This window comes from Stenotrophomonas sp. YJH_SMC_8 (assembly GCF_059371315.1).
In genome coordinates, this window is record NZ_JCAFUL010000014.1 from 1 (window position 1) to 57,289 (window position 57,289).

The following is a 57,289-nucleotide window of genomic DNA, read 5'->3' on the forward strand; positions in this document are numbered from 1 at the left end:
CGTGGGCGCCAAGCTACATGGCGATCGTCGAGATCCAGGCTTGTACGGCGGCCCACGCCGGCTCTCGGCACCTACGCTGCCAGATTCCGATCAGATAAGGCTTGGCAGCCGCATCCATGCGGCTGACACCCCCGCGAACCCATGCCTCCCCACCCCTGACAGTCTCCTGGCACGTCCGGTAGATCCACGCCATGCGTGGATATCATCCGCACCGTGAATGTGCCGGCTATCGGATGAGAATCACCTACGACCAAACCAGATGGTCTTCTGTATCCAACCTGTGTGTGCCACGGCAGTGGCTCTGGTTCACGTCCAGGTCGTACGTGTTCTTGTCCTGCTCGCTGCACGTCTCCAGCCTCTACGCCTGAACGGTTCGCAGAGCCACGTCATTCTCCGCTGGCCACTGTTGCCTGGACTCCGTTGAGCATCAACCGGTCGAGCAGCTGTCGTCCCCTGCGCCGGCCCCGCCTAGCGGCGATTGAACCAGATGAGCTGCTGCTGCCAGCCGGCACCGGCCATGCAGGCATTGAACTCGCTGCTGCGGTCGGACGCGTTGACGTCCACGATGTAACTCTCATCTTTCGGCATCGGCACCATGTTGTACTTGCCGTCAATGGCGCAGACTTCATCAAGCCTGCAGGGCACCTTGCGGTCTTCGTAGACAGTGCGCGTGGCCACTTCATTCCTGACCGGCCAATGATCGTCGGCCTGCGCCCTGCAACTCGAATGGGCGGGGCCGAATGACCGCGCACCCGCATCCATCTTCACCCATTCCATCGTGCAGCCACTGCTGGCAAGCATGATGCCAATCACCCCCATCATCCCCATCGCGCGCGCGATCATCGAAGTACTCCTTTCCCTGGCGCTCGCCGGAATTTCTGCGGCAATCCGATGATGTTTCGCGGCAAGAGGGCTGTCCACGACCGGAATCGCTTCCAGCGGTAGCGCTGCCCTCCCCATTCAGCCGGCGCTATGCTTGCCTCGATCCAACCGCTTCGCGTTGCCCACACAGCAGGCAGGCGGTCGCCGCGCGGGCCCCGCATCGGGCCGGATCACGTAAAATGCCGTCCATGGACACCACCACCTTCCCCTACGACACCGCCCGCCTGGGCGAACTGGCCCAGCTGCTGATCGACAACGTCCGCGAACTGGCCCAGGCCGGCTGGACCCCGGCCACCAGCAGCAACTTCTCCCACCGCCTGGACGACCGCCACGCCGCGATCACCGTCTCGGGCAAGGACAAGGGCCGCCTGATCGAGGACGACATCATGGTGGTGGACTTCGACGGCAAGGCCGTCGGCCGCCCGCTGCGCCCCTCCGCCGAAACCCTGCTGCACACCCAGCTGTACCGCCGCTTCCCGGAAATCGGCTGCGTACTGCACACCCATTCGCCGGTGCAGACCATTGCCTCGCGCCTGTACGCGCCGCAGGGCCATGTGCATCTGGAAGGCTACGAGCTGCTGAAGGCCTTCGCCGGCAACAGCACCCATGAGATGGCCGTGGACGTGCCCGTGTTCGCCAACACCCAGGACATGGACGTGCTCTCGGCCCAGGTCGACGACCTGCTCGACCGGCAGAACCTGTGGGGCTACCTGATCGACGGCCATGGCCTGTACGCCTGGGGCCGTGACATGGCCGAAGCGCGCCGCCACCTGGAAGCCTTCGAATTCCTGTTCCACTGCGAGCTGGAGCTGCGCAAGCTGCGCGGCTGAACCCGCGCGCAGGTGCAGATGCCGATCCGGAATCTGCGCCCCGCCCCCGCCCTGCTACCCTGTCTTCCCCCCGAGACGTTCAAGCTGCCGCCATGAGCCGACTGCGCATCTACGACGACACCCGCCCCGAATCGCCGCTGCTGGACACCCAGGACGGCGCGGTCATTGCTGCCGAACTGCAGAAGATCGGCGTCACCTTCGAACGCTGGCAGGCCACTGCACCGGTCGCACCCGGCGCCAGCCAGGAGGAAGTGTTCGCCGCCTACCGCGCCGACATCGACCGCCTGGTGGCCGAGAACGGCTTCAAGAGCGTGGATGTGGCCTCGATCGCCCCGGACAACCCGAACCGCGCCGAGCTGCGCAGGAAGTTCCTCGACGAGCACTTCCACAAGGAAGACGAGGTGCGCTTCTTCGTCGCCGGCTCCGGCCTGTTCACCCTGCACGTGGAAGACAAGGTCTACGAGATCGAGTGCGTGAAGGATGACCTGATCGCCGTACCCGATGGCACCACCCACTGGTTCGACATGGGCGATGAGCCCAGCTTCGTGGCGATCCGCTTCTTCACCGAGCCGGATGGCTGGGTCGGTCATTTCACCGGCACCGACATCGCGCAGAAGTTCCCCCGTTACGTACCCACCCAGGCGTCCTGATCCATGCAGCCCCGCGTCATCCTGACCGATATCGAAGGCACCACCAGCAGCATCTCGTTCGTCAAGAACGTGCTGTTCCCCTATGCCCGCAAGGCCTTGCCCGGCTTCGTCGCCGAACACGGCCAGGACCCGGACGTGCGTCGCTGGCTGGACGCGGTGGCCACCGAGATCGGCGGCGCCTGCCAGGACAGCCTAGTGGTTGAAACGCTGCAGGGCTGGATCGACCAGGACCGCAAGCACACCGCGCTGAAGGCGCTGCAGGGCCAGATCTGGGACGAAGGCTACCGCCGGGGCGATTACACCGCGCATTTCTACCCGGAAGTGGCACCGATACTGAAGGGCTGGCACGCCTCGGGCCTGCCGCTCTACGTGTACTCCTCCGGCTCGGTGCCGGCGCAGAAGCTGTTCTTCGGCTTCAGCGATGCCGGCGACCTCAGCCCGCTGGTATCGGGCTGGTTCGATACCGAAGTCGGCGGCAAGCGCGAGGCCGACAGCTACCGCCGCATCGTGCAGGCGATCGGCGTACCGGCCGGCGAGATCCTGTTCCTGTCGGATGTGGTGGAAGAGCTGGACGCTGCCCGCGAAGCCGGCCTGCAGACCCGCCTGATCGACCGCCTGGATGATTACCCGCTGCCGCGCACCGGCCAGACCGCCAACGGCCACGAGCGGGTTGAGAATTTCCAGCAGATCCAACTGTAAGGGTGTGCGGACCAACGGTCCGCAACCACCTCAACGGTCCGCACCCTCGCCGGGCATGGCCCGGCGCTACCATGGTCCATGAATGGTAGCGCCGGGCCATGCCCGGCGGATGCCCTCAACGGTCGTTGAGGGTCTTCACCTTCAGCGCTTCGCGCAGGGTGGTCAGGTCCACCGGGCCGCGTACCGCGATATCGCGCGTTTCACCCGGCAGCAGGTCCAGCAGGTTGTCTTCAAGCGTCACGTCCAGCGCGCCGAAGTCGATCCACGCCGCACGCACATAGGCCGCGCTCTGCAGCCGCAGGCGATAATGATCGCCGTCGATGGCGAGAGTCGCTTTCAGTTTCTGCCGTGGCAGCACCTGGTCCCTCGCCTCGACGAAACCGACCACCTGCCGCGCGCTCACCTTGCCGTCCTGCAGCAGTTCGAACACCGCCACCGTCCGCTTTGGATCGGCACCGGCCAGCAGCTCCGCGTCGCGGAAGTCACCGAGCGCGGTGACACCTTCCGCGGTCAACGCCACCGCCTCCTCGCGCTGCCGCAGCACCTTGCCGTCCACGTCCACCACCCGCAGCCGCCAACGTGCATCCTGCGCGGCGCCATCATTGATCAGGCGCACCCGCGTATTGCCCTCGTCGCGCAGCGCAGCCACCGTCACCGGCGCGAAGAAACGCCGCGCGGCAAAGTGCAGCGCCTTCCAGCGGCCGAAGTAGTCCACGCTGGACCATGAAGCGCCCGGCCAGACATCGTTGAGCTGCCAGTACAGCGAACCCATCGTGTACGGACGCGAGGCACGGTGATGCAGCGCCGCCAGCGCGATGCCATCGGCCTGCATCACCTGGCTCAGGTAGACGAAGTCCTCGAAGTCCTTCGGCGTGCCGTAGCCCAGTTCGATGTAATGCAGCAGGCGGCTGTTGCCCTCGCCGGCCATGAATTTCTGGTGTGCGCGGATCACCGGGCTGTCGATGCGCTGCTCGGCACCGGTGGCGATCTGGTCGACCGTCGCCACCGACGGCCACGCCTGCAGGCCGTACTCGGACATGAAGCGCGGCGTCTCGCGCAGGTAGGCCTGCACCGGCAGCGCCGGATTGCCCCAGACCTGCCAGTAGTGCTTGTCGCCGCGGCTCGAGTCGTTGGCCTTTTCATCCAGATCGTTGCTGGGCGAACTGGACCAGTACGGCACGCCAAGCCCTTCCTCGCCAACCACCGCACGCAGATCGTGGCCGAACAGGTCGACATAGCCCTGCCAGACCTTCGCCGCGAACGCCGGATCGGCCGCCTTCAGGTCGCGGCCATGGCCCCAGTCCTTCCAGGCGGTTTCCTCTTCGTTGTTGCCACACCACAGCACGATGCTGGGGTGATGCCGCAGGCGCCGCACGTTGTCGCGCGCCTCGGCGACCACGCTGGCGCGGAACGCCGGATCGTAACCGGGCTGCATGCCGCCGCCGAACATGAAGTCCTGCCAGACCAGCAGGCCGAGCTCATCGGCGATGTCGAAGAACGCGTCGTCCTCGTAATAGCCGCCACCCCAGTTGCGCAGCATGTTCATGTTGGCGTCGCGCGCGGCCACCAGCACCTGGCGCAGGCGCGCGGCATCAACGCGTGCGGGGAAGGCATCGAACGGAATCACGTTCGCGCCCTTGGCGAAGATCGGCACGCCATTGATGACGAAAGCGAAGCCCTGCCCGCCCTTGTCGTCCGTTTCGCGGCGCAGTTCGACCGTACGCAGGCCGATGCGCTGCTCGCGGGCCAGCTCCGGCGCGCCACCGTCGTCCAGGCGTGCCTGCACCGTGTAGCGGTCCTGCGCACCGTGGCCTACTGGCCACCAGCGCCGCGGATCAGCCAGTTCAACCGGAACCTCGATGCTGTTCTGGCCGGGCTTCAGCAGCACCGTGCGCTTCACCTGGGCCACGCTGCGACCCTGCGGATCGCGCACATCCACATTGACCACCGCAGAACCTGCTGCACTGCCCTGCTCCACCTGCAGCAGCACCGCCAGCTTCGCCTGCTCCGCGCTCAATGCATCGGTGCGCACGGCCAGATCGGTCAATCGATGCGTATCCCAGGCCTGCAGGTCGACACCGCGCCAGACGCCGGCGGTGACATAGCGCGGGCCCCAGTCCCAACCGAAGTGGTAGGCCGGTTTTCGCGCGAAGTTGCCGACCATCGCGTCCTTCGGCTCATCGCCATAGGGCGAAGGATAGTTGCCGGCGATCTTGTGCGGCATCGCCTGCACGCCCGGCAACAGCGTGCGGATCGGCGACCGGAACACGATCTGCAGCTCATTGTCCTTCGCACGCAGGCGGCCTTCGACCCGGGCACGCCACGTGCGGTGTGCGTTGTCCGCGCGCAGCAGCGGCTTGCCGTTGAGCACGACCTCGGCATAGGTATCCAGCCCGTCGAAGCGCAGTTCGGCATTGGGCTTGGCAACCGTCGCGGCATCCACATCGAAGCGGGCGCGGTATTCCCAGTCCGCCAGGCCGATCCACTGCAGCTCGGCCTCCGGCGCGCCGACATACGGATCGCGGATCAGCGCATGGGCCAGAAGGTCGGTGTGCACGCTGCCGGGTACCTGGGCAGCACGCCACTGCTGCAGGCCCGGATGGGCCGCGCCCTGCGCGTCGCCGGGCAGCATGCGGAACTCCCACTGCGCCTGCAGCGGGGCCGCCGGTGCAGGGAACACAGAGGCTGCGATCAGCAGCAGGAGCAGGCGGACAACGAGGGGAAGGCGATGCACGGGATGCTCCTGTTTTTCCGCCGGGCATGGCCCGGCGCTACCAATTCAACACGCCACGGTAGCGCCGGACCACGTCCGGCGAGGGCGCAGCGCGGCAGACCTCAACGCACGACGTTCAACACTTCGTAGCACGCACCCATGGTGTGGTAATCCACCTTGCCGGCCGGGCTCTTCTCGTCGCTGTACTTGCGGTTGTCGGCATCGAGGATGCGGAACCAGGCGCCGTACTGGTGGTCGACGAAGTGCTCCCACGAGTACGCCCAGATGCGCTCGTACCACTGCCAGTAGCGGTCATCGCCGGTGCGCTTGGCCATCAGCGCGGCCGTAGCCAGCGTTTCCGCCTGCACCCAGAAGTACTTGTCATCGTCGCAGACGAAGCTGTCGCCGCCGATCGGGGCGCCGTCCATGCCCGGCTGCCGGCGCGTTTCCGGCGCGAAGCCGTAATACAGGCCACCGCGGGCGTCATCCCAGCTGCGCGCCACCGCCACATCGAACAGGTGCTGCGCGGTCGGCACCAGCCAATCGGCCTGCACGTGGCGATCGAGGATCAGCAGCAGCTTGGCCCACTCGGTCTGATGGCCGGGCTGGAAGCCCCACGGGCGGAACAGGTGCTTGGGGTCGTCCAGGTTGTAGTCCCAGTCGATCTCCCAGTTGACGTTGTAATGCTCCCAGACCAGGCCACCGGCCTTGGCGGCCTGGCGGCGGGTCATGTTGTCGGCCAGCTGCAGCGCGCGCTCCACATAGCGCTGCTCGCCACTGGCCTCGAACGCGGCCAGCATCGCCTCGCACATGTGCATGTTGGCGTTCTGGCCACGGTAGCCGGTGAAGTTCCACTGGCCATCGGCTTCGTCCTTGTACAGGCCATGCTGCGGTTCCCAGAAGCGCGCTTCCAGCAGCTGCCAGGTCTCGTCCATCCAGTCACGGGCCTGCTCGACACCGGCCTTCAGCGCGCAGCTGTAGGCCAGCAGCACGAAGGCCACGCCGTAGCAGTGGTTCATGTCGTCCTCGACCTTGCCGTCGCGCAGGGTCCAGGCATAGCCACCGGTGGCCGGATTGCGATGCACTTCGCGCAGGTAGCGCACGCCGTGCTCGACCGCCTCGCGATATTCGGCGTTGCCGAACTCGCGGTAGGCCATCGCGTAGTTGAAGACGAAGCGCGTGCTGCTCACCAGGTGGCGGTGGCTGGCATCGTAGATGCTGCCGTCATCCCGGAAGTAGTGGAAGAAGCCACCGTTCGGGTCGATGCAGCGCGGGTGGTAGAACGCCATCGTGTCGGCGATATGCGCACGCAGGAACGCGGGCGAACGGAAATCGGGCGAGGTGTTCATGCGGTAATGTCCTGGGCCTGCAGCAGCTGCTGCACTTCATCGAGCGAGGGCATCGCGGCGAACGCGCCCTTGCGGGTAACAGCCAGCGCGCCGACCGCGGCGCCGAAGCGCAGCGTGGCGGTGATCGCCTCCGGGTCCTGGCAGAACGCGGCAAAGCCTGCGCCCGCGCCCCCCCGCTCCAGCAGTCCGACCAGCACGCCACCGACAAAGGCATCGCCGGCGGCCGTGGTATCGACGGTGGCTACGCGGAAGCTGGTGACCGTGCCGTGGTTGTCGCGCGTGTACCAGTGCAGCGTGGCCGCACCATCGGTAACGATGACCCAGCGTGCCTGTGCGGCCAGCAGGCGCTTCAGCACCACCGCCTCACCATCGGCACCCAGCGGTGCCGCCAGGTAGTCCAGCTCCTCGCGCGACAGCTTGACCAGGTCGGCACGCTGCAGCGCCTGCCACAGGCGCGGCGTCGGATCTTCGTTGGCCGGCCACAGTGCCGGGCGCAGGTTGAGGTCCAGGCTGACCACCGCACCGGCGGCACGGGCGCGCTCCATGCCGGCGAAGGTCGCCTCGGCGATGGACGGCTCGGTCAGGCTGTTGGAGCAGACGTGGAAGCACTGCGCGCTGTCGAAGCACGCGGCCTGGAAGTCGCTGTCACGGAACAGCAGGTCGGCGGCCGGCGGGCGGTAGAAACTGAAGCTGCGCTCGCCGCTGGCATCCAGCGCGACGAAGGCCAGTGCGGTCTTGGCCGCATCGGTACGCACGATGTAATCCGTGCCTACGCCGTGTTCGACCAGGCTCTCGGCCAGGAAGTCACCAAACATGTCGCGGCCCAGCATGCCGACGAACTGGGTCTTCGCACCCAGTCGCGCTGCCGCCACCGCAACGTTGGCCGGCGCCCCGCCGGCGTACTGCAGGAACGCGCGCGGCGTGTCGGCCGAGGCCGGCGGCTGCGCTAGTAGATCGATCAAAATTTCGCCGAAGCAAATGATGGAACCCATTCCGGACTCAGCCTCCCTGCGTTGCGGAAGCCGGCGTACGTGCGCCGACCAGTCCGTAGAAAATGATGTAGCCGTAGCACAGCAGCGGCAGGATGAAGCTGGCCTGCACACCGATGTGGTCGGCCAGCACGCCCTGCAGGTACGGCACCACGGCGCCGCCGACGATGGCCATGATCAGCAGGCTGGAACCCTTGTTGGTCAGCGGGCCCAGGCGCTCGATGCTCAGCGCGAAGATGGTCGGGAACATGATCGAATTGAACAGGCCGATCGCCACCACCGAGTACAGCGCGATGTTGCCGGAGGTCAGCATGGTCGTGACCAGCAGTGCCACGTTGACCAGCGCGAAGATCGCCAGCAGGCGGCTGGGCGAGAAGCGCGCCAGCAGCGCCGAGCCGGCGAAGCGGCCGATCATTGCCATCGTCCAGTAGGCCGACACGTAGTGGGTGGCCTCCTGTTCGCTGAAGCCACCGATGTTCGGCATCGACAGGTAGTTGACCAGGAAGCTGCCGATCGATACTTCGGCACCGACGTAGAAGAAGATGCCCAGCACGCCCAGCAGCAGGTGGCGCTTGCGCAGCGCATCCAGGTAGCTGTGGTGGTGACCCTGGTCGGCCTGTTCGGTGGCGTCGCTCAGTGCCGGCAGGCGGAACAGGAACACGAACAGCGCCAGCAGTACCAGCGCTACCGCCAGGCCTACGTAGGGGCCCTGCACGGCCTGCGCCTCGGCGGCGCGGTAGGCCAGCTGTTCGGCAGCCGGCAGCGCGTTCAGTTCATCGGCGCTCTTGACCGTGTTGGACAGGATCAGCATGCCGCCGAAGATCGGGGCGATGGCCGTGCCCAGCGAGTTCAGTGCCTGCGCCAGGGTCAGGCGGCTGGAGCTGGTCTGCTCCGGGCCCAGCAGCGCGACGTAGGGGTTCGCAGCGACCTGCAGCACGGTGATGCCGGTGGCCAGCACGAACAGTGCGCCGAGGAAGGCGCCATAAACGCGCAGCTCGGCCGCCGGCCAGAAGCCCAGTGCGCCGATACCGGCGATCACCAGGCCGGCCACGATGCCCTTCTTGTAGCCCAGCGCCGCCACCAGGCGGCCGGCCGGCAGCGACATCAGGAAATAGGTGCCGAAGAAGGTGAACTGCACCAGCATCGCCTTGGCGTAGTTCAGCTCGAACACTGCCTTCAGGTGCGGGATCAGGATGTCATTGAGGCAGGTCAGGAAGCCCCACATGAAGAAGATCGTGGTGACCACGGCCAGCGCCTTGCCGTTGGTGACGGCGGGTGCGTTGCCCGAAGAACCCGATGGACGGGGCGTTGCGGAGATCGGCATGCGGTACGCGCCTCGATGCGCGGAAGGTCGTTGTTGCGTGGAAGGGGTACGTGGAAGGAATCAGTTCGGCCGTGCGGCACTGCTTTCGCGGATGCGCAACTGCACCGGCGCCACCGTGCGCCGTGGTGGCGCGTCCGGTTCGTCCAATCGTTGCAGCAGCAGCGCGGCCGCCTGCCGGCCTCGCTCGCGCGGATCGGCGGTGAGCGTGGTCAATGGCGGCACCGCGACCGATGCCTCGGAAATATCGTCGAAGCCGGTCACGGCAAAGTCACCGCCCGGACGAATGCCTCGCGAGTTCAGGCCCAGCATCAGGCCCAGCGCGACGGTGTCGTTGTAGCAGACCGCTGCACTCGGGCGATGGCCATCGGCAAACAGCTCATCGGTGCGCGCAGCGGCTTCCAGCCGGTTCGGCGCCGACTCGATCATCCAGCCCGGCGGCAGCGACAGACCGGCCTCGGCCAGCGCCTGCTGGAAGCCGGCACGGCGCTGGTGGCACGAGCTCGACGCCGCGTGGCCGCCGAAGAAAGCGATCTGGCGATGGCCGCGCTCGATCAGGTGACGCGTCGCCAGGTAGGCACCGTGCTGGTTGTCCAGGGTCAGGAAATCCCAGTCGGCCCCTTCCAGCTCGCGGTTGAACAGCAGCACGTTGGCATTGGCGCCCAATGCCTGGCGCAGCTGCGCGGTGTCGCTGCCTTCGGCCGGCGACAGGATCAGGCCGGCCGGGGTGTGCTCCATCAGCGTGGACAGCACCGCCTGCTGGCGCTCCGGCGATTCGCCGGTGCTGCCCAGCAATGTCACGTAGCCACGCCCGCCCAACGCCTCGTCCACACCGGACGCAAATTCGGCGAAGAACGGGTTGGACAGGTCGTTGATCACCAGCGCGATGCTCGACGAGGTACGACGACGCAGGTTGGCGGCCGCGCGGTTGTAGACATAGCGCTGGCGACGCAGTTCTGCCTCGACCTTGGCCCGGGTATCGACGTTGACCAGCGGGCTGCCGCGCAGCACCAGCGACACGGTTGCCCGTGACACGCCGATGGCACGCGCGATGTCGGTCACCGTCACCGCCTTGCCGGCGCGCTTGCTGGGACTGCTGCCGTTGTCGTTCATCGTCTTCCCGGACTCCGCTGGAGGCTCAAGCCTAATGGATCAGGGCCGTGTCGTGCCGTGCCGTTCGCTGGGTCACCGCGAACGGCACAGTCCGGCTCAGCGCAGCTGGCTGCCCGGTGCCGCGCACCAGGACACCGGCAGGTCCTTCACTGCCGTGCCCCAGCCCTGCTCCGGCGCCTTCCCGTCGAGCGCGAAGTGCAGGCGCGGGCCCTGCTGCAGGCGGTTCCAGTCCAGCCACACCGGTGCATGCGCCTGGCCATCGACCTGCACGCCCTGCACGTACTGCAGGCGGCGGCCATCGGCGCCCGGCGCATCGATGCGCAGCGTGCGGCCATTGCCCATGTCCACTTCCACCTTGGCAAAGCGCGGCGTGTGCAGCAGGAACTGGCCGCTGCCCGGCACCGCCGGGTAAACGCCGATGGCACTGAACAGGTACCAGGCCGACATCGTGCCGAGGTCGTCGTTGCCGGTCACGCCGTTCGGGGCGTTGGTGAACAGCTGCTGCGCGGCACGCACCACGGCAGCGGTCTTCCACGGCTGGCCGATCAGCGTGTACAGCCACGGCGAGTGCAGGTCCGGTTCGTTGTTCGGGTTGTAACGGAACTGGTTGTAGTAGCTGTACGGCCCGACCACCCACTCCTTGCGGGCAGCGTTGAGCGGGTCCGCCTGCAGCGCATCCATCGCGAAGAAGGCATCGAGGCGACGACCGGCCTGCTCGCGGCCATCCATCGCTTCGACCAGGCCCGGTACGTCCTGCTGCGCCAGCCACTGGTACTGCCACGCGGTGCCCTCATGGAAACCGTGGTGCGAACGCGGGCTGTAGTGACCATCGGCCGGGGTATACCACTGGCCGTCCTCGGTACGCGGGCGCGGGAAACCGGTGAAGCCGGTCTCGGCATCGCGCACCTGCGGGTCCCACACCTTGCGCCAGTTGCGGCCGCGCTCACGCAGCGTCGCCGCATCCTGCGCGTGGCCAAGGCCATCGGCCATCTGCGAGAGCGCGCAGTCGGCCAGCGCATATTCCAGCGTCGCCGAGCCGCCGTGGTGCGGATCGACGTCCATGCCCTTGGACGGGAACGCACGGTCATAGACCACGTAACCCTTGTCCAGGTAAGTGGGGTTGCCGGAGCGGCCGGCCATCCGCGAGTTCAGCGGCGGCGTGCCGAAGGCGTTGCGGCGCAGCGCATCCCAGGCCTGCGATTCACGGCCCTTGAGCGCGCCGAAGCGCCACAGGTCGACCATGAACGGGGTGACCGGGTCGCCGGTCATGATGTTGGTCTCGAAGTTGGCATAGCCCCAGCGCGGCAGCCAACCACCCTGCTCGTCGATCGCCAGCAGTGTGCGGCCGATATCGCGCGCCACGTCCGGACGGGTCAGTGCCAGCCACTGGTTCTGCGCGCGGTAGGTATCCCACAGCGAGAAGTACTCGTAGTACGTCCAGCCATCGGCGCGATGGATGCCATCGTCGTAGCCGCGATAGCGGCCGTCCGCATCGTTGCCGGTCATCGGCTGCAGCAATGCGTGGTAGACCGCGCTGTAGAACACGGCGCGGTCGTCGGCGTTGCCACCCTGCACGCGCACCCGGCCCAGCTGCTCGCGCCAGGACTGCTGCGACAGCGCACGCATGCGGTCGAAACCGAGCAGCGCCCCACCCTGCATACCCTCGGCGCGCAGGTTGGTGCGCGCGCCTTCGGCATCCACGTGCGAGATCGCGCTGACCGCGGTCACCGACTGGCCCTTGGCCAGGTCGAAGCTGAGCCAGGCGCCATTGGGCTTCTGCTCGCCTTCCATGCTGTGCCGCGCGCCCGGCAGGCCACCGCCCTCACCCCAGGTACCGTGCGCCTTGAACGGACGGTCGAACTCGATGCGGAACCAGGTGGTGTACTGGTGTCCGCCACAGAAGCTCTTGGTCACCAGCTTGCCTTCGACCACGCGGTCGCCGACCACATCGACCACGCTGCCGATCACCGAATGGCGCTCGTTGGCCTGTCCGACATTGACCAGCACGTGGCCATCGCCGCTGCGCTGGCTGAAGGTGTAGCGCTCGGCTGCGGCGCGGGTGCGCGCGGTGGCCTCGGCATCGATGCCACCGTAGCTGGTCAACCGCACCTTGTAGTAGCCGGCCTGGCCGATCTCGCCGTCATGGGTGTAGTTCGAGGCGTAGGCCTTGTGGTCGAACTGCTTGGCGTTGCCGGTATCGAAATCGCCGCCGGGACCGATGCTGCCGGTGACCGGCAGGATGGATACCTGCCCGCCCTGCTCCCAGCACCCGGCGCCGGAGATGAAGGAGTGGCCGAACCCGCGGATCTTCTCGTCGTCGTAGCGCCATCCAGAATAGTGGCTGCCGATCGGGCTGACCTGGATCAGGCCGAACGGTGCCGACGCGCCCGGGAAGGTATTGCCGTCGTCCTTGCTGCCGATGAAGGTGTTGACCTCACGCTCCAGCGCCGCCGGTGCCGCCTGCAGCAGCATCGGCACGGCCGAAAGCGCCAGCAGGCAGGCCAGGCGCGCCAGCGGGCGCGAGGTCGATGGGACGGCGGGAGCAGACGGCACTGGACGCATGTCGGGTTCCTGTAGTCGATGATGCGGAGGCTGACGGCCGGGGCCGTCCGGCACCGTTCCGCTGAGCCCCGCCGTGACCGGCAGAGAGCTCCCCCTGGAATGACGCCCGACCCATTCGACCGTGAATTTAGATCGATTCAAGTAGAGCATGCAGGTTCAGCCGAATGCATTCTGCGGCGCAGCATGAGAGGGGGTGTTCGGCAGGGCTGCGCCCTGCACCTGCTACGAGCTGGAGCGACAGCGACAGCGACAGCAGAAGCCGGTTTCCTGTGGGGAGTCGGGGTGGGTCCGGTTGCGGGGGACGCCGTAAACCCGTCCCTGGGGGCTTGGCCGCGGCATCCATGCCGCGGACACCCCCGCAACCGGACCCACCCCGCCTTCGACAGATCTCTGCGGTCCGTGGATCCACGCCATGCGTGGATGAATCTCTGACAGATAACGAAATCAATCGGGGTCAGATCCGTTTTCCAAAGGAAAACGGATCTCACCCCACGACCCCATGTTGTTCCAGGATCAATCCAACCGTCATCGGGAGACTGTCGAAGGCGGGGCGGTGTGGGCTGGCAGGACCGTTGGCGCCATGGATGGCGCCATCGAGCCCCCAGGGGTGAGGGCGCTTTGCTTGCGAAGCACTGCTTCGCAAGCGCCCGAACGCCCAGCCGCCAGCGGCTGGGCCGGTCTGGGGGTTTACGGCGTGTCCTGCAAGCCCACACCGCCCCGCCCAACCAGCAGACACCCCAGAGCCGGCTGTTGCCTTTGACGTTGCTCTGGCTTGAAGGCTTCTGCAGGTGCAGGGCGCAGCCCTGCCGACCCACCCTCCCCTGCGCACGAAAACGTTTCCACTGTTTTCAGCAAACCGTCATCCCTTCGCCACGCCAGTACCATATTGCGCAGCAGCATGCGCCCACGGGCGACCCATGCTAAAAAACGCCCGCCCATCGCTTAGATCGATCCAAGCCGACATTGCGATGGCCGGGAGTTGGGGGAGCAGCAACAGGACGTACCAGGCCACGCGCACGGTGCTACTGCCACTGCATGGCGATAGCGACAATGTCACTTCAAATTAGATCGATTCAAGTTGTCCGTGCCACGTCACCGGATCAATCCAGGAGAGAGGGAGAGATGGGAATGAAGCATTCAACACGTACGCATGGCCAGGACGCATTGTCGCTGGCCATCGCGCTGGCCCTGGCCGCCGCCGTCGTTCCGGCCGGCGCCGCCGCGCAGCAGGCAACGTCCACCGGCTCGCAGGAAGCCACCAACCTGGACAGCGTCCAGGTCACCGGCTACCGCTACGCCATCGAAAAGAGCCTTGAGCAGAAGCGCGACGCCAATGCCGTGGTCGAAGTGATCACCGCCGAGGACGTCGGCAAGTTCCCCGACAAGAACGTGGCCGACGCACTGCAGCGCGTGCCTGGCGTGATCATCACCCGCAGCGGTGGCGAGGGTAAGAACGTCAGCGTGCGCGGCCTGGCCTCGGACCTGACCCTGACCCAGTTGAACGGCAACTACGTCGCCACCTCGGAAACCAATGACGAGGCCTCGCGTTCGTTCAACTACACCCTGCTGCCATCGAACATGCTGTCGGCAGCCGAGCTGTACAAGACGCCGGAAGCGCGCATCGACGAAGGCGGCATCGGCGGCACCGTGATCCTGCGCACCCGCCGTCCGCTGGACATGGAAGCCAACTCCGGCTTCGCCTCGATCGAAGGCACCTCGTCGGACACCAGCAGTGGTGTCGACCCGCAGGCATCGGCGATGTACTCCTGGCACAGCAAGGACGAGCGCTTCGGCCTGCTGATCGGTGCGACCAAGCAGGTCCGCACCAACCGCAGCATGGAAGTCAGTACCGAAGACTGGCAGTGGTACAGCGACCGTGTCGATGCCAACGGCGGCGTCATCCATGACTACGTCTGGAACGCCGCGGGCCGCACGCGCAATCCGGCCGTCGACGTGTACGGCAACGCCTTGCCGGACGCCTCCCAGTTCTGGGGCCGCTCGGGCATCTACAACCAGAATGGTGGCCACTACTCCGGCTTCTTCATGCCGACGTCGGTCAACTTCGCCGTGCGTGACGAGCGCCGCGAGCGCACCGGCGGCCAGCTGACGTTCCAGTTCAAGCCGCTCGACAACGTCACGATGACGGCGAACTACTTCCGCTTCGAACTGCAGGGCAACTACACCCAGAACATGCTGAAGGTTCCGGAATGGAACCTCGCGCGCGTGGCCGGCGACGGCAACTGGGAAGGCGGCCGCATGCTCAACGGCTTCACCATGGACCCCAGTGGCACCATCGTGACCGGCGCGCAGTACCAGATGCAGCCGGGCCGCAACTACATCTGCAGCGAAGACCAGGCCGCCGCCGCCGGCCTGCGCCCAGGCGGCTGGGGCCCGGATGACTGCACCATCCCCACCCCGCAGCTGACCGGCACCTATAGCAAGGAAAAGGCGCTGTCGCAGACCGCGGACCTGACCATCGACTGGGACATCAGCCCGTTGTGGAAGGCCAGCTTCGCCGGTGGCCGGACGTGGTCCGAAGGTGGCCCGTCGATGAACTTCCGCATGTCGGCCAAGCCGCGCCGCCAGGTCAACGGCCAGTGGCAGGCCGGCAACACCTACAGCGCGTGGGACCTGACCGGCACGCCGTCGGTGAACTTCTCGCCCGACCTGCAGCAGCAGCTGATGAACGGCATCGCCGAAGTGGACACCGGCTCGACCGATTCGTCGTGGAAGCGCACCGAGGTCAAGCAGAACCACTTCCAGGCTGACGTCACCAAGCTGTTCGAGGCCGGCTGGCTGGATTCGATCCAGTTCGGCGCCAAGTACAGCGATGGCAAGGTCCACCGCAATACCGGCAACACCTACTGGGTCTGCCAGGGGGCCGACCCGAGCGATTACAGCAAGCGTTACCAGGCGGGTTGTGATTCGACCGCCGGCAGCGCCCAGCCCGGCTTCTTCCTGTCGAAGCCGATGGACAACATCGCCGGTGGGTTCAACGCCAATGTGTTCCCGGGCATCAACTACCCGGCCTACATCGACTACCTGAACAACCGCTACGGCAGCGTGCAGAACCGTACCGAGGACGACTTCGTCTACGACGTGCAGGAAAAGGTGTACTCGGGCTACTTCCAGGCCAACTTCCGCACCGAGCGCCTGCGCGGCAACATCGGCGTGCGCGTGGCACGGACCAAGCAGCACGCCGCCTCCAGCGATTCTGTCGAACGCTTCAACGACTATTTCGCCGACAACGCCGCCGGCTCGCCGCTGGCCTGCACCGATCCGTCGGCAGCTGCCCTGCTCGGCTCCAACAGCGGCTATGGCTGCGAAAGCGGTTTCGTGCGCCTGCCGGATGCACTGGCCCGCGCCAAGACCTACGAACTGTCCTCGCTGGAAAAGACCTACACCGACATCCTGCCGAGCTTCAACATCGCCTGGGACATCACCGATTCACTGGTGCTGCGCGGTGCTGCGTCGAAGGTCATCGCCCGCCCCAGCTACACCAACATCGCCTACCCGGGCGGCCTGAGCTACTACTCCGATGAGTACAGCAACGACCGTCGCGTGGCCGGTGGTGCCACCAACCCCGGCTGGTATGGCTCGGGCAGCAACAAGGAGCTGGAACCGTTCAAGGCCACCCAGTACGACCTGAGCCTGGAGTGGTACTTCAAGCCGGGTGCCGTGGCGGGTGTCGGCGTGTTCCGCAAGGACGTCAAGAACTTCACCGTGCCGGTGGTGCGCGACCAGCAGATGAACGTCGGCGGCCAGAACGTGACCGTGCAGAAGTACGAGACCCAGGCCAACGGCCGTGACGGCGTGTCGCAGGGCGTGGAAATCTACGGCCAGTACACCCTGGACTTCGGTCTCGGCTTCCAGGCCAACTACACCTACAACGACACCAACATGGCCTCGGTGGAGATCAACGGCGAACAGATCGGTTCCTCGCCGCTGGTGGGCAGTGCCAAGAACCAGGCCAACTTCACCATGTTCTACGAGAACGAGAAGTTCCTGGCGCGCGCCTCGTACAACCGTCGCGGCGTGGTGGTCGGTGGCCTCAACAACGGCTTCAGCTCCTACTCCGAGCCATACGACCAGCTGGATCTGAACGCCGCCTACAACATCCGCGAAGACCTGGCACTGACCGCTTCGGTGCTCAACGTCACCAAGTCCGAGCAGCGCGTGCACCTGGGCAACGACACCAAGGCGCGCCTGCTGTCCAACACCTACTCGGGCCGCCAGTACTACGTCGGCCTGACCTGGAAGTTCTAAGGCCCGACCGGGCTTGCCGGGTCCTGCCCGGCATTGCCCCGCCCCGCTCCGCGCGGGGCCATTCCTCCACGGCAGCCGCGCTGGTACAGGTGGCTGCCGTTTTCATTGGCTCCGATATGCCCGGCGTTCAGTCCGGCGCTTGACCCTGCCATCGTTGGAAGGTGCACACTGGCTCCACCCAAGCGCACAGAAGGAGCTACAGATGGAATTCCATGTTGACGGCATGACCTGCGGCAGCTGCGCACGCAGCGTGACCCGTGCAATCCAGCAGATCGATCCCAATGCCAGTGTGGTCGCCGACCCGCCGACCGGCCTGGTCAAGGTGCAGACCACCGCATCACAGGAAGATGTCTTCGCCGCGGTGAACGATGCCGGGTTCCCGCCGCGCACCGCCTGATCCGCAGCCTCGCTTCAACAACAAAGCCCGCCCGGTGCAACCGCATCGGGCGGGCTTTTTCATGTGCGCGACAGCGGCTCAGTGCTTGTGTGGACGGCGCCGCACCGCACCGGTCTTCGGAGCATCAACCGGTGACTCTATTTCGTCATCCTCGCCCAGCCGCTGCAGGATCGGGCACTCCGGGCGCTCATCCCCCGCGCAACAACTGATCAACGACTTCAGCGTGTCGGCCATCTGCCGCATGCTCTCGATGCGCTGCTCCAGATCGACGATGTGCTGTTCTGCCAGGCGCTTCACGTCGGCACTGTGCCGCGAGGTGTCGTTCCAGAGGCCCAGCAGGTCGGTGATTTCGGCAACCTGGAAGCCGAGATCGCGTGCGCGGCGGATGAAACGCAGGCGGTGGATGTCCGCCTGCGAGTACGCCCGGTAACCCGACTCGGTGCGATCGGCCGCAGGAATCAGGCCGATCTGTTCGTAGTAGCGGATCATCTTCGCCGACACGCTGGAGGCCTTGGCGGCTTCGCCGATGTTCATACGGATCTCCTTCAATGAGTCGCTGCGGGGGCATCCGCCATCGGTGGCTGGAAACGGCGCAGGCGCAGCGCGTTGCCCAGCACGAACACGCTGGACAGTGCCATTGCACCGGCCGCGAACACTGGCGACAGCAGCACGCCCCAGACCGGGTACAGCACGCCGGCCGCCACCGGGATCAACGCGGTGTTGTAGGCGAAGGCCCAGAACAGGTTCTGGCGGATGTTGCCCAGCGTCGCCTTCGACAGCGCGATGGCATTCGGCACGCCCTGCAGGTTGCCTGACATCAGCACCACGTCGGCCGATTCCACCGCGATATCGGTACCGGTGCCGATGGCCAGGCCGACATCGGCCTCGGCCAACGCCGGCGCATCGTTGATGCCATCGCCGACGAACGCGACATGGCCATGCGCGGCCTTCAGCCGGCGCACTGCTTCAACCTTGCCTTCCGGCAGCACCTCGGCCACCACCTCGTCGATGCCCAGCTGCCGCGCGATCGCCTGCGCGGTACCCGCATTGTCGCCGGTGATCATCGCCACCTTCAGGCCAAGCTGGTGCAGCGCCGCGATCGCGGCCGGCGTGCTCGGCTTGATCGGATCGGACACCGCGATGATCGCGGCCAGGCGGCCGTCGATGGCGGCATACAGCGGCGACTTGCCCTGCGTTCCAAGCTGGCTGGCCAGTTCAGCGAACGGGCCGATGTCGACGCCGAGCTCACGCATGAATCGATCAGCACCAACCTCCACGCGCGCCCCATCAACGCTGGCACGCACGCCCATGCCGGTGACCGATTCGAAATCGGCCATCGCCGGCAGCGCCATGCCCTGCTCGGCAGCCGCGTCAACGATGGCGCGGGCAATCGGATGCTCCGAGCGCGACTCCACTGCCGCCACCGCTGCCAGCACCGTACCGTGATCAAAGCCGTCGGCGATCTCCAGATCGGTCAAGCGCGGGCGGCCCTCGGTCAGCGTGCCGGTCTTGTCCACCGCCACCACCTGCGCATCCTTCAACAGCTGCAGCGCCTCGCCCTTGCGGAACAACACGCCCAGTTCGGCGCCACGGCCGGTCCCGACCATGATCGAGGTCGGCGTGGCCAGGCCCATCGCGCACGGGCAGGCAATGATCAGCACCGCCACCGCATTGACCAGCGCGAAACTCAGTGCCGGTGACGGGCCGAAGATCAACCAGACCAGGAAGGTCGCCAGCGCAGCCAGCATCACCGCCGGCACGAACCACAACGTGACCTTGTCGACCACCGCCTGGATCGGCAGCTTCGAGCCCTGCGCCTGTTCGACCATGCGGATGATCTGCGCCAGCATGGTCTGCGCGCCCACCGCCGTGGCACGTACCGTCAGTGCGCCCTTCTGGTTGACCGTACCGCCCACCACACCGCTGCCCGGCTGCTTCTCGACCGGAATCGGCTCGCCGCTGATCATCGATTCATCGATGTAGCTGCGGCCTTCAACCACCTCGCCGTCGACCGGCACGCGCTCGCCCGGCCGCACTTCCACCACGTCGCCGCTCTGCACTTCATTGACCGGGATATCGACTGCGCGGCCGTCACGGATCACGTGGGCGACCTTGGCCTGCAGGTTGACCAGGCGCTTGATCGCTTCGGAGGTGCGGCCCTTGGCCCGGGCTTCGAGGAAGCGGCCGAGCAGGATCAGCGCAACGATCACCGCTGCCGCTTCGTAGTAGACGTTCACCGTGCCCGGCGGCAACAGCCGCGGTGCAAAGGTCGCCACCACCGAATAACCGAACGCTGCGGCGGTGCCCACCGCCACCAGCGAATTCATGTCCGGCGCAAGCCGCAGCAGCGCCGGGAAACCCTTCTGGTAGAAACGGCGACCGGGGATGGCCAGCACCAGGAGGGTCAGTGCGAACTGCAGATACCAGCTGGTCTGCATGCCGATGTTGGCCATCACCCATTCGTGCATGCCGGGAATCAGGTGCGAACCCATCTCCAGCACGAACACCGGCAGCGCCAGCGCGGACGCCACGATCAGGTCGCGTTTCAGTTCGGCGCGCTCGGCATCCTTCTTTTCAGCGGCTTCATCATCGGACTGCACACCGGCCTCGATCGGGCGGGCGGCATAGCCGACCTTGTCGATGGCCGCCACCAGGGCGGCCGTATCAGCCACGCCGCGCACGGTGGCACGCTCGGTGGCCAGGTTCACGCTGGCCTGGCTGACCCCGGGCACCGCCAGCAGCGCGCGCTCCACGCGACCCACGCAGGATGCGCAGGTCATGCCCTCCACCGCCAGTTCAACGGTCGCGGCGGGTACGTCGTAGCCCACACGTTCAACCGCCTGGATCAGCGCCGCGCGATCAACCGGACCGGAGGGCCGGATGTCCGCGCGCTCGGTGGCGAGGTTCACAGAGACACTGCCGACGCCCTCGACCTTGGACAGCGCTGCTTCGACCCGGCCAACACAGCTGGCACAGGTCATGCCCTCGATGGGAAGGCTGATGGTGGAGGGGCTGACGGGAACTGCAGTGGCGCGAGGCTTGCTCATGATCGGATTCCCGGGGTTCCTTCTGGATGTGGACAGGCTAAACCTTGCCATCGTTGGAAGGTCAAATCCATCCATCCCGGGACCGACCGGTAGCGCCGGGCCATGCCCGGCGTACCGCCTGCAACCTGCCTCAGAAGGTGAACACGTACTCCAGCGCGAACTCACGGCCCACCGCGCCCAGCAGGCGGGTCGGGGCGAAGTCGTAGTCCAGCTTGTACGGATCCTTGTGGTTCCAGCTGGCCGAGTTGAACGCGTTGTTGACGTACACGTTCACCTTCGCGTGCTCGGTCACCTGGTAGCCCACGTTGAAGTTCCAGGTGATGAACGGCCCGACCCGGCCGAAATAGCGGGCGGTCTGCTGGCCCGCATTCGGGTTCGGGTTGGGCGAGCCATCCGGACGCGTCGCCGGCTCCAGGCAGTTCAGCGACGGGCTGTCGCTGGGCACGTAGCCATCGGCGAACGGCAGGCAGCCGCCGGGGTTGTCCAGGCGGTCGGTACCCCAGTGGTAGCGCACGCCCGGCACCGAGCCGACGCGGTCTGCGTAGACATTGGCGTTCCAGTTGCCACGCTGCCAGGCCAGGCTCGCGCGCAGCTTGCTGCGCAGGTCACGATCGCGCCGCTCCGGATTCGGGTCGTTGGCGTAGCGCTGTTCCTTGGTGGAGATCTGGTTGGTGTAGTTCAGGCCCAGCTGGAAGCTGCCCCACTGCGCGGTGTCCAGGCGATAGCGTGCGGTCAGGTCGATGCCACGTACCTCGCGGCTGGCCAGGTTGAACGGGCCGCGCTCGATCGATACCAGGCGCCCGTTGCTGTCACGGTTCACGCGGGCCAGGATGCCGGCGCAGTACTCGCCACCGGCCGGATTCGCCCACGGCGTACCGTCCATGTTCTTGCCGGTCAAGCAGCCCGCTTCGCTGGCCAGCACCTCGTCGGCGCCAACGTCGACGATCATGTCTTCCAGCTTGATCGCCCAGTAGTCGGCGCTGACCGACAGGTTCGGCAGCACGTCCCAGACGAAGCCGACCGTCCACGAATCACCGGTTTCCGAGCGCAGCAGCGGCGTGCCACGGCGGTTCACATCGAACGTGTACCAGACATCGGTGTTGCCGACGCCGCAGTTGTTGACCAGGTAGGCGCCGCTCTGGATGCAGCGCAGGCGGTCATAGGTCTGTACTTCGGAGCTGCTCGGCTGGCCCAGCAGGTAGTGCATGTCCGGCGCATGGAAGCTGGTGGCATACGAGCCGCGCACCAGCAGCGATTCCACCGGGCGCCATTCCAGGCCGACATTCCAGGTGGTTTCCTTCTGGCTGCCGATGTTCAGCGCTTCGCTGCTGTCGTCGGCCTTGTAGTTGCCATAACGGTCATAGCGCGCGGCCGCGGTGGCGGTCACGCTCTCCAGCAGCGGGATCTTGAACTCGACGCCCGCCGAATAGCGGGTGCGCTCGCCACCACCACGGTCGACATTCTGCAGATCGAAGTCGACGCCGGCGCGTGAGTCAGGACTGAGGTGATAGCCCTGCTGCGCGACTTCAGCCACGGCTGCGAACGAGATGGGGCCGGCCCAGCCCTGGAACAGTTCGCCGGTGATGTCCGCCGACGCCTGGTTGACCCAGGAGGTCGCGCGGTTCTTCGCCACCGTACCCATCTGCCAGTACTGGTCCGGCGTCAGCGGATTCCACCAGCGCGATTCGTTCAACGCGTAGATCGCCTCGCCATCAGCAGTGGTGCCCAGCTTCGGGCCGAGGAAGTAGTCGTACGACTTCTGCTTGTCGACCACGTTCTGCCGCTCTTCCACACGGTAGTACGAACGCCCTACCGTTGCGCTCCAGTCGAAGCGGTCGGCGAGGCGCCCGCGCAGGCCGGCGCTCCAGTCCCAGGACAGTTCGCGATTGGTGTTGCGCAGCGTATCCAGGCCGCCGACCTCGTTCGGCGTGAACTGGCGCACGCCAAGGATCGGGCGGTTGCGGCTGGCATCCCAGTAATAGCCGTTGTCATCGTCGATCAGCGACACGCTGGGTGGATTGGTGCCCCATATCGCCTCCGAGCGGTAAACCGCCAGGTTGGTCCAGGCCTGCAGGTCGGTGCTGAAATCAAAGGTGGCATAGAGGTTGCCGGACACGTTCTCGGCACCGCCGGTGAGCAGCCAGTTGGCGTAGTCGGCGCTCATGCCGCACAGGCGGCCGGTATTGGTGATGGTGTTGGCGGCGTAGTTGTAGACCAGCCGATCGGCGGTGTAGTACTCGCCGTTGAACTTCTCGCAGGTGCCGGGCGGTGGCGCCAGGCGCTGGCCGTTGCTCGGATCGATCAGCGCCAGGCCGGCAGCGGGACGGAAGCCGACCTTGCGCTGTTCCATGTTCCAGGACGGGTACGGCGCATCGTCTGCGTCGTCCATCTGCGGGCGGTCACGGCCGAACAACGGATCGCGCTTGGTGTACTGCAGCGCGTAGGTCACGCTCCAGTTGTCACCGGTCTTGCCGCCGGCCCAGGACAGATCCCAGGTATCACGGCCGCCTTCGGTCGACGTGCCGCCGCGTACGCGCACTTCATCACCGTCGTAGTTCGTTTTCAGGATGACGTTGACCACACCGGCAATCGCATCGGAACCGTAGATGGCCGAGGCGCCTCCGGTCAGTACTTCGATGCGTTCCACCGCAGCAGCCGGAATGTTGCCGTAGTTGGAGAAGTTGGTCTCGCCGCCGTACGGCAGCGGGTAGTCGGCCACACGACGACCATTGACCAGCAGCAGCGAGCGGTTCGGCCCCATGCCGCGCAGGTTCAGGCCGCTGGCGTTGGGTGTGTGCGAGCCCCATTGCGAGGCCGCCTCGACGGTGCCGGTCGCTTCGGTCAGCGTCTTCAGCGCGTCGTACACGCTGACGAAGCCTTCCTTCTGGATCTGCGCGGCGGTGATCACATTGACCGGCGCCGGCCCTTCGACGCTGGCGCGCTTGATGCGCGAGCCGGTCACGGTGACCGCGTCGAGATCCTTGGTGGACGAGCTTGAGGCTTCCTGCGCATTGGCAGCCAGGGGAAGCAGGGCCAGGACCAGGGCCTGGGACAGCAGGTGACGACGCTTGCGGACGATCTGAGCCATGGGTGGTTGCTCTTCGAAAGTGTGGACGCACGGACGGGTGGTGGCGCGGCACTACGGCTGATCCGGGCGCCTGGATCGGTTCAAGACCGTCGCGGCGCCCTCCCCTGTGGATCGATCCAAACTAAAGCACAGCTGAACCATGCCCGGCATGCGGCGACGCACAAACCGGTGACGGCGTGCCGTTATTGGCTACCGGTATCGAGAGCAATCAATGGGTTGCGGACTATGGCTGAGAGAACAGCGCAGGAATGCATGACACGATTGCGACAATCACGCGCGGAACGGTTTTGTCCGCGGCAAGCCTGCTGCAGGGGTCAGATCCCTTCGCAGAAGGGCTCTGACCTAATTGCGTGCGCGGTCGGGGTCGGAGCCCTTCTGCGAAGGGATCCGACCCCGCGCCTGCAATCAGCCGTCCAGCGCCTGCCGCAGTGCGGCCACGGTGGCGGTGGCGGTCTGGCTCCAGTCCGGGTCCAGGCCGCGCAGGGCCGGATTCTGGAACTGCATGGCCGAGCGCCGCAGGCCCTTGGCCGAGGCATGCAGTTCGCTGCAGCCACTCTTCCGCGCGACCGTGGCAATGTTGGCCGGGCCCAGTCCGGCACCAGCCATCACCGTGATGCGCGCCTCCGCCTGGGTGACCAGGCCCGCCAGCACCTCGGCACCGGCCTCGGCGCTTGCCTGGCCCCCCGAGGTCAATACCCGCTGGCATCCCAGCCCAATCACCTGCTCCAGTGCGGCAGGCAGGTCGCGGGCGGCATCGAAGGCGCGGTGGAAGGTCACCTGCAACGGCCCGGCGGCCTGCACCAGTTCGCGGCACAGCGGCAGATCGATGTTGCCCTGCACATCCAGTGCGCCGATCACAACGCCATCGCAGCCGAGGGCACGGCACTGCGCGATGTCACGCAGCATCAGTTCGGTTTCCAGCGCGTCGTAGTGGAAATCACCCGGACGCGGGCGCACCAGCACGAACAGCGGAATCGACAGGCGTTCGCGGGCGATGGCGATGCTGGCAAACGACGGCGTGGTGCCCCCCTCGGCCAGGTTGTCGAACAGCTCGATGCGGTCGGCGCCGCCGGCCTGGGCGGCCAGCGCCGAGGCCAGCGAGTTGCTGGCGATCTCCAGGGTGCGCCGCGTGCTCACGCCTGGGTGCTCGTGTAGATCGACGGCGAGTCGCGCAGGTCATCCTGGCGCTGCGCATCACACACCGCGTAGACGAAACCGCGGTGCAACGCGTACGCGCCCACCTCGCCCTGCTTGTTCATGGCCAGGAAGCACACCTGCAGCGTTCTGCTCGCTTCCGGGCGCTTGCGCACCACACGGTCGATCGCCTCGCGACAAGCCTGCGCCGGCGAGCGCCCCTGGCGCATCAGCTCGACCACCAGGAACGAAGCGGCGTTGCGGATCATCTCCTCACCTACGCCAGAGGCGGTGGCCGCACCCACTTCGTTGTCGACATACAGGCCGGCACCGATGATCGGACTGTCGCCGACCCGGCCGTGCAGCTTCCAGGCCATGCCGCTGGTGGTGCAGGCACCGGCCAGATGGCCCTTGGCATCCAGCGCCAGCATGCCGATGGTGTCGTGGTTGTCGCTGTTGCCGGGGATGCCACGGCGCTCGGCATTGATCTGCGGCTGGTACTTCTCGGTCTTCAGCCACTCGCGCCAGGCCGCTTCGGCCTGCGGTGTCAGCAGGCGCTGGCGTTCGAAGCCCTGCTGCACGGCAAACTGCTGTGCGCCCTCGCCCACCAGCAGCACATGCGGGCTGTTCTCCATCACTTTGCGGGCCACCGACACCGGATGCAGGATGTCGACCAGCGCAGCCACCGCGCCACAGCGGCCATCACCATCCATGATGCTGGCATCCAGGCTCAGTACGCCCTCGCGATCCGGGTTGCCGCAATGACCGACGGTGGGATTGCACAGTTCGCTCTCGGCCCAGCGCGCACCGGCTTCCACCGCATCCAGCGCGCTGCCACCTTGCGCCAGTACTTTCCACGCAGCCTGGTTGGCCGGCATGCCGAAGTCCCAGGTCGAAACCACCTTGGCTCCACCCTGCGCGCGCGCGTGTACGCCCGGTAATGCTGCCATGCCTGCAGCCAGTGCTCCGGCCTGCAGAAACTGCCTGCGATCCACCATCTTCCCCTCCCAGTCTGCAATGTGCGGCCGGCACGATGCTGGTCGCAGCGATCAGTCGTGCGCGGGCTGCCGTGCGGCGTGCCAGACCGCTGCGCCCAGCACCCCCAGCTGGCCATGCTCCACGCGCCATACCGGCACCTGGCGCAGCACCTCGGTCAGCACGCCCTTGTTGAGGAAGCGCTCACGGAAACGGCCATCGGCCAGGAAATCCTGCACGTGCGCGGAAATGCCGCCGGCCAGGTACACCGAGCGTGCGCCGACGGCGATCGCCGCGTCACCGGCCAGGCTGCCCAGCCAGGCGCAGAACACCTGCAGCGTCTCCACCGCCAGCGCATCCTCGCCGCTGCGGGCGGCGCCGATCAGCGCCTCGGTGCTGGACCACACCGGGGTGACGCCACGCAGTTCGCACAGGCACGGATACAGGTTCATCAGGCCGCTGCCGGAAAGCACGCGCTCGTTGTCCACGTGCGCCCAGCGCTGAAGCAGCTTGCCCAGCACCTGCAGTTCCAGCGCGTTGCCGGCGCCAAGCGCGGCATGGCCGATCTCGCTGGCCAGCACCGGGCGCTCGCCATCGGCGAAACGCAGCGCGGCGCCCAGGCCGGTGCCCGCGCCCAGCACCAGCGCCGGGAACGCCTGCGCCGGATCGGCGTCGCCGTTCAGTGGCACCAGCGTCTCGCGCTGCAGGTACGGGATGGCCAGTGCCACCGCCTCGAAATCATTGATCAGCTGCAGCTCGCGCAGCCCGGACTGCGCGCGGGTGGCCGACAGCGATACGGTCCACGGCAGGTTGGAATTGATCAGCACATCGCCATCGAGCAGGCCGGCGATGGCCACCACGGCGGTCTGCACCGGCTGGCTGAGGCCAGTGGTGAAATCAGCAAGGATCGCCGCCAGGCTGGGATGCTCGGCGCAGGCGTAGGTGCGATGGCTGCCCAGCAGCGGCGCCTGGCCGGGTTGCGTTTCAGCCAACGCCAAACGGGCGAAGGTGCCGCCGACATCGGCGACGACCAGATGGCGCGGAAGACCGCCGCGGGCGGAGTCGGAGGAAACCGGGGACGCTGCTGCGATGGTCACGCTGGCCTGCTTGGATCGATTGAATCGCCCCGATTCTCAGGCATCGGGGCGGCTTTGCCTAGCACGCCGGTGGTTCAGGTTGGCCTACATGCCTTCCTGTTCGGCCACCTGCACGCCGTCCACCAGCACGCGCAGGCGCTGCGGGCGGAAGCCGGCGAACAGCAGCGGCCGGGTGCGTTCTACCAGCACTTCATGGCCAGCAATGTGGCGCAGCCACGACTGTACCAGCGAGAACGAGAAGTGGGTGCCCGGATGCAGCGGGTGCTGCACCCAGACCTTCTCGGTGGCGCTCTGCAGCAGCATCGCGCCGGTGAACCAGTGGCGGCTGAGGGTCACCGGCGTAGTGCCGGCCATGAAGCGGATATCCATGCGGGGTCCTTTCGCTGGAGAGGCCTTGCGGCGTGTCAGGGCTGGGCAGTCTGCAGGCTGTAGCTGGTGGTGGCAGTGAACACTGCGCCATCGGGTTGGGTGGAGCGCACTTCGACCTTGTGGCTGCCCACCGCCAGATCGGTCGGCAGCGCGCCACGCCACAGGTGAGGCGATGCGGTGGCCTCCGGCGAACGATCGTAGCCACGCAGGCTGTTTGCCATATCGTCGGCCACGTTCTCCACCATCAGGCGCGGGTCCGGCTGGCTGACCTGCTTCATCGGCTGCCAGGCGCCGCCGTCGACGCGGTACTCGACCACGCTGGCATCCTCGCCCATGTAGACGTTGGCATAGATGCCCCATGCCGGGTAGGCCCCCTGGCGGAGCACCTTCGGTGCATGCAGGCCGATCTGTTCGCTGGCTGGCCTGCCGGCCACGCGGTACTGCAGTTTGTAGCTGCCATTGCCGGCGACATCCAGCAGCGCGTAGCCCTTTGGCGTGCCATCGCTCATGGTGCTGTCCGGCACGCCGGCGGCATCCTTCACCCCGGACCAGAATGCACCGCAGTTGGCACCGACATTGTATTCGTGCAGCGGCTTGTCGCCGTTCCAGCCCTCGGCCTTGCCGTGGTAGACGTGCTGCTGGGTGTGGCTGTGGCCGCTGAGCACCAGCACGTTGCGGAAGTCCTTGAGCAGGTCGAACAGGCGCTGGCGGTCGGCATGGCGGAAGGTCTCGCGCCCCGGTGCCGCATCGAACAGCGGGATGTGCATGCCCAGCACCAGCAGGCGGTCCTTGTGCAGGCCCTTCAGGTAGCTGGCGAGGAAGGCGAACTGGTCTTCGCGCAGGCCGCCGACGTACTTCGGCCTGGCCTTGGGGTCGTACACCACGTCATCGAGGAACACGAAACTGGCGCCGCCCTCTTCCACCGCGTAGGTGTCCGGGCCATAGATGTTGCGCCAGCTGTCCAGCGAATGGTCGTCGCTGGCTGCATCGAAGTCGAGGTCGTGGTTGCCCGGCACATGGAACCACGGCACGCCCAGCGACGTGGTGACCTTGTTGATCGCCGGGTACAGGGTCAGGTCGTCGTTGACGATGTCACCCAGGGTTGTACCCAGGCGCGCCCTGGTCTGGCCGACCAGCGGCGCCACGATCGACTGCTGGTAGTAGCCGATGTCCTTAAGGCTGGCAGTCTGCGAATCGGTGAACACCAGCATCTGGAATCCGCGGCGACTGTCATGGCGGTCCGGCTGCAGCGCGAAATCCCAGTTGCGGGTGACGTCGCTGGTCGCGGCGATGCCGCCGTACTTCAGTGCCGGCGAACCGTTCGGGCGGTAGTGGCGCCAGAACGACGGCAGGCCATCGGTCGCCTTCGGGAAGGCGTAGGCGTCCGGCTTGATCACGAACACGGTCTGGCCGTCACGCACCGGAAGGCTGTAGCTGCCATCGGCGGCGGTCTTGACGATGGTCTCGCCGTTGGAGACCTGCACCCCGGCCAGGCCCGGATCGGTGGCGCCGCGGCCCGGCTTGCCGTCGCGCTCCAGATAGACCTTGCCGGTGACCACGGTGTCCGCGGCCCAGGCCGGCGAGGTCAGCAACAGGCAGCACAGCCAGGCGGCAGGCAGTTTCATGGGACGGTCCGGGAGAGAAGAAGACTCCCTATTGTAGAGCCGAGCCATGCTTGGCTGCATTGCAGAGGTGGGTGCGGACCGCTGGGCCGCACGCCTCCTTCAACGATGGCGCTTTTCCAGCACCGCCCGCGCATCCTCTAGCGACAGACCACGCGCGCGCAGCAGCACCAGCAGGTGGTAAAGCAGGTCCGAGGCCTCGCCCAGCAGCGCTTCATCGTCCTGCGCCACCGCTGCCAGCGCGGTCTCCACGCCCTCCTCGCCCACCTTCTGCGCGATGCGGCGGATACCGCCCTCGAACAGGCTCGTGGTGTAGCTGCCCGGTGGCCGCTGTGCCTCGCGCATCGCCACCAGCTGGCCCAGCCCGCCAAGGAAGTCCTTCGGCGCGCCATCGAAGCAGCTCTCCGCACCGGTGTGACAGGTTGGCCCGGCCGGGCGCGCCATCACCAGCAGCGTATCGGCATCGCAGTCCACGCTGATCGACTGCACCACCAGCACGTTTCCGGACTGCTCGCCCTTGGTCCACAACCGCTGCTTGCTGCGGCTGAAGAACGTCATGTGGCCGATCGCCAGGGTGGCCGCCAGCGATTCAGCGCTGACATAGCCCAGCATCAGCACCTGCAGGGTATCGGCATCCTGCACGACAGCAGGCAGCAGGCCTTCGCCCTTGCCCCAGTCCAGCGCCTGCAGCGCATCCAGTGACGGCCTCACTTCAATAGACATCCCGCACCTCGATCTGCTGCTCGCGCAGGTAGCGCTTCAATTCCGGAATGGCGATGGCACCGCTGTGGAACACGCTGGCGGCCAGCGCGCCATCCACATCGGCCTGGTCGAAGGCCTCGGCGAAGTGTTCCATCGCACCAGCGCCACCGGAGGCGATCAGCGGCACCTGGCAGAGTGCACGCGCCTGCTGCAGCTGCGCGACGTCGTAGCCACGGCGCACGCCGTCGCTGTCCATGCAGTTCAATACGATCTCGCCGGCGCCACGGCGCTGCGCTTCGACGATCCAGTCCAGGGTGCGCAACGCCACCGCCTGGGTCTTGTCCGGGTCGCCACTGAAACGGCGCACCCGCCACTGGCCGTCAGCCTCGCGCACCGAATCGACGCCCACCACCACGCACTGCACGCCGAACTCGTCGGCCAGCTCGGTGATCAGTTCCGGGCGCCCCAGCGCCGGCGAGTTGATCGACACCTTGTCGGCACCGGCGAACAGCACGCGGCGTGCCGTTTCGACGCTGTCGATGCCACCGGCCACGCAGAACGGGATGTCGATCAGTCGCGCGATACGCTCGATCCAGGCCACGTCCACTGAACGCGCCTCGGGGCTGGCGCCGATGTCATAGAACACCAGCTCGTCGGCGCCCTGGTCACGGTAGCGCTGCGCCAGCTCGGCGATATCGCCCATGTCGACGTGGTCGCGGAAACGCACGCCCTTGACCACGCGGCCATCGCGCACGTCCAGGCAGGGAATGATGCGCCGGCTCAACATGCCAGTGCCTCCGCCAGGTCCATGCGCTGCTCCAGCAGCGCCTTGCCAAGGATCGCGCCACCGCAGCCTGCACTTCGCGCTTCGGCAACGTCGGCCACGTCACGGATGCCGCCGGAAGCCTGCACCGCCACGCCCGGCAGCAGCGCCGAAAGGTGTTGGTAGAGGCTGATGTTGGGCCCGGCCAGCATGCCGTCGCGGGCGATGTCGGTGCACAGCAGGTGGCGCATGCCGGCGCGTGCGTAGCGCTGGGCCAGATCATCCAGGGTCACCCCGGCGTTCTCGGTCCAGCCGTGCACCGGCAGCTGCCACTGGCCCTGCGCATCCTGGCGGGCGTCAAGCGCAATGGTGACGCGTTCGGCGCCGAATTCCTCCAGCCAGCCCACCACCTCATCGGGGCGGCGCACGGCCAGTGAACCGACCACCACGCGGTGCGCGCCGGCATCGAGGATGCGCGCCACGTCATCGCGACCGCGCACGCCACCGCCGGTCTGCACCCGCAATGGCGTCTGCGCGCGGATCCCGGCCAGCAGCGGCGCCAGCGTATAGCCGCCGGCACGCGCCGCATCCAGATCGACCAGGTGCATCCACTGCGCGCCCTGCGCAGCAAAGGCCTGCGCGCGCGGCAGGGGGTCGTCGCCATACGAGGTTTCCTGCGCGTAGTCGCCCTGGCGCAGCCGCACCACGCGGCCATCACGGATATCCATCGCGGGGTAAACGATGAAACTCATGCAGCAGTGCCCTCGAGAAAATTGCGCAGCATCAGCGAACCGGTTTCGCCGGAACGCTCGGGATGGAACTGCGCGCCGTAGTAGCGGCCCTGCTCCACCACGGCCGTGAACAGGCCGCCGTGATCGCAGGCAGCAACGGTGTGGGCATTGAGCGGCGCCGCATAGCTGTGCACGAAATAAGCGCTGGCCCGCTCTGGTACACCCTGCAACAGGAGCGAATCACGTAGCGGCAGCAGGCGGTTCCAACCCATGTGCGGCACCCGGATGCCGCAGGCCGGCACCAGCTTGCGTACCACACCGGGAATCAGCCCCAGCGTTTCCACGCCGGCTTCCTCGGAGCGCTCGAACAACAGCTGCATGCCCAGGCAGATGCCCATCAACGGTACTTCCAGCCGCTGCAACGGCTCGACCAGGCCCTGCGCATGCAGGCGCTGCATGCCGGGACCCGCCGCACCGACGCCGGGCAGGATCACCCGCTGCGCGCCGGCCAGCCCATCGGCATCGCGCACCAGCCGAACGCTGGCGCCGAGGCGTTCGAGCGCATAGCGCACCGAACCAAGATTGGCACCGCCCGCGTCGATCAGCGCAACGTCACTCACAGCGCCCCCTTGGTGGTCGGCAACGCCGTGCCCTGCCGGGCCAACGCCGGCCGCAGCGCGCGCGCCAGTGCCTTGAAGCAAGCCTCCACCTTGTGATGGTCATTGTCACCGCGTACCTGCAGGTTGAGGTTCAGCCCGCTGGCATCGCACAGTGAACGGAAGAAGTGCGGCACCAGTTCCGTCGGCATGTCGCCCACCCGTTCGCGCTTGAACTCGCCGTCGAACACGAAGTATGGGCGGCCGCTGAAATCCAGCGCAGCGCTGGCCAGGGTCTCGTCCATCGGCAAGGTGAAACCGTAGCGGCCGATGCCGCGCTTGTCGCCCAGTGCTTCGCGCAGCGCCTGGCCCAGCGCGAGGCCGGTGTCTTCGATGGTGTGGTGCTCGTCGATGTGCAGGTCGCCCTCGGCCTGGATGTCCAGGGCGAAGCCGCCATGCTTGCCGATCTGTTCCAGCATGTGGTCGAAGAACGGCAGTCCGGTGGAGATGCGCGCATCGCCCGCACGATCCAGATCCAGTTCGACGCGGATCTTCGTTTCTTTCGTATTGCGCTGGACCACAGCGGTACGCGGCGCGTCGGCCAGCGCGTGGGCGATGCCCGGCCAGTCCCACTCACCACCAAACTGCTCGGTACGCAGCTGGAAGCCACGGATGTTGAGGTTGTCGGCGAACTGCAGGTCGGTGATGCGGTCACCCACCATGCCGGAGCGTGCCCAGTCGATGCTGCGGTCCTGCAGGTAGGTGGTCATCAGGCCGATGCCCGGCTTGCGGGTCGGCGCATTGTCCTGCGGCCAGCTGCAATCGATCAGCACGTCACGGAAGGTGATGCCCTGGCTCTCGAAGATCTGCAGCATCAGTTCGTTAGGGCCATCAAAGCTGGCGCGCGGATAGCTGTCGCTGCCCAGGCCATCCTGGTTGGTGACGATCACGAACTGGTAGCCGGCATCCCGCAGCTTCAGCAGCGCCGGGATCACCTGCGGCACGAAGCGCAGCTTCTCGTAGGCGTCGATCTGGAAATCGGACGGCTCCTCGATGAGGGTGCCGTCGCGGTCGATGAACAGGATCGGGGTCATGCTGCGGCCCTCCGCGCCGACAGGGCCGCAAGCACGCGGTCGTTCTCTTCGGGGCTGCCGATGCTGATGCGCAGAGCATCGCCCAGCTGTGGCGCGGCGCGCTGGTCGCGCACCACCACGCCAGCAGCCAGCAGCGTATCGAATGCGGCCTGGGCATCGGCGAAGCGCACCAGCAGGTAGTTGCCGGACGAGGCATACACGCAGCGTACGCCGGGCAGGCCGGACAGCGACGCGAACAGGCGTTCACGCTCGGCGACGACCGTGGCCACGCGTTCGGCGGTGCGCGCCAGTGCGGCCGGTTGCAGTGCCTGCACCGCCAGTTCGGCGCAAGGGGTCGGCACCGGGTACGGCGCCTGGCAGCGACGCAGCACGGCAATCAGTTCCGGTGCGGCGATAAGGGTTCCAATGCGCGCGGCGGCAAGAGCGTGCGCCTTCGACAACGTGCGCAGCACCGCCAGATTCGGGTTCACGGCCAACAGCGTGGTCGCCGACGGACGCTGCGCGTACTCGACATAGGCCTCATCCACCACCACCAGCGCCTGCCCGCGCAACGCCATGGCCACGCGCTCGACCTCATCCAGGGCGATATCACTGCCGGCTGGGTTCGACGGTGCGCACAGGAACACCAGCTTGGCATTGCGCGCCCTGGCGGTGTCGATCACCGCATCCAGATCGGCACGCAGGCCGTCTTCGCCGTCCACCAGCGGCACTTCGATCAGCGGGGCGCCCTGCAACCTTGCACACACGGCGTACATGCCGAACACCGGCGGCGTGACCAGCACGCCATCACGACCGGGCACGCACAGCGCGCGCACCAGCAGGTCGATGGCCTCGTCACTGCCGCGCCCGACCAGCAGCTGCTGCGGCTGCACGCCATACAGTGCGGCCAGGCCTTCACGCAGCGCCAGCGGCTGCGGTTCGGGATAGCGCCGGCTGCTGCCGTCAGCATCGGCCGGATTGGCCCACGCCGATTCATTGGCGTTCAACCAGACCTCGCCCTGAACCTCGGCACTGCGCGCCGAACTGTAGCCGGCAAAGGCCTGCAGATCCGGGCGTACCAGTGCCAGCACATCATCAATGGGGGCACTCATGCGGCGGCCTCCATGCGCAGGGCCACCGCACGTTCGTGCGCGTCCAGGCCTTCGGCGCTGGCAATGGTGCGCGCGCAACCACCGATCGCCGCCAGTCCTGCAGCGCTGGCACTCTGCACGCTGATCAGGTTCTGGAAGCTGGCGACGCTGACACCGCTGTAGGCACGTGCGGCGCCTGCTGTCGGCAGTACGTGATTGGTGCCGCTGCAGTAGTCGCCCAGTGCTTCCGGCGTGTAATCGCCGAGGAACACCGAGCCGGCCGCCTGCACCTGGTCCAGCCAATCGCGCGGCTGGCGCAACGCCAGGATCAGGTGTTCGGGCGCATAGCGGTTGCTGATCGCAAAGGCTTCACCCAGCGTCTCCACCTGGATCAACCGCGAAGCCGACAATGCCTGGCGTGCGATCTGCTGGCGCGGCAGCAGGGCCACCTGGCGCTCCACTTCGGCCTCGACCGCCGCCAGCATCGCGGCATCGTCGGTCAGCAGAAGCACCTGCGAATCCGGGCCATGCTCGGCCTGCGACAGCAGATCGGCAGCCACGAACGCCGGATTGGCACCCGCATCGGCGATCACCAGCACTTCCGACGGGCCGGCCGGCATGTCGATGGCGGCGGCGCCGTCCTGTGCGACCTGCTGCTTGGCTTCGGTAACGAAGCTGTTGCCGGGCCCGAACAGCTTGTCGCAGGCCGGGATGGTGGCGGTGCCATAGGCCATCGCGGCAATCGCCTGCGCGCCGCCGAGCTTGAACACGCGCTGCACGCCGGTCAGGCGCGCGGCCACCAGCACCGCCGGATCGGCAGTCCCGTCGGCGCGCGGCGGCGTGCACAGCACTACCTGCGGGCAACCAGCCAGTTGCGCCGGCACGCCCAGCATCAACGCGGTGGACGGCAGCGGTGCACTGCCTGCCGGTACGTACAGGCCGACCCGGCCGATCGGCCGCAGCATGCGTTCACAGACCACGCCCGGCGCGGTCTCCACGGCATAGCCCTTGCCCATGCCAGCCTCGTGGAAGCGCGTGATGCGCTCGGCAGCTTCCACCATGGCCTGGCGCAGTTCCGCGGGTACCGCCGCTTCGGCGGCCGCGAACTCGTCATCGGACACTTCGAAGGACGCCAGCTCCACGCCATCGAAACGTGCGGTAATCGCACGCAGCGCCTCGTCGCCCTGTGCGCGCACCTGCGCGATCAGCGCCGCCACCGCGTCGCGGGTCTGTTGCGCCACGGTCTGCACCGGGCGGGTCAATGCTGCGCTGCGCGCGGCCTCATCAAGTCGGGACCAGATCAGACGGTTCATGCCAGCGACCGCTCCACGCTCAACACCATCAGGCCCTGCGCGCCGGCGCGCTCGAGTTCTTCCATGCGTTGCCAGCTCAAGGGACCCGGGCACATGGTCTGCAGGCGCAGTGCGCCGCCATCGGCCGGCAGCCGCACCAGCGGCTCGGCATCGGCCAGCAACTGTGCCAGCGCATCGACGCGATCCTCGCTGGCACGGAACATCAGCAGCTTGCGGTCCTGGCGCTGCACCACGCCGTCGAGACGGCGCAGCAGCATCGCCCGCAGCGACGCGCGTGCGTCATCCGGCACGCGCACCGCGCCCGCCAGCACCGCCTCGCTGTCGAGCAGGTTGTGCACCGGGGTCAACTGGTTGGCGCGCAGCGTGGCGCCGCTGGAGACCAGGTCGCAGATCAGGTCGGCGGTACCGAGGCGTGGCGCGATCTCCACCGAACCGGACAGCTCGACCACCTGCGCATCCACGCCCTGCTCATCCAGCCACTGCTTGAGGATGGCCGGGTAGCTGGTGGCGATGCGGGTGCCGGCCAGCTGCGCCGGGCCCTGCCACTGCCATTCCTCCGGCACCGCCAGCATCAGCCGGCACTGGCCGAAGCCCAGCCCGCGCAGCGCCTGGTAGGCATCGGGCAGGCCGATCTGGCGGCGGGCCGCGGCCTGCTCATCCAGCTCGTTGCGGCCGACGATGCCGAGGTCGCAGACGCCGTCGGCGATCAGGCCCGGGATGTCGTCGTCGCGCACCAGCAACAGGTCCACCGGCAGCGATTCGCCGTAGCAGAACAGCTTGTCGCGGCTCTCGCGCCAGCTCAGGCCACAGGCACTGAGCAGGTTGCGGGCGGGCTCGGCCAGCCGGCCACTCTTCTGGATGGCGATACGCAGCCGGTGGCGTGCCGGCGCTGCCTGGGTTGCACTCATGGGGGAGGTCTCGAAGTTCGGAACGGGGCGCGGATCAGCGCGAAGCAAGGCGGTCGATGGCGGTGGCATAGCCTCGATGGCCATGCTCGAGCGTGCGTGCCACCCGTCCAGTGGTGGTCACGCTGACCCCGGTGCGCTCGTGGATCTCGCGATACGGCACGCCCTGCTGCAGCAGCGGCACCACCTTCCAGCGGTCGGCCATGGCTTCCAGTTCGGCGGGGGTGCACAGATCGCGCAGGAACGCTTCCACCTGCTCCGGCTCGCGCAGGGCGGCAAAGGCCCGGGCCAGGGCTTCCAGGTCGGCCTTCGGGTCTTTGGCGGCAATTTCGGGGCGGGCTTTCACGGGGTCGTTTCCATGCATCAATGTAATAGCGTGTTAGTACATTAGCGCATTCTTGCGCAGTGCGTCAAATAGAGGGTCGAGGGGGCCGCAGGGCTGCCACCCTGCACCCGCGGAAGCCGGGGCAACGGCCAAAGCTGGGTTGCTGGGGGTTGGCTGCGGTCTGCTGGATCTCGCTGGGAAAGTGATCGAGAACGGCTTTTGTAGAGTCGAGCCATGCTCGACTGCTCTTCCCCATAAACGAAAAACGCCCACCGAAAGGTGGGCGTTTTTCTTTCAAATCAAGAGCCTGAGCCGGCTCAGGGCATACAGCGCACCTCGGCCTGCAGCGCCCCGCGCCGCAGGCATTCACCGAACAGGCTGCCCTGCCGGCTCGGCAGGGACTGGATGTTTTCCAACGCACCCACGCCCACCGGGCACTTCTGTGCGGCCAGGGCCTGCAGGTCGCCTTCGAGTTGCGCGCGATCGATCACATGGCAGCGATCAACCTGCAGCCGGTACTGGTCCGGACCGATGCGCGTGCTGTGCAGCGACGGGTCACTCTGGCAGCCGGCCAGCAGGAGGACGAACAGCCCTCCTGCCGCGAACCGCATCACACCATCGCCTTCGACTGCTCCAGCTCCACCTGCAAGGTACTGGCCAGCTCATCGCGGGAGACTTCGAACTGCTGCTCGCGCAGCAGATCCTTCACCGCCACCACGCCGCGCGCCAGCTCATCCTCACCCGCCAGCACCACGAAGCGGATACCTGCCTTGGCGGCGTACTGGAACTGCTTGCCAATCTTCTTCGGCTCCATCTGCACTTCGGTGTTGATGCCGCCGGCGCGCAGGCGACGGGCGATGTCCAGCGACTGCGCCATGCCCTGCTCGTCCATCAGCGCCACCAGCGCCTGCACGCTGCTGGCCTCGATGCCGTCGATCAGGCCGGCCTCGCGCAGCTGCCAGAACAGGCGCGACAGGCCGATGGAGATGCCCACGCCCGGCAGCTTCGACTTGCTGTAGTGGCTGGCCAGGTCTTCATAGCGGCCGCCCGAGCAGATGGAGCCGATCTGCGGGTGGTCGGTCAGCGTGGTCTCGTACACGGTACCGGTGTAGTAATCCAGGCCACGCGCAATCGAGAAATTCAAGCAGTAGGCGCTTTCCGGCACGCCCAGCGCCTGCACCAGCTGCAGCACTTCGCGCAGCTCGGCAACACCGGTGCGCAGCGTTTCCGACGAAGCCGCGCCGGTTTCCAGCGCGGCCAGCTGGGCCAGCGCATCGGCATGGCCCTGCGAACGCACAGCCACGAAGGCCAGGATCTTCTCGACCTGTTCGGCCGGGATCCCGAAGCCTTCGCCGACCAGCGTCTCGCGCACGTAATCGGCGCCGCGCTTGTCCAGCTTGTCCACTTCGCGCAGCACCGCCAGCTGGCGCTCGCCCTCGGCCACGCCCAGGCTTTCGAAGAAGCCGCGCATCAGCTTGCGGTTGTTCAACTGGATGCTGAAGTCGCCGATACGCAGTTCCGAGAACACCGCGTGGATGACCGCCAGCACTTCGGCGTCATAACGAACGCTCAGGCTGTCCTTGCCGATCACGTCGATGTCGCACTGGTAGAACTCGCGGAAACGACCGCGCTGGGCGCGCTCGCCGCGGTACACGCGCTGCATCTGGTAGCGGCGGAACGGGAAGGTCAGTTCATGTTCGTGCTCGGCCACGTAGCGCGCCAGCGGCACGGTGAGGTCGAAGCGCAGCGCCATCTCCGGCAGCGAACGGTCGCCTGATTCGGCGGCGTTGGCCAGCGCACCGGTGGACTGCACGAAATACACCTGGCGCTCGGTCTCGCCACCGGACTTGGTCAGCAGCACGTCGGACAGCTCGAAGACCGGCGTCTCCACCGGCAGGAACCCGAAGCGCTCGTAGTTGCGGCGGATCACGTCCAGCATGCGCTGGAACGCAATCTGCTCGCGCGGCAGCAGTTCAAGGGTGCCGGGCGGGGTACGGGGCTTGATCACGGGCGGAACTCCTGCTGGAACGGGACGTGGGAGGGGGCGACATTCTAGCGCCCCCGCCTCGGGCAGGGTCGAACGGCCGCTTGAAGTATCATAAGGCCCTCCCCGCCCGCGATACGCCCCCGCAACATGTCACGGCCTTCCGGCGCTCCGCCCGCCACCAACGATCCCGCCTCGCCGTCCTGCACCACGCTGGACTGCCTGCACTGCTCGGTTCGCCACCTTGCGGTGTGCTCGGCGCTGTCGCCCGATGAAGTGCAGGCACTGGAACAGGTCACCGTTTCCCAGCAGGTCAGCATGGGCAGCACCCTGGCCCGCACCGGCGAGGAACGCCAGCATGTCTATACATTGACCGGCGGTGCCCTGCGCCTGGTGCGCACCCTGGCCGATGGCCGCCGCCAGATCAATGGCTTCGTCCTTCCCGGCGACTACCTGGGCCTGAGCGGCAGCGACCACCACCGCTACGATATCGAGGCCATCGCCGACAGCCGCGTATGCCGCGTCGCCCTGCCGCAGATGAAGGCACTTCGCAGCCGCTTCCCGCACCTGGAGCGCAAGCTGCTGCAGCGCGCCTGCCAGGAACTGGACGCCGCGCAGGACGCCGCACTGGCACTGGCGCGCCTGCAGCCGGCCGAGAAGCTGGCCGATTTCCTGCTGCGCCTGGCCGCGCGCGAAGCCAAGCTGGGCGGCGATGGCCTGCGCGTCTCGCTGCCGATGGGCCGTGGCGATATCGCCGACCATCTGGGCCTGACCATGGAAACGGTCAGCCGTACCTTCACCAAGCTGCGCCAGCAGGGGCTGATTGCCCTGCCCCACCTGAACGTCGTGGAGATCCTCGACGAGGACGGACTGCGCGGACTGGCGGGCGAAGGCCTGGCCTGACCTCCGCTAACGCTCGCCGGGCATGGCCCGGCGCTAACCCGCTCGCTGACCTTCGGTAGCGCCGGGCCATGCCCGGCGGCTCTTGCTCAACCCAACAACACCTCGCGCAACGCCGCGTAATCCGCCGCCAATGGCTCGGCGTGCGCCGGTCGCTGTAGCAACGCATCCAGCGCCGGCGGCACCGCCACCGCTTCGCCGATCAACGGCTCCACCACGGCCTCGAACTTGGCCGGATGTGCGGTGGCCACCACCGCCCAGTCACCCTTGGCGCCGCGCGCACGCAGGTCCTGCAGTACCTTCACCGCCGTCGCCGTGTGCGGACAGAACAGCTCGCCGCGGCTCGCATGCGCCGCCGCAATCGTGGCACGGATGGTCACGTCGTCCACTGCGAACGCGCGGAAGGCCGCGCGCAGCTCTGCGTCATCGCCGTGATAGAGCCAGCGCAGACGCTCGAAGTTGCTCGGTGCGCCCACGTCCATCGCATTGGCCACGGTGGCCACGCTGGCCTGCGGTTGGTAGTCACCGCCATTGAAGTAGGCCGGCAACACAGCGTTGGCATTGGTCGCCAGCACAATCTGCCCGATCGGCACACCCAGCGCACGCGCCAGCACCGCAGCCATTGCGTTGCCAAGGTTGCCGGTCGGCACCACCAGGTTGAGCCGGCGACGGGTTTCAGCATGATGGGTCAGTGCCGCATGCGCGTAGTAGCTCATCTGCGGCAGCAGGCGGCCGAGGCTGATGCTGTTGGCCGAGCTCAACGGCACCTGCGCCTGCAGTTCGCGGTCGGCCAGCGCCTGCTTGACCATGGCCTGGCAGTCGTCGAATGCACCGGCCACGCGCAGCGCCTGGATGTTGTCGCCGAAGCAGCCGAGCTGGTGTGCCTGCCGCGGTGACACGCGGCCATCCGGATACAGCACCACCACCCGCACGCCGGGCTGGCGATGGAACGCCGCCGCCACCGCGGCACCGGTATCGCCGGAGGTGGCGACGACGATCGTCAGGTCGCGGTCCTTGCCGGCCTGCAGCCGCGACAGCGTACCGGCCAGGAACCGCGCACCGATATCCTTGAACGCTGCGGTCGGCCCATGGAACAGCTCCAGCACATGGTCGCCATCGCCGAGCGGGCGCAGCGGCACGGGGAAATCGAACGCTTCCCGGCAGATCGACGGCAACGCAGACTCCAGCGCGTCGCCGGAAAAGAACGGCGCCAGCAGGTCGGCGGCGGTATCGGCCAGCGTCGCACCGGCCTGCAGCTCACGCGGCGCCGGCAGCACCTCGGGCACATACAGCCCACCATCGGGCGCCAGTCCTGCGGCGATGGCCGCGCTGAGGCCAACGGCCGGAGACTGGCCGCGGGTCGAAACAAATTGCATGGGTCGGGTATCCAGTAAGGGGGAAGGATTCAGCACAGCCGGGCTCCCGGCGCGTCCAGCCGCGACACCCAGGCATCGCTGTCAAAGCCGGCACCCGCGAAGGCGGCCCGCACCGGCGCCACCGCGGCGTGGGCCTGGTCGGCGTCTTCGAACCAGGCGAACACGCTGGGACCGGCACCGGAAATGCCTGCACCCATCGCATTCGCCGACAGCGCCGCATCGCGGGCTGCCACGAAACCCGCAATCAGGCCGGCCCGCCGTGGTTCCACCAGCACATCGCGCAGTCCAGCCCGCACCAGCGCCGCATCCCTGCGATGGCAACCACTGAGTACCAGCGCCAGGTTCGCGCTCTGCGCCACGAACTCACCCAGTGCATAGCTGCCCTGCAGTGCCTGGCGGGCGCGACGCGTTTCCAGCACCGCGTGCGGATGCACCAGCAGGCTGTGCCAGTTGGCCGGCACCGTGATCGGCAGCAGGCGATCGGCCGTGCACAGCGCGAGACCGCCCAGCAGCAACGGACCTACGTTGTCACCGTGGCGGCCACCGCTGGCCACCGCCTCGCCATCCAGCGCAAACGGGTAAAGCGCCTCGCGCGACAGTGGCGCATCCAGCAGCGCGTTGGCGGCAACCAGCGCCGCGACGCATGACGCCGCAGAGCCCCCCATGCCGGAACCGAACGGAATGCCTTTGTCGATCTCGACCGCAAAGCCGAAGTCCAGGCCCAGGCCTTCGCGCAGTGACATCAGCGCAGCGCCCGCAGTGTTCCCGGCTGCATCCAGCGGCAGCTCGACCGCACTGCCACGGATCGCTTCGATGCGCACCACCGGCTCCTCGATGCGGCGCACGCTCACGCTATCGCCGACACCGGCAATGGCATGGCCGAGGATGTCGAAGCCCACCGCCACGTTGGCCACCGACGCAGGCGCAAACGCACGTGCGATCACAGGCGCGCTCCTTCACCGGCAGCCACCCGCAGCAGGTCGGCGAACACACCGGCGGCGGTGACTTCGGGGCCGGCGCCCGGCCCCTGCACCACCAACGGATTGTCGCAGTAGCGGCGGGTACGGAACTGCACCACGTTGTCGGTCAGCCGCAGGTTGGCGAAGGCGTGATCGGCCGGCAGCACCTGCAGGCCCACCGAAGCACCATCGGCGCCCAGCCGCGCCACATAACGCAGCACGGCACCGCGCGCCCGCGCATCGTGCAACTTTTCCAGCAGGCTGGCATCGGACTCGCCCAGGCGCGCCATGAAGTCATCCACGCTGCCCTCGCGCAGCAGCGCCGGCACCAGGCTTTCCACCTGCACCTGCTCCAGGCTGAGCGCATGGCCGGCCTCGCGCGCCAGGATCACCAGCTTGCGTGCCACGTCCACGCCGGACAGGTCATCGCGCGGGTCCGGCTCGGTGTAGCCCATCGACCGCGCCTGCGCGACCAGCAAAGAAAATGGCTGGCTGCCGTCGAAGCGGTTGAACAGCCAGGCCAGCGTGCCGGAGAAAATACCTTCGATTGCCAGCACCTCGTCGCCCGTATCCACCAGATCACGCAGCGTGGTGATCACCGGCAGGCCCGCGCCCACCGTGGCCTCGTAGCGGAAGCGCGCACCACTGGCGGCCGCAGCAGCACGGATGCGCTGGTAGCGCGGCAGCGGCCCGGCACCGGCCTGCTTGTTCGGGGTGACCACATGGATGCCGGCCGCCAGCCAGCCCTCATAGCGCTCGGCCACGTCGGCGCTGCCACTGCAGTCAATCACCACCGCATGCGGCAGGTGCGCGGCCAGCAGGTGTTCGGTGAAACGATCGAGGTCGCTGGACTCGCCCGCGTCCTGCAGTGCCTCCCGCCAATCGGCGTGCAGGCCATCCACTTCCAACCGCATGCGCGAGCGCGAGGCCAGCGCACGCAGGCGCAGGTCGACATTGGCCTTGGCCAGCAGTTGCGGGCGCGCCGCCAGCAGCTGGTCAAGCAGCGCCGCGCCGACATTGCCCGGCCCGATCACGCCCACCGCAAACGTCTGCGGCGACAGCCAGAAGCCGGCGTGTGCGGCACGCAATGCGCGGGTGGCATCGGCACTGTCCACCGCCACCGAGATGTTGCGCTCCGACGAGCCCTGCGCGATCGCCAGGATGTTCACCTGCGCACGCCCCAGTGCCTCGAACAGGCGTGCGGCCACGCCCGGCTGCCCGGCCATGCCGTCACCGACCGCCGCAAGGACGCTGACGCCCTCACTGACCTGCACGCGCTGCACCTGCCCGACCGACAGTTCATGCGCGAACGCGTGCAGCAGCGCCTCGCGGCCGCGCGCCGCTTCGGCAGCACGCACCACGCAGCAGATCGAATGCTCTGACGACCCCTGCGAGATCATCACCACCGACACCTGCGCCTGGCGCAGCGCCGCGAACACGCGTTCGGCCGTACCGGGGACACCGATCAGGCCGGTGCCCTCCAGGTTCAGCAGGGCCAGCCCGGGGCTCAGGGTCAGCCCCTTCACCGGCCCACGCGGCGAGCGCTCGGCACTGATGCGCGTACCCGGATGCGCCGGTTGGAACGTGTTGCGGATGAAGATCGGCAGGCCGAGGCGGATCGCTGGCGACATCGTCTGCGGGTGCACCACCTTGGCGCCGAAGTAGGCCAGTTCGCAGGCCTCGTCGTAACTGAGCGATTCCAGCTGCACCGCCTCGGGCACCAGCCGCGGGTCGGCCGACAGCACGCCGTCGACATCGGTCCAGATGTGCAGTTCATCAGCATTGAACAGCGCAGCGAAGATCGCGCCGGAATAGTCGCTGCCGTTGCGGCCGAGCGTGGTGATGCGGTCATGGCGGTCACGGGCAACGAAGCCGGTGGCGACCAGGCGCATCTGCGGATGCCGCAGGCGCCATTTGGCCAGGCGGTCCGCGCTGGCCTCCCAGTCGACATCCACACCCAGTTCGCCATGGCCGACCACCAGCACATCGCGCGCATCCAGCACCGCGCAGTCTTCGCCCAGCGCCTGCAGGTGCGTGCCGAGCAGCTGCGCGGAGAATACTTCGCCCAGGCCCTGCACGCGGTCGAGTACTTCGCGCGGCAGCTCGCCGATCACCGCCAGCGCCGCCAGTACCTCGGCCAACTGCTCGAAGCGGGCATCGATCCATTCCACTGTCTCGCCCACCTGCTCGCCCAGCAGCGCCACGGCGGCGCCCCGATGGCGTGCGCGCAGCGCATGCCAGGCCTCGCGCCACCCTTCGTCGCCCTTGGCCGCCAGCTGCGCCAGCTCGATCAGCGCGTCGGTGACGCCCTTCATCGCAGAGACGACAGTGACCTGCAGCGATTCGGGACGGGCCAGCAGCAGGCCGGCGACATGGCGGTAGCGCTCGGCGTCGGCCACCGACGTGCCGCCGAATTTGTGCACGACAATGGACGGTGCGGCCAGATCGGCCGGGGCAACGGGTTGGGCGGGGGCGTGGGATGACATGCAGACCTCGGCAGGAGGCCCCGTCGCATGCAGGTGTCGAGTTTCCCCGCCACCTGTATGGTGCGGGGCCGTGGTTTTCGGGAGTTACACGAAGACGACGGGCCGCACCAGGCGAGTGGTGACGGTGGTGGTGGTAATGGTGGTGGTGGCGACCGGCGCAGTCGAACGGCCCGCAGTGGCGGGGGCGATCAGGCTGGCGTGGGCGGCATCAAGGACCATGGCGTACAGAAAACACTGCACGCCGGGCGGCTGTCAAGTGCTGCGATGCAAAAATTCGCTGCGGCGATCATCGGCCAACGTGCCGGCATTTGGTTGCAACTGAGACAAAGCCGACATCAGCACGCTTGCGGGCCGTATTCAGCCGGCATGTTCGGCGATTGCCCGCCGCGTGCGATGCGCATGCGCACACATCATCACGCCGGCAACCAGGAACACGATCGCCAGCGCCTCCAGCAGGGAGGGCCAACGCTGCTGCCAGGCAAAGGCATACAGCAACGCGAACAGCGTCTCGAACACGATCATCTGGCCGGTCAGGGTCAGTGGCAGCAGGCGGCTGGCGCGGTTCCAGAACGCATTGCCGAGAATCGAGGCAACCACCGCCACGCCGGCACTGATCGCCCAGAACCCGCTCCACTGCGCCGCCGTGGGGCTGCCGGTATGGCCGATGAAGGCCATCGGCACCAGCAGCAGGGCCAGGCCGCCCGTGGTGACGCCGGTCAACAGTGACCAGTCGTGGCTGGACAGGTCCGGCCGGCGCGCCAGCCAGCGGCTGTTGCCGATCGAGTACAGCGCCCACGAGAACAGCGCGCCAAACGCGCACAACAGGCCGATCAGGCGCTGCCGCCACGGTGTTGCCAGGTGCTCGGACATCAGTGCTTCCCAGCCAACCAGGGCCACGCCGAGCACGCACAGGCCCAGTGCCGGCAGCAGCTGCTTCAAAGGCACTGCACCCTGTTCGCGCACGCCGACCAGGGTGACCACCACCGGAATCAGGCCGACAATCAGCGACGCCGCCGCGCCGCCTGCCCACTGCACCGCGGTGGCCAGCAACAGGAAGTACACGAGGTTGCCGGCCAGGCTCAGCCACAGCAGGCCGATCCATTCGGCACGACCGAGCTTCGGCGCCAGCCGTTTCCAGCGCGGCAGCAACAGGGCTACGGCAATCAGGCCATAGACCAGGTAGCGGCCGGCGGACAGTTGCAGGGCGTTGAACGACTGCAGCACAGCGGGCGCGAGGAAGACCACGCCCCACAGCGCGCCAGCGGCAACGCCATTGGCGATGCCCAGGGCCATCGGGTTGTTGCGCATTCGGGTTCTTCGGGGGAGAGAGAACAGGCCGCGCAGTGTAAGCGCTGGCCGGTGCACGCTCTTGACCCAGGCTACTGCCCTGCGCTGCCGCTGATCTGTAGAGCGGAGCCTATGCTCGGCTGCCTTTGTCTACGCAGCGGGCAATCGCAGCCGAGCGTGGGCTCGACTGCTTTTGCACCAGCCATCCCGCGAACGGCCGCCGAGCATGGCTCGACGCTAAAGTCCTGCACCCCGGCGCCACGCTGCGGGGGTCTGGCCACACTCGCGGCGCAGCGCACGGGTCAGTGCGCTCTGCTCGGAATAGCCTGCCGCAAGTGCGATGTCACTGATCGGCGCAACGCCTGTGCGCAGCTGGTGCTTGGCCCAGCGCAACCGGCATGCACTGAGCCATGCCTGCGGGCTGAGCCCGAACTCACGCTGGAACAGCGCATGCAAGCGGCTCTCACTGACACCCACGAACGCCGCCATGCGCGCCACCGGCCACGCCTGGCCGGGCTCCGCCTGCACTGCCGCGCACAGCCCCTGCATGCGTGCGCCACTGCCGGCCGGGGCAAACACCTGCAGCAACTGCGGCAACAGCGCCGGCATCGGTTGCCCTGCCTGCACGCTGGCAAGGCGCTGGCGCAGCGCCAATGGCAGGTAGAGCCAGCGCTGGCGGCACAGATGTTCCTGCGTGCCGTCATCAAGCACGCCCGGGGCACAATCGACGATCACGAAACCATTCGGCCCATCAGCCATCTGGTCATGCGCCTCGCCGGCGGCAACGAACGCCCCCTGCAGGACGTCCAGGCGACCACCGCGGCCTTCCATTTCGAACTGCAGTTCACCCTGCAGTGGCAGCACCCACTGCGCGTAGTCATGGCGGTCCAGGCCGGTGGCCTGGCCGTAGTGCCGCAGGTGGAAGATGGCGCCCATCGGCGCAGTGTGCGCGTGTAATACCGGCCGCGCAAACCGCTGATATAGTCGATCCGTCATCCAACGCAGGGAGTGCAGGTCATGACCGATCAGTACGTGCGCCTGGCGCTTGCTGCCAGCCTCGGCCTGGCCCTCGCCGCGACGGCCTCCGCACAGCAACGTACGCCACCGGCACCGCATTGCATGGACGCTGTCGGAGTGCAGGAAGTGGAGCAGGCCTCGCCGCGCTCGATTGCCCTGCGCGCTGCGTCCGGCCAGGCCTATCGCATCGATTTCAGCGAGGATTGCCCGGGGGTCCGCGCAGCCACCACGTTGAAGCTGGAAGCGCCCGCCGGTTGGGCCTGCGGCCGACCCAGCGAGCGCGTCGTGGTTGACGGCCGCAGCTGCGCCGTCAGCGCGGTCACGCCGGTACAGAACCGCGACTATGCCAGCGTGGCCCGCGACAGCGACCGCCTGCGCACCGCTACCCTGCCCACCATGACCATCCGCGAACGCAAGGAGGTGCGCCGCAGCTTCGGCGGCTCGCCCTCGTACTGCTTCGCGACCCGCAACGTGCGCGCATGGTCGTCCGACCCGCAGGGCATGCTGGTGGAGACCAATCCGCGCCGCAATGGCGGGCATCGCTACTACCGCGTGGAACTCGGCAGCCATTGCCGCCAGCTCGATCGTGCGCCACAGCTCAGCTTCCACTCCGGCCTGCAGAATGGCCTGATCTGCGGCAATCCCGGCGACCGGGTCACGACCGCCGGGTTCGAAGCAGGCGACCTGCGCCATGACGGGATCGCGCCGCTGCCGCAGTACACCCGCGGCAGCTGCACGATCCAGGCGGTCTACCTGGCCTCCGGCCAGGCGTCGAACTAACCGTCGACGCCAAGGAAGGTGAACGGTGCGCTGGGCACGAACTGGCCCAGTGCATCGCCGGCGAAGGTATTGCGCTGGTCCTTGCCGAGGTCGAGCTTGAGTACCTTGCCGGCGAAATCGACCTTGTTCAGGTCGACCCAGAACGTGTTCGGGGTCAGCGCCGATTCGAAGAAGTACAGCCGCCGCTTGTGGTCAGCCACGGTTCGCCAGCGCGTGGATGAAATGTTCGGCTCGCCCGGCGTGGTGATGCCATACGGCACCGAGGTGTTGCGGATCACGCTGAACACACTGGCCAGGGCCACCACCGGGTCTTCCGCCTTGGGAATGGCGTTGATGTAGAACGAGGCGCGCGCGAAACGGTCCGCGGAGCGGTTGGTGCCGGGCAGCATCACCGTGCCGCCGATCTGCTGCCAGTAGGTGTTGAGCGCCAGCTGCTGCTCGAAGATCGGCGAGTTGGTCATCACCTGGTAGCGCCGGTCATGGTGGATCACCTGGCGACCGCCGATGTACTCGACGATGGCGCTGTCGCCGCTGGCATCGGACAGTGACAGATGCAGTGTTGCCTGCCGATCCTCGCCGGGCACCTTGTCGGTGACGATGGAGTACGGCTCCCGCTTCAGCGCTGCCACGGCCTCCTCCACCGTAGCGAAGTTGTCCAGCACGTACTGTGCCCACAGCGAGATCGCCAGGCCCGGTTTGTTGCCGCGCTGCTGTGGATACTCCGATTCGACCAGCCACAGCAGGTTGGCCACCAGGCCCTTTTCGTTCATGCCATCAGTGGTCGACACGTCGTAGCCGGTCGCCACCACCGAGCCGTAGCGCGCGGTCCAGGCCAACGACTTCGGGCCAGCCTGGCCGGTGCGCGCCATGCCGCGCGGCAGTATGTAGAGGTTGGTCGCCACATCGACCTTCCAGTCCATCGAGCGCGCGGTGATCACATCACCGTTGTCGCCCAGGTACACCGCGCGCGTGCAGGCAAGAGCCGGTGCCACGGCTGCGGCCAGCGCGACCACCAGCATCCCCCTTCCCATCCACTTCATCCGTGCCATGTCATTGCACTCCTTTCCCCGTGATCCAGGGATAGGACCCCAAGCAGGGTGACACAGGGGTGAAGCCTCAACGGACGAAGCGGTCGTGCAGCCAGAATCCTGCAAGCATCGACGGCACGAACCACAGGGATTCGCGCGATGCCACGGCCAGCCCGGCGATGGCTGGGCCCGGGCAATAGCCCGCCCAGCCCCAGCCGACGCCGAACAGCGCGGCACCCAGCAGCAGGCGAGCATCGACACCCCGGGCAGCAGGCAGCTGGAAGTGGAGCGCAAACCACGGCTGCACGCGCCGCAGCACCCAACGCTGCCCGACCGCACTGACCAGCAGCGCCGAGCCAAGCACCCACATCAACGTGGGATCGAAGTCGCCGGTGATGTCGAGGAAGCCGAGGACACGACGCGCGTCGGTCATTCCCGAAAGCGCCAACCCCATGCCAAACAATGCGCCCGCCGCGCCGGCGGCCCAGACTGCGCGGCTCATGCCAGGCCTCCACCATGACGGATCAGCAAGGTGGTCAGCATCGCGCAGGCCATGAACACCAGCACGGCTGCCAGCGATCGCTTCGAACCGCGGGCCATGCCGCAGACGCCGTGACCGCTGGTACAGCCATTGCCCAGCCGTGTACCGAAGCCGACCAGCAGGCCGGCTCCCATCAACTGCCAGGCCGGCAAAGCATCACGCAGCAACTCGCGTGGCGATGCCTCGGGCACCGATTGCCACCACAGCACCAGTCCAGCCGACGCGAGCAGGCCGGCCAGGAAGGCCCAGCGCCAGCCGCGCTCGCCTTTGGCTGCGTGCAGGCTGCCCGCGGCGATGCCGCTGATGCCCGCCACGCGTCCGATGGTGGCGAGCAACAGCACCGCAGCGGCGCCGATCAACGCACCGCCTGCCACCGCACTCCATGGCAGGTTCATGCCCCACCCTCTTCGCTGCCGCACATGGGATTGCCCATTTATTTAGATTATTCTAAATTAGATCATCCTAAACAAAATGGTCAACCATGGCCCGCACCCAGCTCGACAGCGCCGCGATGGCCGAACACGCTTCACAGGCAGCCACGCTGCTCAAAAGCCTGGCGCACCCGGCCCGGTTGCGGGTGCTGTGCCGCCTGGTCGAAGGTGAGGCACCGGTGCCGGAACTGCAGGCACTGACCGGCCTGAGCGCATCGGCGCTGTCACAGCACCTGGCGGTACTGCGCGGACTGGATATCGTGGCGACCCGGCGCGAAGCACAGGCAATCCACTACCGGGTCGTTGAAGGGCCGGCGCTGGGCGTGCTGCAGGCGCTGCATGCGGCCTACTGCGGTGGTACTTCGCGCTGAATCCGGCGCAGGCCTTCAGCCAGCGTGCAGCGCCGGCTGCACCACCTGATCGAGCAGGTCCACCGGCGTCGGTGCCGAACGGTCGCCCTGCAGGGCCCGGGTGAATCCGGACCAGTCGCTGGAAGAAAGCTGGCGCAGCATCGCCGCGTCGACCGGGAGCGAACGCATCGCCCAATAGGGAAACTGGCGCTGGCCCAGGCGCCCGCGTCCCAGTTCGATGATGTCGATGTGGCTTCCTGCCTGCAGGATGCGCTCGTAGACCGAATCGATGCCGTCTGGTGGGCCTTCGATGTACTGCAGGAAACGCTCGCCGTCATGCAGCAGCACACCGGTCACCCCTGCCAGCTTGTTGAAACGTGCCGCGTCCTCGACCAGCCGATGCAGGCGCTCGGCGGAAAGGTCCGGCAGCGCCCGGCTGACGTAGGCGATAGCGCGCAATGGCATGGTGCTTCCTTGACAGGATGTGCATCCACGGTAGCAGTTGCGGACGAGTCCGTCTCAGTCCGCCGGGACGTTGCCTGAAGAGTTCAGGTTGCCGCCATGACCGCGCCGTCGCAACGCCGTGGCAGCACTGCCTCGAACACCACCTGCCCCGCTTCGTTGCGGGCCGCAATGCGCCCGCCGTGCGCGCGGACGAACTGATCGACGATGTACAGGCCAAGGCCCAGGCCCTTGCTCTGGTGGAAGCTGGCCTTGAAGGGTTCGAACAGTCGCGGCAACAGCGCGTCATCGATCCGGCCGGCGTTGCTGACCCGCAGCAGCACGCTGCGCGGGTCGCGCCCATCCACCTCCACCCTCGCCTCGCTGCCATGGGTCAGCGCGTTGCCGACCAGGTTGGCGGCGACCTGGCCAAGGCGATCCAGATCGCCCTGCAGCCGCGTGTCTCCCTGCATGTCCAGGCGGATCCGATCCATCCCATGCGCGCTGCCCGCTTCGGCCACTACCGCGCGCGTCACGTCGGCCAGGTCGCAGGCACTTGCCTCCAGCCTCAGGCCACCGCTGCGGATCCGCGAGAAATCCAGCAGCTGCTCGACCATCCGCGCCATCCGCAGGGTGCTGGCTTCCAGATACTGAAGGGTCTGCTGCGCGCCTGCGTTGCCTTCCGGAAGCTCCAGCGCCAGCTTGTCGGTGCACAGCAGGATCGCCGACAGCGGCGTGCGCAGATCGTGGGTCAGCACCGCGGCCATCGTCTCGTTGAGCTTCAACGCGCGCTCCAGTGCCTCGTTGCGCGCCTTCAGCAGCTGCCGCTGCTGGTACAGCTCGATGAAGACGTTGACCTTGCTCAGGATCACCTGTGGCGCCACCGGCTTGTGCAGGAAATCCACTGCGCCGCTCTCGTAGCCCTTGAAGACGCGCAGCGGATCGTCAGGCGAGGCGGTCAGGAAGATGATCGGCACGTCGCGGCTTCGATGCGAACCGCGCATCAGTTCGGCCAGGGTGAAACCATCGATCTCCGGCATGTGCACGTCGAGCAGGGCCAGCGCTACTTCGTGCTCCAGCAGCAGCTCCAGTGCCTGCGCGCCCGAGGCAGCCAGCAGCAGGTTGACCCCTTCGCGCTGCAGCAATGCCTGCATGGCTACCAGGTTCTGCGGCACGTCGTCGACGATCAGCAGGTTGACCGGGGTCTGCGACTGCGCAGGGTCCGGTGGCAACAGGTTCATGCAAACAACTCCTTCAGGCGGCGACACATCATTTCAAGAGGCAGCACGGCATCGGCACCGGCGTGCTGCAGGGCGGACGCCGGCATCATCGACGCCTCGGCTTCCTCGGGACATTGCAGCCAGGCACGGCCACCGGCAGCACGCACTGCGGCGACACCTTCGCTGCCATCGCTGCTGGCACCGGTCAGCAACAGTGCAAGCACCTGCGGGCCGAACACCGCGGCGGCGGATTCAAACAGCGGGTCGATGGCCGGCCGCGAGAACAGCACCGGCGCATCCACCGACAACGCCAGCGAACCGGCGTCTTCCACCAGCAGGTGGTAGTCCGGTGGCGCGAACGTCACCGTACCGGGCTGCAGTGGCTGCTTGTCCTCGGCCTCGCGCACCGGCAACGCGCAGTACGGCGCCAGCACCTCGGCGATGCGGCTGGTGCGGTCACGCGGCAGGTGCAGCACGGCCAGCACCGGCGCCGGCAACCCCGACGGCAACGCACCCAGCACGGCCTGCAGGGCCGCGACCCCACCCGCCGACGCACCGACCACCAGCAGCGCGGGACGCGCCGGCACCACCATCAGGCCACCTTCCGGTACAGGCGGTGCTCGCGCGAACAGACCTCGAAGGCATCGTGGTGGCGCCCGAACTGCAGCGACTCCTTGCTACCCAGGCCGAGGAAGCCACGATGCACCAGCGCCTCGCGGAACAGGCCGACGGCGCGGTCCTGCAGGTCGCGGTTGAAATAGATCAGCACGTTGCGGCACGACACCAGGTGCACTTCGGAGAACACCGTATCGGTGGCCAGGCTGTGATCGGCGAACACCACGTTGCGGCGCAGCTGGCGGTCGAACACTGCACCGTCATAGGCGGTGGCGTAGTAGTCGGACAAGGACGCCGTGCCGCCGGCAGCCAGGTAGTTGCGGCTGAACTGGGCCATCCGGTCGATGCCATAGGCGCCAGCCTCGGCCGTGGCCAGCGCCGACGGGTTGATGTCGGTGGCGTAGACGATGCTGCGCTCGAGCAGGCCTTCCTCGTGCAGCAGGATCGCCAGCGACCACACTTCTTCACCGGTGCTGCAGCCGGCCACCCACAGCTTCACCGAGGGATAGGTGCGCAGTACCGGTACCACCTGCTCGCGCAGCTCACGGAAATAGGCCGGATCACGGAACATCTCCGAGACCTGCACGGTGAAGAACTGCATGGCCTGGGCAAACAGTTCCGGCTCGTGCAGCAGGCGGTGCTGCAGGTCAGACAGGCGCTCACATTCGTAACGCAGCATGGCCTGGCGCATGCGCCGGCGCAGCGACGATACCGCGTAGCTGCGGAAATCATAGTGGTAGCGCTGGTAAAGCGCCTCCAGCAGGACCTTCAGCTCCAGGTCGAACAGGGCCTGTTCGTTCATTGCCGCGAGCACCAGACCCGGCACAGCGAGACCAGCTTGTCGACGTCGATCGGCTTGGCGATGTAATCGTTGGCGCCGGCCTGCAGGCAGCGCTCGCGATCGTCGGGCATGGCCTTGGCGGTCAGCGCGATGATCGGCAGGTCCTGCAGGTGGCGCTGCGCACGGATTTCGCGCATCGCGGCCAAGCCATCCTTCTCCGGCATCATGATGTCCATCAGCACCAGATCGACGTCCCGCTCGGCCAAGCGGTCCACCGCTTCCTGGCCGTTGCGTGCGATCTCCAGCGTCACACCCAGCGGCTCGAGCACACTGGACAACGCGAAGATGTTGCGCACGTCGTCTTCGGCCAGCAGCACGGTACGGCCATCGAGCACGGTGTCACGACGGCGGGCCTCGCGCAGCAGGCGCTGCTGGTCGCTCGGCAGGCTGGCCTCCACGCTGTGCAGGAACAGGGTCACTTCGTCGAGCAGGCGTTCGGGCGAACGCGCGCCCTTGATGATGATGCTCTTCGAGTAGCGGCGCAGGCGCTGTTCTTCCTCGCGGCTCAGCGCGCGGCCGGTGTAGACGATCACCGGCGGGAAGCCGACATCGTCGTTGCCGGCCATGTGCTCGAGCAGGTCGTAGCCGCTGCCGTCGGGCAACGACAGGTCCATCACCATGCAGTCGAAGGTGACCGTGCTGAGCTGCTCCAGCGCACCGGCCAGGGTGCCCACCGCGACAATCTGCAACTGCTCGCGACCCAGCAGCAGTTCCAGGTTGTGGCGCAGCTCGTTGTCGTCCTCGACGATCAGCAGGCGCCGCACGTCGCGCTGGCTGGTCTGCTCCAGCTGCTCGATGGCCGACACCAGCCGTTCGCGCGTGGTCGGCTTGATCGCAAAACCAATCGCACCGAGTTCGCGCGCGACCTGGCTGCGGTCCATCGCCGAGACCACGTGCACCGGAATGTGGCGGGTATCGGGGTTGCGCTTCAGGCGTTCCAGCACGCTCAGGCCGGACACGTCCGGCAGGCCGATATCGAGCAGGATGCCGTTCGGGCGCAGTTCGCTGGCCAGGGCCAGCGCCTCCTCGGCGGTCCCGGCCACCACGCAGTCGAAGTCCAGCTCGTGAGCCAGTGCCACCAGGGCTTCGGCAAAGGTGGCGTCGTCCTCCACCGCCAGGATCAGCCGGCCGGCACGCTGGCGGCGGCCGCGATCATCGGCCACGCTGGCGGCGCCAGACGCAGGTGATGGCGCAACCACAGGCGCAGTCGGGATGCGTGCATCGACCACCGCTACCGCAGGCTGCGGCAACGGAGATGCGGCAACGGGGGTGTCGCCGGGCACAGACACCGGGGCGCCTTGCAACGGCAGTTCCAGGATGAAGCAGCTGCCTCGACCCGGTTCGCTGTCGACCTGGATGCTGCCGCCCATGCGTTCGGCAAGGTCGCGCGAGATAGACAGGCCCAGGCCGGTGCCGCCATAGCGACGCCGGGTACTGCCGTCGGCCTGGCGGAACGCCTCGAAGATGACCTGCAGCTGCTCCCGCGCGATGCCGATGCCGCTGTCGCTGACCTCGAACCGGACGCGGCCATTGCCACCCGCGCGGACCTGCAAGCCGACCCTGCCGTGCTCGGTGAACTTCAGGGCGTTGGCCAGCAGATTCTTCAGGATCTGCTGCAGGCGCTGGCTGTCGGCCATCAGCTGGCTTGGCGCCAGTGCGTCGGCCTCGATCTGCAGGGACAGGCCCTTCTGCCGCGCCATCGGCTCGAACGTCTCGCGCAGGCGCTGCAGCACGCTGTCCACCACCACCACTTCGTCGGCCAGCTCGACGTGGCCGGCCTCGATGCGGGACAGGTCGAGGATGTCGTTGATCAGCGCCAGCAGGTCATTGTTGGACGACAGGATCGCGCGGGCGTACTTCACCTGCTCTTCGGTGAGCGTGCCGTCCTTGTTGTCGGCCAGCAGCTTGGCCAGGATCAGCGAGCTGTTCAGCGGCGTGCGCAGCTCGTGCGACATGTTGGCCAGGAATTCGGACTTGTAGCGCGACGTAGCCGCCAGCTCGTTGCTGTTGCGCACCAGCTGTGACTGTGCAACCAGCAGCGCCTGCTTCTGCGCCTCCAGCTCATGGGTGCGCTCTTCCAGCTGGACGTTGCTCTGTTCCAGTTCGGCCTGCTGTTCTTCCAGATGGCTCTGCGACTGCAGCAGGCTTCGGCTCTGCTCTTCCAGCTCCTCGTTGGCCACGCGCAGCTCTTCCTGCTGCGCCTGGAGCTCCTCGCCCTGGCGCTGCGACTCTTCCAGCAGCACAACCAGCTGCGCGCGCAGCAGCGAGGCCCGCAGTGCCATGCCGATCGTCTCGGCGCAGCGCTCCAGCAGCTCGCGGTCCAGATCGCGCTGCCCGCCCGTCCGGGCGCGTCCCAGTTCGATGATGCCGACCACGGTGCCGTCACTGCTGATCGGCGCCAGGATGCGCTCGCGCACCGGCAGGCGCCCCAGGCTGGTCTGCAGTTCAAGCACAGCGTCGTCGCCACCCTGCAGGTGACGGATGCGCTCGTCCCGCGCCACCTGCCCGGCAACACCCTCCTGCAATGCCAGCGACGCCGGCATGCCGGACGGCAACGCCAGGCCACCGGTCAGCTGCAACCGCCCTCCGTCCAGCCGATATACGGCACCGACGTCCGCCTGCAGCTGGGCGCCCAGGCTGGTGGCTGCCGCCTCGGCAATCTGCTCCGGACCGAGGTCGCCGCGCAGGCTCATCGCCACTGCGTTCTCGGCCTCCTGCAGCCACAGCGCCCGCATTGCTTCCCGGCGTGCCTGGATCGCGCGGGAAACGATCAGCGCGATCATCAGGAACGCACAACCGCCGATGCTTCGGTTGACCAGCGAGAACGCCGAATTCGAGCTGGCCGGGGCGATGTTGAACCCGATGACCAGCAGGACGCAGGCGAGCACGGCCACGATGAACGGCGCGCGTGGACTGCGCTGGAACACCGTGACGCCCACGGCCAGGAAATAGGCCAGCCACACGGCATAGCCTAGTGGAACCACCAGTTCCAGGGCGATGGTTGCCGCCAGCAGCACGGCGGAGGTCATCCAGATCCAGCGGTCACGCGTGGTCGCACCAGGACGCATGCAGGTCGGTTCCAGAACACAAAGGGTCGGTGATGTTACTCCGTGTCGTATTCAGCCGCACAGGACAAATGGCACGTGCCACGCCTCCACACACTCTTCACACTGCACTGCCTAGCTTCACGTCCCTCCCAGGGGTAATGCTCATTTCCACGTGGACGCAGCCGCTTCTACGACGTCCGTGCTGACGGACCCTTCCCGACAACTGCGACTGCTGATCGACAGCGTGCGCGACCATGCGCTGTACCTGCTTGATCCGGAAGGCGTGGTCTGCAGCTGGAACCCGGGTGCCGAACGCATCAAGGGCTATTCAGCCGATGAAGTGGTAGGAACGCACTTCAGCCGCTTCTACCTGGCCAACGACCGCGATGCCGGTGAACCACAGCGCCTGCTCCGCCTGGCGGCGCAGCATGGCCACGTTGCCAGTGAAGGCTGGCGGGTACGCCGCGATGGCTCCTCGTTCCGTGCCAGCGTGGTCATCGAGCCGGTCGTCGAGGCGGGCGAGCTGCTCGGCTTCGTCAAGATCACCCGCGACATCACCGAGCAGTGGCAGGCACAGCGGCTGCTGCGCGATGCCCAGCGTGCACTGCGCAACACCCAGCAGTTCGAGACCGTCGGCCGCCTCAGCCGCGGCCTGTCGCATGAGTTCAACAACCTGCTGACCACCATCGGCAACGCGCTGGACCTGTTGTCGCTGCGCGTAAGTGGTGACGATGCCCGCGCGGCCGAGCTGCTGGATGTTGCGCAGGCCGCCACCGACCGCGGCGCGCTGCTGACCCGCCAGCTGCTGGCGTTCAGCACCGGCCAGACCCTGATCCGCGAGCCCGTGGACATCAATACGCTGGTACGGCAATGGCTGCCGGACCTGCAGCGCGCCTGCCCACCAACGGTGGTGCTGGATGCCCAGCTGACGCCCGGCCTGCCCGCGGTGAATACCGATGCGATGCAGCTGCAGACCGCACTGGCCAATCTGGTGGCCAATGCCGCCGACGCCACCCTCGAGGGTGGGCGCATCCTGATCGGCTCCGCACTGGAGCATCGCCTCGACCCGGATGCGGACTCCACGCTGCAACGTGGCTATGTCACGCTCAGCGTCTGCGATGAGGGCCACGGAATGGCGGCCGACATCGCCGAACGGGCCACCGAGCCCTTCTTCACCACCAAGGACATCGGCAAGGGCAGCGGCCTGGGCCTGAGCCAGGTGTTCGGATTCACTACCCAGAGCGGCGGCTTCGTCGACGTGTCCACCACGCCCGGTGTCGGCACCACGGTCAGCCTGCTGCTACCCGCAATGGAGGACCCTGCCCATGACCGATGACCCGATCCGCGTACTGATGGTCGAAGACCAGACCGATCTGCGTGAAAT

50 protein-coding genes (1 of these 50 cut by a window edge) are annotated in these 57,289 nt (G+C 67.2%); 10 read left to right on the forward strand and 40 right to left on the reverse strand.

The features are described from left to right. Positions 1-468: 468 nt before the first annotated feature. The gene (locus AC5P88_RS16235) at positions 469-843 is read right to left on the reverse strand and encodes a hypothetical protein (RefSeq protein WP_099530986.1); all 375 of its coding nucleotides are present in this window, start codon (positions 841-843) and stop codon (positions 469-471) included. A gap of 227 nt (positions 844-1,070) precedes the next feature. Here AC5P88_RS16235 and AC5P88_RS16240 point away from each other — a divergent pair, with 227 nt between their 5' ends. The 3 genes from AC5P88_RS16240 to mtnC all read left to right on the forward strand — a co-directional run bounded on the left by AC5P88_RS16240 (position 1,071) and on the right by mtnC (position 3,061). Then, complete coding sequence (locus AC5P88_RS16240; protein WP_111112366.1) at positions 1,071-1,712, forward strand: methylthioribulose 1-phosphate dehydratase; 642 nt, start codon at positions 1,071-1,073, stop codon at positions 1,710-1,712. A gap of 92 nt (positions 1,713-1,804) precedes the next feature. Further along, positions 1,805-2,362, forward strand: a complete 558-nt coding sequence (locus AC5P88_RS16245) for a 1,2-dihydroxy-3-keto-5-methylthiopentene dioxygenase (RefSeq protein WP_180864655.1) — start codon at positions 1,805-1,807, stop codon at positions 2,360-2,362. Positions 2,363-2,365: 3 nt separating this feature from the next. Then, positions 2,366-3,061 (forward strand): acireductone synthase, encoded by a 696-nt coding sequence (mtnC, locus tag AC5P88_RS16250; RefSeq protein ID WP_495225515.1) that lies wholly within the window; start codon positions 2,366-2,368, stop codon positions 3,059-3,061. Positions 3,062-3,176: 115 nt separating this feature from the next. On the opposite strand, the gene AC5P88_RS16255 is transcribed toward mtnC, so the two are convergent. The 6 genes from AC5P88_RS16255 to AC5P88_RS16280 all read right to left on the reverse strand — a co-directional run bounded on the left by AC5P88_RS16255 (position 3,177) and on the right by AC5P88_RS16280 (position 13,108). After that, positions 3,177-5,795, reverse strand: coding sequence for a beta-mannosidase (locus AC5P88_RS16255; protein ID WP_495225516.1), 2,619 nt, complete (start codon positions 5,793-5,795; stop codon positions 3,177-3,179). A 101-nt stretch (positions 5,796-5,896) separates the two neighbouring features. Then, positions 5,897-7,123 (reverse strand): AGE family epimerase/isomerase, encoded by a 1,227-nt coding sequence (locus AC5P88_RS16260; protein ID WP_495225517.1) that lies wholly within the window; start codon positions 7,121-7,123, stop codon positions 5,897-5,899. After that, positions 7,120-8,115 carry a carbohydrate kinase family protein gene (locus AC5P88_RS16265; protein ID WP_495225518.1) on the reverse strand — a complete coding sequence of 332 codons (996 nt, stop codon included), beginning with the start codon at positions 8,113-8,115 and terminating at the stop codon, positions 7,120-7,122. The genes AC5P88_RS16260 and AC5P88_RS16265 overlap by 4 nt, the downstream gene beginning before the upstream one ends. Before the next feature lie 7 nt (positions 8,116-8,122). Next, positions 8,123-9,436, reverse strand: coding sequence for an L-fucose:H+ symporter permease (fucP, locus tag AC5P88_RS16270; protein WP_049434978.1), 1,314 nt, complete (start codon positions 9,434-9,436; stop codon positions 8,123-8,125). A 60-nt stretch (positions 9,437-9,496) separates the two neighbouring features. After that, positions 9,497-10,546 carry a LacI family DNA-binding transcriptional regulator gene (locus tag AC5P88_RS16275; protein ID WP_087922403.1) on the reverse strand — a complete coding sequence of 350 codons (1,050 nt, stop codon included), beginning with the start codon at positions 10,544-10,546 and terminating at the stop codon, positions 9,497-9,499. 96 nt (positions 10,547-10,642) lie between these two features. Beyond that, the gene (locus tag AC5P88_RS16280; RefSeq protein ID WP_495225519.1) at positions 10,643-13,108 is read right to left on the reverse strand and encodes a GH92 family glycosyl hydrolase; all 2,466 of its coding nucleotides are present in this window, start codon (positions 13,106-13,108) and stop codon (positions 10,643-10,645) included. 1,122 nt (positions 13,109-14,230) lie between these two features. Between AC5P88_RS16280 and AC5P88_RS16285 the strand changes: the two genes are divergently transcribed. Continuing rightward, positions 14,231-17,374, forward strand: coding sequence for a TonB-dependent receptor (locus AC5P88_RS16285; RefSeq protein WP_495225520.1), 3,144 nt, complete (start codon positions 14,231-14,233; stop codon positions 17,372-17,374). A gap of 202 nt (positions 17,375-17,576) precedes the next feature. After that, positions 17,577-17,771 (forward strand): heavy-metal-associated domain-containing protein, encoded by a 195-nt coding sequence (locus AC5P88_RS16290; RefSeq protein ID WP_106549697.1) that lies wholly within the window; start codon positions 17,577-17,579, stop codon positions 17,769-17,771. 78 nt (positions 17,772-17,849) lie between these two features. Here the strand turns inward: AC5P88_RS16290 and cueR are convergent, their stop codons facing one another. The 19 genes from cueR to hisS form a co-directional block, all read right to left on the reverse strand. After that, positions 17,850-18,305 carry a Cu(I)-responsive transcriptional regulator gene (gene cueR / locus AC5P88_RS16295; RefSeq protein WP_106549696.1) on the reverse strand — a complete coding sequence of 152 codons (456 nt, stop codon included), beginning with the start codon at positions 18,303-18,305 and terminating at the stop codon, positions 17,850-17,852. Positions 18,306-18,316: 11 nt separating this feature from the next. Continuing rightward, a complete protein-coding gene (locus tag AC5P88_RS16300) occupies positions 18,317-20,818 on the reverse strand; it encodes a heavy metal translocating P-type ATPase (protein WP_495225521.1) in 2,502 nt (833 codons plus the stop codon). Between the two features lie 130 nt (positions 20,819-20,948). Continuing rightward, positions 20,949-23,906, reverse strand: a complete 2,958-nt coding sequence (locus tag AC5P88_RS16305; RefSeq protein ID WP_495225522.1) for a TonB-dependent receptor plug domain-containing protein — start codon at positions 23,904-23,906, stop codon at positions 20,949-20,951. Between the two features lie 405 nt (positions 23,907-24,311). Beyond that, the gene (locus tag AC5P88_RS16310; protein WP_286075747.1) at positions 24,312-25,043 is read right to left on the reverse strand and encodes a copper homeostasis protein CutC; all 732 of its coding nucleotides are present in this window, start codon (positions 25,041-25,043) and stop codon (positions 24,312-24,314) included. Beyond that, entirely contained in the window at positions 25,040-26,038 is a 999-nt protein-coding gene (locus AC5P88_RS16315) for a glycosylasparaginase (protein ID WP_495225523.1), read from the reverse strand. The genes AC5P88_RS16310 and AC5P88_RS16315 overlap by 4 nt, the downstream gene beginning before the upstream one ends. 51 nt (positions 26,039-26,089) lie before the next feature. Next, on the reverse strand, positions 26,090-27,112 hold the full coding sequence (locus AC5P88_RS16320; RefSeq protein ID WP_106549691.1) for a glucokinase: 1,023 nt from the start codon (positions 27,110-27,112) through the stop codon (positions 26,090-26,092). Positions 27,113-27,196: 84 nt separating this feature from the next. Then, positions 27,197-27,481 (reverse strand): hypothetical protein, encoded by a 285-nt coding sequence (locus tag AC5P88_RS16325; protein WP_005409434.1) that lies wholly within the window; start codon positions 27,479-27,481, stop codon positions 27,197-27,199. Positions 27,482-27,516: 35 nt separating this feature from the next. Next, positions 27,517-29,106: a calcineurin-like phosphoesterase C-terminal domain-containing protein gene (locus AC5P88_RS16330; RefSeq protein WP_115875558.1), complete on the reverse strand. Its 1,590-nt coding sequence runs from the start codon at positions 29,104-29,106 to the stop codon at positions 27,517-27,519. A 99-nt stretch (positions 29,107-29,205) separates the two neighbouring features. Then, positions 29,206-29,826, reverse strand: coding sequence for a bifunctional phosphoribosyl-AMP cyclohydrolase/phosphoribosyl-ATP diphosphatase HisIE (gene hisIE, locus AC5P88_RS16335; protein ID WP_106549689.1), 621 nt, complete (start codon positions 29,824-29,826; stop codon positions 29,206-29,208). Then, entirely contained in the window at positions 29,816-30,592 is a 777-nt protein-coding gene (gene hisF, locus AC5P88_RS16340; RefSeq protein ID WP_115875554.1) for an imidazole glycerol phosphate synthase subunit HisF, read from the reverse strand. Before hisF ends, hisIE begins: the two co-directional genes overlap by 11 nt. Further along, positions 30,586-31,320, reverse strand: coding sequence for a 1-(5-phosphoribosyl)-5-[(5-phosphoribosylamino)methylideneamino]imidazole-4-carboxamide isomerase (hisA, locus tag AC5P88_RS16345; RefSeq protein ID WP_495225525.1), 735 nt, complete (start codon positions 31,318-31,320; stop codon positions 30,586-30,588). The genes hisF and hisA overlap by 7 nt, the downstream gene beginning before the upstream one ends. Beyond that, the gene (gene hisH / locus AC5P88_RS16350) at positions 31,317-31,919 is read right to left on the reverse strand and encodes an imidazole glycerol phosphate synthase subunit HisH (protein WP_115875551.1); all 603 of its coding nucleotides are present in this window, start codon (positions 31,917-31,919) and stop codon (positions 31,317-31,319) included. The genes hisA and hisH overlap by 4 nt, the downstream gene beginning before the upstream one ends. After that, positions 31,916-32,989: a bifunctional histidinol-phosphatase/imidazoleglycerol-phosphate dehydratase HisB gene (gene hisB, locus AC5P88_RS16355; protein WP_106549686.1), complete on the reverse strand. Its 1,074-nt coding sequence runs from the start codon at positions 32,987-32,989 to the stop codon at positions 31,916-31,918. Before hisB ends, hisH begins: the two co-directional genes overlap by 4 nt. Further along, positions 32,986-34,080 (reverse strand): histidinol-phosphate transaminase, encoded by a 1,095-nt coding sequence (hisC, locus tag AC5P88_RS16360; protein ID WP_495225526.1) that lies wholly within the window; start codon positions 34,078-34,080, stop codon positions 32,986-32,988. Before hisC ends, hisB begins: the two co-directional genes overlap by 4 nt. Next, the gene (gene hisD / locus AC5P88_RS16365; RefSeq protein WP_111113080.1) at positions 34,077-35,372 is read right to left on the reverse strand and encodes a histidinol dehydrogenase; all 1,296 of its coding nucleotides are present in this window, start codon (positions 35,370-35,372) and stop codon (positions 34,077-34,079) included. The genes hisC and hisD overlap by 4 nt, the downstream gene beginning before the upstream one ends. Then, positions 35,369-36,280: an ATP phosphoribosyltransferase gene (hisG, locus tag AC5P88_RS16370; RefSeq protein ID WP_495225527.1), complete on the reverse strand. Its 912-nt coding sequence runs from the start codon at positions 36,278-36,280 to the stop codon at positions 35,369-35,371. The genes hisD and hisG overlap by 4 nt, the downstream gene beginning before the upstream one ends. 34 nt (positions 36,281-36,314) lie before the next feature. Then, entirely contained in the window at positions 36,315-36,623 is a 309-nt protein-coding gene (locus AC5P88_RS16375) for a YerC/YecD family TrpR-related protein (RefSeq protein WP_106549682.1), read from the reverse strand. A gap of 296 nt (positions 36,624-36,919) precedes the next feature. Next, positions 36,920-37,213, reverse strand: a complete 294-nt coding sequence (locus AC5P88_RS16380) for a hypothetical protein (protein WP_495225528.1) — start codon at positions 37,211-37,213, stop codon at positions 36,920-36,922. Beyond that, entirely contained in the window at positions 37,213-38,610 is a 1,398-nt protein-coding gene (gene hisS / locus AC5P88_RS16385; protein ID WP_495225529.1) for a histidine--tRNA ligase, read from the reverse strand. Before hisS ends, AC5P88_RS16380 begins: the two co-directional genes overlap by 1 nt. A gap of 126 nt (positions 38,611-38,736) precedes the next feature. Between hisS and AC5P88_RS16390 the strand changes: the two genes are divergently transcribed. Then, complete coding sequence (locus tag AC5P88_RS16390; RefSeq protein ID WP_106549679.1) at positions 38,737-39,489, forward strand: Crp/Fnr family transcriptional regulator; 753 nt, start codon at positions 38,737-38,739, stop codon at positions 39,487-39,489. Positions 39,490-39,575: 86 nt separating this feature from the next. On the opposite strand, the gene thrC is transcribed toward AC5P88_RS16390, so the two are convergent. From thrC to AC5P88_RS16420, 6 genes are all read right to left on the reverse strand, one after another. Beyond that, on the reverse strand, positions 39,576-40,862 hold the full coding sequence (gene thrC / locus AC5P88_RS16395; RefSeq protein ID WP_495225530.1) for a threonine synthase: 1,287 nt from the start codon (positions 40,860-40,862) through the stop codon (positions 39,576-39,578). Positions 40,863-40,891: 29 nt separating this feature from the next. After that, a complete protein-coding gene (locus AC5P88_RS16400; RefSeq protein ID WP_495225531.1) occupies positions 40,892-41,806 on the reverse strand; it encodes a homoserine kinase in 915 nt (304 codons plus the stop codon). Further along, a complete protein-coding gene (gene thrA, locus AC5P88_RS16405; protein ID WP_495225532.1) occupies positions 41,803-44,307 on the reverse strand; it encodes a bifunctional aspartate kinase/homoserine dehydrogenase I in 2,505 nt (834 codons plus the stop codon). Before thrA ends, AC5P88_RS16400 begins: the two co-directional genes overlap by 4 nt. 84 nt (positions 44,308-44,391) lie before the next feature. Continuing rightward, positions 44,392-44,547, reverse strand: coding sequence for a hypothetical protein (locus AC5P88_RS16410; protein ID WP_495225533.1), 156 nt, complete (start codon positions 44,545-44,547; stop codon positions 44,392-44,394). 117 nt (positions 44,548-44,664) lie between these two features. After that, positions 44,665-45,615 (reverse strand): DMT family transporter, encoded by a 951-nt coding sequence (locus AC5P88_RS16415; RefSeq protein ID WP_495225535.1) that lies wholly within the window; start codon positions 45,613-45,615, stop codon positions 44,665-44,667. A gap of 216 nt (positions 45,616-45,831) precedes the next feature. Then, the gene (locus AC5P88_RS16420) at positions 45,832-46,530 is read right to left on the reverse strand and encodes a helix-turn-helix domain-containing protein (protein ID WP_106549674.1); all 699 of its coding nucleotides are present in this window, start codon (positions 46,528-46,530) and stop codon (positions 45,832-45,834) included. A gap of 81 nt (positions 46,531-46,611) precedes the next feature. Between AC5P88_RS16420 and AC5P88_RS16425 the strand changes: the two genes are divergently transcribed. Next, entirely contained in the window at positions 46,612-47,391 is a 780-nt protein-coding gene (locus AC5P88_RS16425; protein ID WP_495225536.1) for a DUF6491 family protein, read from the forward strand. On the opposite strand, the gene AC5P88_RS16430 is transcribed toward AC5P88_RS16425, so the two are convergent. From AC5P88_RS16430 to AC5P88_RS16440, 3 genes are all read right to left on the reverse strand, one after another. Continuing rightward, on the reverse strand, positions 47,388-48,440 hold the full coding sequence (locus AC5P88_RS16430) for a linear amide C-N hydrolase (RefSeq protein WP_495225537.1): 1,053 nt from the start codon (positions 48,438-48,440) through the stop codon (positions 47,388-47,390). The genes AC5P88_RS16425 and AC5P88_RS16430 overlap by 4 nt on opposite strands. Positions 48,441-48,507: 67 nt before the next feature. After that, positions 48,508-48,921, reverse strand: coding sequence for a DUF6691 family protein (locus AC5P88_RS16435; protein ID WP_495225538.1), 414 nt, complete (start codon positions 48,919-48,921; stop codon positions 48,508-48,510). Then, positions 48,918-49,355 (reverse strand): YeeE/YedE family protein, encoded by a 438-nt coding sequence (locus tag AC5P88_RS16440; RefSeq protein WP_495225539.1) that lies wholly within the window; start codon positions 49,353-49,355, stop codon positions 48,918-48,920. The genes AC5P88_RS16435 and AC5P88_RS16440 overlap by 4 nt, the downstream gene beginning before the upstream one ends. Before the next feature lie 86 nt (positions 49,356-49,441). On the opposite strand from AC5P88_RS16440, the gene AC5P88_RS16445 reads away from it, so the two are divergent. Next, entirely contained in the window at positions 49,442-49,762 is a 321-nt protein-coding gene (locus AC5P88_RS16445; RefSeq protein WP_106549669.1) for an ArsR/SmtB family transcription factor, read from the forward strand. Between the two features lie 15 nt (positions 49,763-49,777). Here the strand turns inward: AC5P88_RS16445 and AC5P88_RS16450 are convergent, their stop codons facing one another. From AC5P88_RS16450 to AC5P88_RS16470, 5 genes are all read right to left on the reverse strand, one after another. Then, a complete protein-coding gene (locus tag AC5P88_RS16450) occupies positions 49,778-50,206 on the reverse strand; it encodes a BLUF domain-containing protein (protein ID WP_106549668.1) in 429 nt (142 codons plus the stop codon). 83 nt (positions 50,207-50,289) lie between these two features. Beyond that, complete coding sequence (locus AC5P88_RS16455) at positions 50,290-51,423, reverse strand: hybrid sensor histidine kinase/response regulator (RefSeq protein WP_495225540.1); 1,134 nt, start codon at positions 51,421-51,423, stop codon at positions 50,290-50,292. After that, positions 51,420-51,995, reverse strand: coding sequence for a chemotaxis protein CheB (locus AC5P88_RS16460; RefSeq protein WP_106549666.1), 576 nt, complete (start codon positions 51,993-51,995; stop codon positions 51,420-51,422). The genes AC5P88_RS16455 and AC5P88_RS16460 overlap by 4 nt, the downstream gene beginning before the upstream one ends. Further along, positions 51,995-52,819, reverse strand: coding sequence for a CheR family methyltransferase (locus AC5P88_RS16465; RefSeq protein WP_286075724.1), 825 nt, complete (start codon positions 52,817-52,819; stop codon positions 51,995-51,997). Before AC5P88_RS16465 ends, AC5P88_RS16460 begins: the two co-directional genes overlap by 1 nt. Continuing rightward, complete coding sequence (locus AC5P88_RS16470; RefSeq protein WP_495225542.1) at positions 52,816-55,926, reverse strand: response regulator; 3,111 nt, start codon at positions 55,924-55,926, stop codon at positions 52,816-52,818. Before AC5P88_RS16470 ends, AC5P88_RS16465 begins: the two co-directional genes overlap by 4 nt. Positions 55,927-56,077: 151 nt before the next feature. Here AC5P88_RS16470 and AC5P88_RS16475 point away from each other — a divergent pair, with 151 nt between their 5' ends. Together AC5P88_RS16475 and AC5P88_RS16480 are read left to right on the forward strand one after the other, a co-directional pair. After that, positions 56,078-57,241, forward strand: coding sequence for a two-component system sensor histidine kinase NtrB (locus AC5P88_RS16475; RefSeq protein ID WP_495225544.1), 1,164 nt, complete (start codon positions 56,078-56,080; stop codon positions 57,239-57,241). Further along, on the forward strand, positions 57,231-57,289 hold the 5' portion of the coding sequence (locus tag AC5P88_RS16480; protein ID WP_106549663.1) for a response regulator. 301 nt of this gene lie beyond the right edge of the window; only the first 59 of its 360 coding nucleotides appear in the window; it begins with the start codon at positions 57,231-57,233; its stop codon lies off the right edge, out of view. The genes AC5P88_RS16475 and AC5P88_RS16480 overlap by 11 nt, the downstream gene beginning before the upstream one ends.

Excerpts from the sequence above, each read along its gene's own strand:
- AC5P88_RS16285 (WP_495225520.1), top strand. The coding sequence starts at position 14,231 with ATGGGAATGAAGCATTCAACACGTACGCATGGCCAGGACGCATTGTCG.
- hisF (WP_115875554.1), bottom strand. The coding sequence starts at position 30,592 with ATGTTGAGCCGGCGCATCATTCCCTGCCTGGACGTGCGCGATGGCCGC.
- AC5P88_RS16325 (WP_005409434.1), bottom strand. The coding sequence starts at position 27,481 with ATGGATATCCGCTTCATGGCCGGCACTACGCCGGTGACCCTCAGCCGC.
- hisIE (WP_106549689.1), bottom strand. The coding sequence starts at position 29,826 with ATGTCTATTGAAGTGAGGCCGTCACTGGATGCGCTGCAGGCGCTGGAC.
- AC5P88_RS16420 (WP_106549674.1), bottom strand. The coding sequence starts at position 46,530 with ATGGGCGCCATCTTCCACCTGCGGCACTACGGCCAGGCCACCGGCCTG.
- AC5P88_RS16275 (WP_087922403.1), bottom strand. The coding sequence starts at position 10,546 with ATGAACGACAACGGCAGCAGTCCCAGCAAGCGCGCCGGCAAGGCGGTG.
- hisB (WP_106549686.1), bottom strand. The coding sequence starts at position 32,989 with ATGACCCCGATCCTGTTCATCGACCGCGACGGCACCCTCATCGAGGAG.
- AC5P88_RS16280 (WP_495225519.1), bottom strand. The coding sequence starts at position 13,108 with ATGCGTCCAGTGCCGTCTGCTCCCGCCGTCCCATCGACCTCGCGCCCG.
- AC5P88_RS16450 (WP_106549668.1), bottom strand. The coding sequence starts at position 50,206 with ATGCCATTGCGCGCTATCGCCTACGTCAGCCGGGCGCTGCCGGACCTT.
- AC5P88_RS16305 (WP_495225522.1), bottom strand. The coding sequence starts at position 23,906 with ATGGCTCAGATCGTCCGCAAGCGTCGTCACCTGCTGTCCCAGGCCCTG.
- AC5P88_RS16435 (WP_495225538.1), bottom strand. The coding sequence starts at position 48,921 with ATGAGCCGCGCAGTCTGGGCCGCCGGCGCGGCGGGCGCATTGTTTGGC.
- AC5P88_RS16290 (WP_106549697.1), top strand. The coding sequence starts at position 17,577 with ATGGAATTCCATGTTGACGGCATGACCTGCGGCAGCTGCGCACGCAGC.
- AC5P88_RS16265 (WP_495225518.1), bottom strand. The coding sequence starts at position 8,115 with ATGGGTTCCATCATTTGCTTCGGCGAAATTTTGATCGATCTACTAGCG.
- AC5P88_RS16440 (WP_495225539.1), bottom strand. The coding sequence starts at position 49,355 with ATGAACCTGCCATGGAGTGCGGTGGCAGGCGGTGCGTTGATCGGCGCC.
- AC5P88_RS16465 (WP_286075724.1), bottom strand. The coding sequence starts at position 52,819 with ATGAACGAACAGGCCCTGTTCGACCTGGAGCTGAAGGTCCTGCTGGAG.
- AC5P88_RS16425 (WP_495225536.1), top strand. The coding sequence starts at position 46,612 with ATGACCGATCAGTACGTGCGCCTGGCGCTTGCTGCCAGCCTCGGCCTG.
- fucP (WP_049434978.1), bottom strand. The coding sequence starts at position 9,436 with ATGCCGATCTCCGCAACGCCCCGTCCATCGGGTTCTTCGGGCAACGCA.
- AC5P88_RS16240 (WP_111112366.1), top strand. The coding sequence starts at position 1,071 with ATGGACACCACCACCTTCCCCTACGACACCGCCCGCCTGGGCGAACTG.
- AC5P88_RS16430 (WP_495225537.1), bottom strand. The coding sequence starts at position 48,440 with ATGGCACGGATGAAGTGGATGGGAAGGGGGATGCTGGTGGTCGCGCTG.
- AC5P88_RS16445 (WP_106549669.1), top strand. The coding sequence starts at position 49,442 with ATGGCCCGCACCCAGCTCGACAGCGCCGCGATGGCCGAACACGCTTCA.
- hisD (WP_111113080.1), bottom strand. The coding sequence starts at position 35,372 with ATGAACCGTCTGATCTGGTCCCGACTTGATGAGGCCGCGCGCAGCGCA.
- AC5P88_RS16380 (WP_495225528.1), bottom strand. The coding sequence starts at position 37,213 with ATGCGGTTCGCGGCAGGAGGGCTGTTCGTCCTCCTGCTGGCCGGCTGC.
- hisA (WP_495225525.1), bottom strand. The coding sequence starts at position 31,320 with ATGAGTTTCATCGTTTACCCCGCGATGGATATCCGTGATGGCCGCGTG.
- AC5P88_RS16330 (WP_115875558.1), bottom strand. The coding sequence starts at position 29,106 with ATGAAACTGCCTGCCGCCTGGCTGTGCTGCCTGTTGCTGACCTCGCCG.
- AC5P88_RS16470 (WP_495225542.1), bottom strand. The coding sequence starts at position 55,926 with ATGCGTCCTGGTGCGACCACGCGTGACCGCTGGATCTGGATGACCTCC.
- AC5P88_RS16415 (WP_495225535.1), bottom strand. The coding sequence starts at position 45,615 with ATGCGCAACAACCCGATGGCCCTGGGCATCGCCAATGGCGTTGCCGCT.
- AC5P88_RS16300 (WP_495225521.1), bottom strand. The coding sequence starts at position 20,818 with ATGAGCAAGCCTCGCGCCACTGCAGTTCCCGTCAGCCCCTCCACCATC.
- thrA (WP_495225532.1), bottom strand. The coding sequence starts at position 44,307 with ATGTCATCCCACGCCCCCGCCCAACCCGTTGCCCCGGCCGATCTGGCC.
- AC5P88_RS16455 (WP_495225540.1), bottom strand. The coding sequence starts at position 51,423 with ATGAACCTGTTGCCACCGGACCCTGCGCAGTCGCAGACCCCGGTCAAC.
- AC5P88_RS16460 (WP_106549666.1), bottom strand. The coding sequence starts at position 51,995 with ATGGTGGTGCCGGCGCGTCCCGCGCTGCTGGTGGTCGGTGCGTCGGCG.
- mtnC (WP_495225515.1), top strand. The coding sequence starts at position 2,366 with ATGCAGCCCCGCGTCATCCTGACCGATATCGAAGGCACCACCAGCAGC.
- AC5P88_RS16245 (WP_180864655.1), top strand. The coding sequence starts at position 1,805 with ATGAGCCGACTGCGCATCTACGACGACACCCGCCCCGAATCGCCGCTG.
- AC5P88_RS16235 (WP_099530986.1), bottom strand. The coding sequence starts at position 843 with ATGATCGCGCGCGCGATGGGGATGATGGGGGTGATTGGCATCATGCTT.
- cueR (WP_106549696.1), bottom strand. The coding sequence starts at position 18,305 with ATGAACATCGGCGAAGCCGCCAAGGCCTCCAGCGTGTCGGCGAAGATG.
- AC5P88_RS16315 (WP_495225523.1), bottom strand. The coding sequence starts at position 26,038 with ATGGTGGATCGCAGGCAGTTTCTGCAGGCCGGAGCACTGGCTGCAGGC.
- thrC (WP_495225530.1), bottom strand. The coding sequence starts at position 40,862 with ATGCAATTTGTTTCGACCCGCGGCCAGTCTCCGGCCGTTGGCCTCAGC.
- AC5P88_RS16390 (WP_106549679.1), top strand. The coding sequence starts at position 38,737 with ATGTCACGGCCTTCCGGCGCTCCGCCCGCCACCAACGATCCCGCCTCG.
- hisG (WP_495225527.1), bottom strand. The coding sequence starts at position 36,280 with ATGAGTGCAACCCAGGCAGCGCCGGCACGCCACCGGCTGCGTATCGCC.
- AC5P88_RS16260 (WP_495225517.1), bottom strand. The coding sequence starts at position 7,123 with ATGAACACCTCGCCCGATTTCCGTTCGCCCGCGTTCCTGCGTGCGCAT.
- hisC (WP_495225526.1), bottom strand. The coding sequence starts at position 34,080 with ATGAGTGCCCCCATTGATGATGTGCTGGCACTGGTACGCCCGGATCTG.